At 47.3% G+C, this 49,506-nt stretch carries 43 protein-coding genes; 27 read left to right on the top strand and 16 right to left on the bottom strand.

Annotated elements, in window-relative coordinates:
* Window positions 1-220: 220 nt before the first annotated feature.
* Window positions 221-1,087, top strand: coding sequence for a 6-carboxytetrahydropterin synthase (locus ACO6VE_RS16415; RefSeq protein WP_422462367.1), 867 nt, complete (start codon window positions 221-223; stop codon window positions 1,085-1,087).
* On the opposite strand, the gene ACO6VE_RS16410 is transcribed toward ACO6VE_RS16415, so the two are convergent.
* The gene (locus tag ACO6VE_RS16410; protein WP_422462365.1) at window positions 1,059-1,337 is read right to left on the bottom strand and encodes a DUF2061 domain-containing protein; all 279 of its coding nucleotides are present in this window, start codon (window positions 1,335-1,337) and stop codon (window positions 1,059-1,061) included. The genes ACO6VE_RS16415 and ACO6VE_RS16410 overlap by 29 nt on opposite strands.
* 149 nt (window positions 1,338-1,486) lie before the next feature.
* On the opposite strand from ACO6VE_RS16410, the gene ACO6VE_RS16405 reads away from it, so the two are divergent.
* From ACO6VE_RS16405 to ACO6VE_RS16370, 8 genes are all read left to right on the top strand, one after another.
* Window positions 1,487-2,161 (top strand): hypothetical protein, encoded by a 675-nt coding sequence (locus ACO6VE_RS16405; protein WP_422450244.1) that lies wholly within the window; start codon window positions 1,487-1,489, stop codon window positions 2,159-2,161.
* Window positions 2,162-2,649: 488 nt separating this feature from the next.
* A complete protein-coding gene (locus tag ACO6VE_RS16400; RefSeq protein ID WP_422450243.1) occupies window positions 2,650-3,864 on the top strand; it encodes an aspartate aminotransferase family protein in 1,215 nt (404 codons plus the stop codon).
* 122 nt (window positions 3,865-3,986) lie between these two features.
* Window positions 3,987-5,249 (top strand): hydrolase, encoded by a 1,263-nt coding sequence (locus ACO6VE_RS16395; RefSeq protein WP_422450242.1) that lies wholly within the window; start codon window positions 3,987-3,989, stop codon window positions 5,247-5,249.
* A gap of 274 nt (window positions 5,250-5,523) precedes the next feature.
* The gene (locus tag ACO6VE_RS16390; RefSeq protein WP_422450241.1) at window positions 5,524-6,363 is read left to right on the top strand and encodes a DUF1338 domain-containing protein; all 840 of its coding nucleotides are present in this window, start codon (window positions 5,524-5,526) and stop codon (window positions 6,361-6,363) included.
* A gap of 63 nt (window positions 6,364-6,426) precedes the next feature.
* On the top strand, window positions 6,427-6,918 hold the full coding sequence (locus ACO6VE_RS16385; RefSeq protein ID WP_422450240.1) for a DUF29 domain-containing protein: 492 nt from the start codon (window positions 6,427-6,429) through the stop codon (window positions 6,916-6,918).
* A 221-nt stretch (window positions 6,919-7,139) separates the two neighbouring features.
* Entirely contained in the window at window positions 7,140-7,481 is a 342-nt protein-coding gene (locus ACO6VE_RS16380; protein WP_422450239.1) for a hypothetical protein, read from the top strand.
* Window positions 7,482-7,840: 359 nt separating this feature from the next.
* Window positions 7,841-8,011, top strand: a complete 171-nt coding sequence (locus ACO6VE_RS16375; protein WP_422450238.1) for a DUF2442 domain-containing protein — start codon at window positions 7,841-7,843, stop codon at window positions 8,009-8,011.
* A complete protein-coding gene (locus ACO6VE_RS16370) occupies window positions 7,953-8,078 on the top strand; it encodes a DUF2442 domain-containing protein (protein WP_422450237.1) in 126 nt (41 codons plus the stop codon). The genes ACO6VE_RS16375 and ACO6VE_RS16370 overlap by 59 nt, the downstream gene beginning before the upstream one ends.
* On the opposite strand, the gene ACO6VE_RS16365 is transcribed toward ACO6VE_RS16370, so the two are convergent.
* On the bottom strand, window positions 8,075-8,644 hold the full coding sequence (locus ACO6VE_RS16365) for a Uma2 family endonuclease (protein WP_422462363.1): 570 nt from the start codon (window positions 8,642-8,644) through the stop codon (window positions 8,075-8,077). The two genes, ACO6VE_RS16370 and ACO6VE_RS16365, sit on opposite strands and share 4 nt — an antisense overlap.
* 213 nt (window positions 8,645-8,857) lie before the next feature.
* Here ACO6VE_RS16365 and rfaQ point away from each other — a divergent pair, with 213 nt between their 5' ends.
* From rfaQ to ACO6VE_RS16340, 5 genes are all read left to right on the top strand, one after another.
* Complete coding sequence (rfaQ, locus tag ACO6VE_RS16360; protein WP_422462361.1) at window positions 8,858-9,961, top strand: putative lipopolysaccharide heptosyltransferase III; 1,104 nt, start codon at window positions 8,858-8,860, stop codon at window positions 9,959-9,961.
* Between the two features lie 161 nt (window positions 9,962-10,122).
* A complete protein-coding gene (locus tag ACO6VE_RS16355) occupies window positions 10,123-10,701 on the top strand; it encodes an acyltransferase family protein (protein ID WP_422462359.1) in 579 nt (192 codons plus the stop codon).
* A gap of 41 nt (window positions 10,702-10,742) precedes the next feature.
* Window positions 10,743-10,895, top strand: coding sequence for a hypothetical protein (locus ACO6VE_RS16350; protein WP_422462357.1), 153 nt, complete (start codon window positions 10,743-10,745; stop codon window positions 10,893-10,895).
* 130 nt (window positions 10,896-11,025) lie between these two features.
* Window positions 11,026-12,063 carry a glycosyltransferase family 9 protein gene (locus tag ACO6VE_RS16345; RefSeq protein ID WP_422462355.1) on the top strand — a complete coding sequence of 346 codons (1,038 nt, stop codon included), beginning with the start codon at window positions 11,026-11,028 and terminating at the stop codon, window positions 12,061-12,063.
* A gap of 13 nt (window positions 12,064-12,076) precedes the next feature.
* The gene (locus ACO6VE_RS16340; protein ID WP_422462353.1) at window positions 12,077-13,243 is read left to right on the top strand and encodes an O-antigen ligase family protein; all 1,167 of its coding nucleotides are present in this window, start codon (window positions 12,077-12,079) and stop codon (window positions 13,241-13,243) included.
* 56 nt (window positions 13,244-13,299) lie between these two features.
* On the opposite strand, the gene ACO6VE_RS16335 is transcribed toward ACO6VE_RS16340, so the two are convergent.
* The gene (locus tag ACO6VE_RS16335) at window positions 13,300-14,442 is read right to left on the bottom strand and encodes a glycosyltransferase (RefSeq protein ID WP_422462351.1); all 1,143 of its coding nucleotides are present in this window, start codon (window positions 14,440-14,442) and stop codon (window positions 13,300-13,302) included.
* Window positions 14,443-14,904: 462 nt separating this feature from the next.
* Here ACO6VE_RS16335 and ACO6VE_RS16330 point away from each other — a divergent pair, with 462 nt between their 5' ends.
* Window positions 14,905-16,011, top strand: coding sequence for a glycosyltransferase family 9 protein (locus ACO6VE_RS16330; RefSeq protein ID WP_422462349.1), 1,107 nt, complete (start codon window positions 14,905-14,907; stop codon window positions 16,009-16,011).
* Between the two features lie 139 nt (window positions 16,012-16,150).
* Window positions 16,151-17,592, top strand: a protein-coding gene (locus tag ACO6VE_RS16325; protein ID WP_422462347.1) for an ISNCY family transposase whose coding sequence is annotated in 2 segments (ribosomal slippage) — window positions 16,151-16,586 and window positions 16,586-17,592 — 1,443 coding nt in all. Because the reading frame shifts where the segments join, the coding sequence is not laid out codon by codon here.
* A 185-nt stretch (window positions 17,593-17,777) separates the two neighbouring features.
* Here ACO6VE_RS16325 and asnB read toward each other — a convergent pair.
* Genes asnB through ACO6VE_RS16305 form a run of 4 tightly spaced genes read right to left on the bottom strand, consistent with a single transcriptional unit; the run spans window position 17,778 to window position 22,707 of the window.
* Window positions 17,778-19,607 (bottom strand): asparagine synthase (glutamine-hydrolyzing), encoded by a 1,830-nt coding sequence (gene asnB, locus ACO6VE_RS16320; protein WP_422462345.1) that lies wholly within the window; start codon window positions 19,605-19,607, stop codon window positions 17,778-17,780.
* Window positions 19,608-19,626: 19 nt separating this feature from the next.
* Window positions 19,627-20,718 (bottom strand): glycosyltransferase family 4 protein, encoded by a 1,092-nt coding sequence (locus ACO6VE_RS16315; RefSeq protein ID WP_422462343.1) that lies wholly within the window; start codon window positions 20,716-20,718, stop codon window positions 19,627-19,629.
* 46 nt (window positions 20,719-20,764) lie between these two features.
* Window positions 20,765-21,886 (bottom strand): glycosyltransferase family 4 protein, encoded by a 1,122-nt coding sequence (locus ACO6VE_RS16310; RefSeq protein ID WP_422462341.1) that lies wholly within the window; start codon window positions 21,884-21,886, stop codon window positions 20,765-20,767.
* 14 nt (window positions 21,887-21,900) lie between these two features.
* Window positions 21,901-22,707 carry a glycosyltransferase family 2 protein gene (locus ACO6VE_RS16305; protein WP_422462339.1) on the bottom strand — a complete coding sequence of 269 codons (807 nt, stop codon included), beginning with the start codon at window positions 22,705-22,707 and terminating at the stop codon, window positions 21,901-21,903.
* Window positions 22,708-22,858: 151 nt separating this feature from the next.
* Between ACO6VE_RS16305 and ACO6VE_RS16300 the strand changes: the two genes are divergently transcribed.
* Complete coding sequence (locus ACO6VE_RS16300) at window positions 22,859-24,178, top strand: UDP-glucose dehydrogenase family protein (RefSeq protein ID WP_422450228.1); 1,320 nt, start codon at window positions 22,859-22,861, stop codon at window positions 24,176-24,178.
* A gap of 136 nt (window positions 24,179-24,314) precedes the next feature.
* Window positions 24,315-25,313 carry an NAD-dependent epimerase gene (locus ACO6VE_RS16295; RefSeq protein ID WP_422462337.1) on the top strand — a complete coding sequence of 333 codons (999 nt, stop codon included), beginning with the start codon at window positions 24,315-24,317 and terminating at the stop codon, window positions 25,311-25,313.
* A gap of 278 nt (window positions 25,314-25,591) precedes the next feature.
* Here the strand turns inward: ACO6VE_RS16295 and ACO6VE_RS16290 are convergent, their stop codons facing one another.
* Window positions 25,592-26,653 carry a hypothetical protein gene (locus tag ACO6VE_RS16290; protein ID WP_422450226.1) on the bottom strand — a complete coding sequence of 354 codons (1,062 nt, stop codon included), beginning with the start codon at window positions 26,651-26,653 and terminating at the stop codon, window positions 25,592-25,594.
* Window positions 26,654-27,063: 410 nt separating this feature from the next.
* Between ACO6VE_RS16290 and astA the strand changes: the two genes are divergently transcribed.
* From astA to astB, 3 genes are read left to right on the top strand one after another with little or no spacing between them, the layout of a single operon-like run.
* Window positions 27,064-28,119 carry an arginine N-succinyltransferase gene (gene astA, locus ACO6VE_RS16285; protein ID WP_422450225.1) on the top strand — a complete coding sequence of 352 codons (1,056 nt, stop codon included), beginning with the start codon at window positions 27,064-27,066 and terminating at the stop codon, window positions 28,117-28,119.
* Between the two features lie 25 nt (window positions 28,120-28,144).
* Window positions 28,145-29,626 (top strand): succinylglutamate-semialdehyde dehydrogenase, encoded by a 1,482-nt coding sequence (astD, locus tag ACO6VE_RS16280; RefSeq protein ID WP_422462335.1) that lies wholly within the window; start codon window positions 28,145-28,147, stop codon window positions 29,624-29,626.
* A 40-nt stretch (window positions 29,627-29,666) separates the two neighbouring features.
* Window positions 29,667-31,007: an N-succinylarginine dihydrolase gene (gene astB / locus ACO6VE_RS16275; protein WP_422462333.1), complete on the top strand. Its 1,341-nt coding sequence runs from the start codon at window positions 29,667-29,669 to the stop codon at window positions 31,005-31,007.
* 114 nt (window positions 31,008-31,121) lie between these two features.
* Here the strand turns inward: astB and ACO6VE_RS16270 are convergent, their stop codons facing one another.
* The 3 genes from ACO6VE_RS16270 to ACO6VE_RS16260 all read right to left on the bottom strand — a co-directional run bounded on the left by ACO6VE_RS16270 (window position 31,122) and on the right by ACO6VE_RS16260 (window position 34,590).
* Window positions 31,122-31,763, bottom strand: coding sequence for a glutathione S-transferase family protein (locus ACO6VE_RS16270; RefSeq protein WP_422462332.1), 642 nt, complete (start codon window positions 31,761-31,763; stop codon window positions 31,122-31,124).
* A gap of 177 nt (window positions 31,764-31,940) precedes the next feature.
* Complete coding sequence (locus tag ACO6VE_RS16265) at window positions 31,941-32,636, bottom strand: RING finger domain-containing protein (protein WP_422450221.1); 696 nt, start codon at window positions 32,634-32,636, stop codon at window positions 31,941-31,943.
* 265 nt (window positions 32,637-32,901) lie between these two features.
* Window positions 32,902-34,590: a hypothetical protein gene (locus tag ACO6VE_RS16260; protein ID WP_422462330.1), complete on the bottom strand. Its 1,689-nt coding sequence runs from the start codon at window positions 34,588-34,590 to the stop codon at window positions 32,902-32,904.
* A gap of 873 nt (window positions 34,591-35,463) precedes the next feature.
* Between ACO6VE_RS16260 and ACO6VE_RS16255 the strand changes: the two genes are divergently transcribed.
* From ACO6VE_RS16255 to ACO6VE_RS16245, 3 genes are all read left to right on the top strand, one after another.
* A complete protein-coding gene (locus ACO6VE_RS16255; protein ID WP_422462328.1) occupies window positions 35,464-36,594 on the top strand; it encodes a hypothetical protein in 1,131 nt (376 codons plus the stop codon).
* Window positions 36,595-36,873: 279 nt separating this feature from the next.
* Window positions 36,874-37,998, top strand: a complete 1,125-nt coding sequence (locus ACO6VE_RS16250; RefSeq protein WP_422462326.1) for a hypothetical protein — start codon at window positions 36,874-36,876, stop codon at window positions 37,996-37,998.
* A 73-nt stretch (window positions 37,999-38,071) separates the two neighbouring features.
* Window positions 38,072-39,151, top strand: a complete 1,080-nt coding sequence (locus ACO6VE_RS16245; protein WP_422450216.1) for a hypothetical protein — start codon at window positions 38,072-38,074, stop codon at window positions 39,149-39,151.
* Between the two features lie 259 nt (window positions 39,152-39,410).
* Here ACO6VE_RS16245 and groL read toward each other — a convergent pair whose 3' ends face one another.
* On the bottom strand, window positions 39,411-41,054 hold the full coding sequence (gene groL / locus ACO6VE_RS16240; RefSeq protein ID WP_101744973.1) for a chaperonin GroEL: 1,644 nt from the start codon (window positions 41,052-41,054) through the stop codon (window positions 39,411-39,413).
* Between the two features lie 61 nt (window positions 41,055-41,115).
* Window positions 41,116-41,409 (bottom strand): co-chaperone GroES, encoded by a 294-nt coding sequence (locus ACO6VE_RS16235; protein WP_101744992.1) that lies wholly within the window; start codon window positions 41,407-41,409, stop codon window positions 41,116-41,118.
* A 25-nt stretch (window positions 41,410-41,434) separates the two neighbouring features.
* On the opposite strand from ACO6VE_RS16235, the gene ACO6VE_RS16230 reads away from it, so the two are divergent.
* A complete protein-coding gene (locus ACO6VE_RS16230) occupies window positions 41,435-41,578 on the top strand; it encodes a hypothetical protein (RefSeq protein WP_422450211.1) in 144 nt (47 codons plus the stop codon).
* A 169-nt stretch (window positions 41,579-41,747) separates the two neighbouring features.
* Here ACO6VE_RS16230 and ACO6VE_RS16225 read toward each other — a convergent pair whose 3' ends face one another.
* Complete coding sequence (locus tag ACO6VE_RS16225; RefSeq protein ID WP_422450210.1) at window positions 41,748-42,245, bottom strand: FxsA family protein; 498 nt, start codon at window positions 42,243-42,245, stop codon at window positions 41,748-41,750.
* Between the two features lie 280 nt (window positions 42,246-42,525).
* Between ACO6VE_RS16225 and ACO6VE_RS16220 the strand changes: the two genes are divergently transcribed.
* A complete protein-coding gene (locus ACO6VE_RS16220) occupies window positions 42,526-43,287 on the top strand; it encodes an SDR family oxidoreductase (RefSeq protein ID WP_422450209.1) in 762 nt (253 codons plus the stop codon).
* A 139-nt stretch (window positions 43,288-43,426) separates the two neighbouring features.
* Window positions 43,427-45,439 (top strand): DNA helicase Rep, encoded by a 2,013-nt coding sequence (rep, locus tag ACO6VE_RS16215; RefSeq protein WP_422462324.1) that lies wholly within the window; start codon window positions 43,427-43,429, stop codon window positions 45,437-45,439.
* Between the two features lie 74 nt (window positions 45,440-45,513).
* Here rep and ACO6VE_RS16210 read toward each other — a convergent pair whose 3' ends face one another.
* Window positions 45,514-48,075, bottom strand: coding sequence for a hypothetical protein (locus tag ACO6VE_RS16210; protein ID WP_422462323.1), 2,562 nt, complete (start codon window positions 48,073-48,075; stop codon window positions 45,514-45,516).
* A gap of 217 nt (window positions 48,076-48,292) precedes the next feature.
* Entirely contained in the window at window positions 48,293-49,204 is a 912-nt protein-coding gene (locus tag ACO6VE_RS16205) for a hypothetical protein (RefSeq protein WP_422462321.1), read from the bottom strand.
* Between the last annotated feature and the right edge of the window lie 302 nt (window positions 49,205-49,506).

Raw genomic sequence — 49,506 nt, 5'->3', positions numbered from 1 at the left:
ATGCAGGAGCTAGAGCAACGCAGGAGCAGTTGCCGGGAGTGACTGACAACTTAGTCAGAAATATATGATTTCATTTGGTTAACTACTTATATGGGCATGAGTTCGCTTATGGCTGTTTTCGGGATCCTGGCCTACTCTGCCCCTGTGGATAATTTGAATAGTTCGTTCCAAAATCAGATGATTTTCAAATCCATTCACCATTATTGATTGTGGAAGTAATATGCAGGCTCTGTTCGTAAACCAGCTGACTACCCTGGACTTCAGTTACCTCTGTCCAACGCGAGGACTGGTGGGTGAAACCTGGCTTGTGGATGTGGTGCTGGGTGGTGAGCTTGATCATCAGGGCATGGTGTTTGATTTTGGCCATGTAAAGAAACAGGTTAAAGCCTTACTGGACAGCCTGTCGGATCACCGCCTTCTGGTTCCCCTGAAGGCAGAAGCAACTTCCATTACCCATAACAAAGATCAGTTAGTTGTCAGCTTCAAATCACGTCGTGGGGAGATTACCTGTTCAGCACCGGCACAGGCTGTGTTGCTGGTGGATGCCGAAACGATCACTCCGGAGTTACTCACCCCCTTTCTGGAGGATGCCGTACAACAGGAGCTGCCAGACAATGTTACCAGGGTTGAACTCAGGCTATACCCTGAGGAGATTGGCGGGGCTTACTATCACTACAGCCATGGGTTGAAGAAACACGATGGGGATTGCCAGCGGATTGCCCATGGCCATCGCTCACAGATTCAGGTTTTTGTCGATGAACAGCGGGATCAAGCGCTGGAGGCATGGTGGGCAGCAAAGTGGCGTGACATCTATGTAGCCACAAAAGAGGATCTAAAGGACTCCTTCACGGACAACAACCTGGATCATTACCGATTCAGCTACACGGCCAAACAAGGTTACTTCGAACTCAGCCTGCCAAGTGCTCACTGTTATATCATCGATACCGATTCCACGGTTGAACTGCTTGCCAGCCATATTGCCCGCTCTCTGGCGGAGCGAAAGCCAGGTAAAACCATCCGGGTCGTCGCTTTTGAAGGTCTGAATAAGGGAGCTATTGCTATGCATTCAGAGCCTTCAGTGGGTTGAGAGCCCTCAGCTGATTAAGAGCCTTCAGCTGATTAAGAGCCTTCAGCGGGTTGAAAGCTGTGTCGGCAGTCTTTGGGCTGGCCTTTTCAGATCGATTCCAGACCTTTTCGTGAAAATAATAAGCCACTGTATTCACAGCAGGCTCAACCATCGCCAGGGCACCACCGATCATAACATCACCGGTCATCAGGTAGCCTACTGAAAACGCAACACAAAAGTGGACTGCTGCAAAAGAAACTGTTTTAGCCATGGTGTTCTCCGGTCTTGATAATTTTTCGTCGTTATTGGCTTTATTCTATGAGAATGATTATCAATTATAAAAATAAAACAACACAAGCAAACTGATAGAAAAAAACTATCAACTAATCTTTAGGTAATGGCCAAAAAGGAGAACGTGCTATGTCGTCGTCACTGACGGATCAGATCAATAACCGCCCATTCCAACCCGACCCTGTTAGAGACCCGCAGATAGGCCCTTCAGTCCAGGCGGCTGCCGAGGATAAAGTTGAAACCAGCTATACCAATCAGCTGACGGAGCTCCCCAAAATGCTGGAGATGGATTTCGATAAAGTAGAAAACCTGCTGGCCAACCTGTCGGCTGCCAATCCGTTTCGCCCGGATATGGCGCTTGGCAAACAGCCCGAAGTGGCAGTTATCGATGCCAGTAATAGTGTTCAGGAAGCCCCTGTCGCTCCGGTTGGCGCTGCGGTGGATGCAGGCCAGGTTAGCCAGCTGAAGCAAGTGAATGCCGCTCTGGCAGAGTACGATGTGCGACTTCAGCAGGTATTTGATGCAATGGCTCTTTCCCGTTCAGGGGGAAAACCGGACCTGCAAAACATGGGCACAGAGTACGAGCGCCTGATGACCTTTGTCCGTCAAACGGAATACCATTTAACTCAAGCGATCAAACTGATCCCGGAGACACTCCCGGAGAATACCGGCGAGTCAATGGCTCAGTTAATGCCCGAGTTCAGCCAAAGCCTGGTTCGCTATGACAGTGAGTTTCAGCAGATCTACGGTGCTATTCAGCATGAATTAAAGCAGGCAGAGATTGCCAGCAAGCGCTTTCGCTGAGCCTGTAAAGCCACTCTCTGCTGAGAGTGGTTCCAACGCCTTTCCTCTCAATGCCATAACCCCCTCGTGAATGAAGTTCTTCCGGGAAATGTATGCATCGATAACAAGTCAACAAAACCAGAGATCCGGTCATCCTGCGGCTGGTGTAACCGTTTGCCAGCTCTGCGGCCCTTGACACTGTCCGACTCGGTGGTGTGGTCACCCACAGGCTGGACAATTATTGGCGGCCTGCGGGTATCCACACTGCTGACTCTAGCGGTAGTACCAGTACTTTATTACCTGTTTAGAAAAATGCAGGGGAGAAACCTATAAGAACGAAAATATACCCGTACAAACTCTTGAGGCTTGTGTAGAATTACTCGTATAAATGATAAAAGCGGGCTTTAGCCATTTGAGCAGCTATTCGAACAGGAATGAGCCGTTCGAACTTCAGAGAATCACCGAAGCGGTGGAATTTCCCGGGCCCACTATAACCAGGAGGTAATAGCATGTTAGAGCACGCCGTCGATCGTTCAACCTTTAATCAGGTTATGGTTCCCAATTATGCGCCCCAAGCCATGGTGCCTGTGCGTGGGAAAGGGTCACGAATCTGGGATCAGGAAGGAAAAGAGTATCTGGACTTTGCCGGCGGCATCGCCGTCAATGCTTTGGGACATTGCCACCCGGCCCTGATTGATGCCCTGAAAAAGCAAGGTGAAGAACTGTGGCATCTGAGTAATGTTTATACCAATGAACCGGCTCTCGAATTGGCTCAACAGTTAATCAACAACACCTTTGCGGACAAAATCTTCTTCTGTAATTCCGGTGCAGAAGCCAATGAGGCCGCGTTTAAGCTGGCCAGAAAGTACGCGTACGATAACTTTGGCCCGGATAAGCATGAGATCGTCTCATTCTACCAATCGTTCCATGGCAGAACACTCTTTACTGTGACCGTCGGTGGACAAAAGAAATACTGTGAGGGCTTTGAGCCAGTTCCCGGCGGTGTTCTGCACACCACCTACAACGACCTTGAGGCACTCAAAGCCCTGATGTCTGACCGTACCTGCGCTGTTGTCGCTGAGCCTATCCAAGGTGAAGGTGGGGTTATTCCTGCTGACCCTGAATTTATCAAAGGGGTCAGAGAGCTCTGTGACCAGCATAATGCCCTGCTGGTTTTAGATGAAGTCCAGTCCGGTATGGGCAGAACCGGCCAACTCTTTGCCTATATGGGCCTTGGTGTCACACCGGACATTCTGACCAGCGCCAAATCCCTTGGTGGAGGCTTCCCGATCGGTGCCATGCTCACCACCAACAAAGTAGCGGAAAGTTTTGGTTTTGGTACCCACGGCAGCACCTACGGCGGTAACCCACTGGCCTGTGCCGTAGCCCTGGAAGTGATCAAAACCATTAATGACCCACAACTGCTGGCTAACGTCAGTAACAAGCATGACCGCTTCCGTAAGCACCTGGAATCGATTAACAGCAAATATGGCATCTTTGCTGACGTGCGGGGTAAAGGCCTGCTGATTGGCGCTGAACTGGTTGAGAAGTATCACGGAAAGGGTAAAGACATTCTTGCCGCTGCAGCAGACGAAGGGCTGATGCTGCTGGTTGCCGGGCCGAATGTCCTGCGCTTTGCACCATCACTTATTATTCCTGATGAAGACATTGACGAGGGTATGGCACGGCTGGAACGAGCGGTTGCTACCGTGGTTTCTGCCTGAGAGCCCTGAACGCCTCGCCATGTCGGCAGAGGTACTTCTCGTTCCCGCGCTGCGCGTGGGAATGCATACCCTGCCTGATCTGACACTCCATACCCGAAGTAAAAACAGAATGAGAATGTCGTATGGTTAAGCCAGCAAAAACCCTTCCCCCTGAAATTCTCCCCTGGCTGGATTTACTCAATAATCAGCATGATGAAATGTTGGCCAGAACCATTGAACTGGCAGAAATAAATTCTGGCAGCCTTAACCGTGACGGTGTCAACCAGGTGCTGGAACAGCTCCTGACCCTGACCTCTGACTTATCAAAAGACCATGAACGCATACCTGTAAACCCATGGAAGGTGGTAAACGACAGCGGAGAAATCATTCAGCACCCACTAGGTGATGCATTAAGAATTCGCAAACGCCCTGAAGCACCTCTTCAGGTCTTTCTGTGCGGTCACATGGATACGGTTTTTCCAGAAGACAGCCCTTTTCAAAAGGTCCGCTGGCTGGATGATGACACCATCAATGGCCCCGGGGTTACTGATTTAAAAGGCGGTATTCTGGTAATGCTCAAGGCGCTGGAAGTGCTTGAGCAAAGCCCATGGGCTGAACAGATCGGCTGGGAAATACTGTTTAACCCGGATGAAGAGATTGGCTCTCCCGGCTCAGCCCCCCTGATTCAAGAGGCTGCACAACACGTCCATCTGGGCATGATCTTCGAGCCCTGCTTTCCCGATGGCAACCTGGCCGGGCAACGCAAAGGCAGTGGAAATTTTACCGTGGTCAGCCATGGCAAAGCGGCTCATGCAGGCCGTGAACATCACCTGGGGCGCAATGCCATTCGTGCCCTCTGTGATTTTGTTGCCGCCATGGACGACCTGAATGGTCAACAACCCGGGATCACCTTTAACCCCGGCTACATTCATGGTGGTGGCCCGACCAACATCGTGCCTGATCGCTGTATTCACAAGTTTAACATCCGCCTGGAACAGCCGGATGATGAACAGTGGTGCCTGGAAAAGCTGAGCGAGATCATCGAAAGCATCAATCAGCGCGATGGCATTCAACTGGAACTGCATGGCGGATTTACGCGCAAGCCCAAAGTACTCAGTCCTGCCAATAAACAACTGCTGACACTGGCAAAAAACATCGGGCATGAGTTGGGTATTCCCCTGGACATTAAACCGACGGGCGGTTGTTGCGATGGTAACAACCTTGCCTCAGCCGGGATTCCCAATATCGATACGCTTGGGGTTCAGGGAGGAGCGATCCACAGTGATCAGGAATATTTAAACGTCAAAAGCCTTGTGCCAAGAGCCAGGCTCAGTGCGGCATTATTATTGAGTCTGGCCCATGCCAGCGCCTCGGGAGAAAATATGAACTGGTTAAAGAGCGATTAATGACTCATTCTGTTATGGATAACCTGAAAAGCCGGTCATTTCTGAAGACGACCTAGGAGGCTGTCCGAGAATAGCGCCCGTAGCGAGGATTGCGAGAAATTGAGGATAAAAATTTCTGCTTCTGAGGAGAATAGCGGGGCTATTTGACGAAGAAGCAGGAATTTTTAGACCAATTTATCGCAACCGCAGTAGGGCAGTCTATTCTCGGACAGCCTCCTGGTAGTCATGGCAAAATTCCGGGTAAAAATGACTGATTCAACACGGGAGCATCAACATGCAACTCACTATCCAGCAACTATTGGACGCCATGTGGCAGGACTACCTTGCCCTGACCCCCGATGCTAAACCGATTCACCAGCTCTTTGCCGATCTGAATCACGGTCAGGTAATCAACGACCATATCGCCCTGCGCACCTATAATCTTGAAAAAGTGGCACTGAATAACCTCGCTCTTCCTTTTGTTGAAACAGGCTATCAACCCGTTGACGACTATCAGTTTCCCACCAAGAAACTTTATGCCCGATATTTTCAACACCCGGATAAAACCCTGCCCAAAGTCTTTATCAGTGAGCTGAAAGTAGAAGAGTTGCCAGACAACTGTCAGGAAATAATTTATGACCTGGTAACGCAGGTACCGGAAGCCACTGTCGCCCATCAGAATTTCTGCTACTCTGGTCGCCCCTGGAGCCTGACCTCTGACCAATACGAAACCCTGGCAGTAGAGAGCGAATACGCCTCCTGGGTGGCTGCCCATGGCTTTCGCCCCAATCACTTTACGGTATCCATCAACCATTTGAGTTCACACCCGGATATTCAAAGCGTCAATCAACTGCTGCTGGATAAAGGGTATGACATGAATACCAGTGGCGGCCTGATCAAAGGCTCCCCGGACGTCTTGCTGGAACAATCCTCAACCCTGGCCAAAGCGGTGGACGTGACCTTTGATGACACCACCATGAAAGTCCCTGGCTGCTATTACGAGTTCGCCCGGCGCTACCCAATGGCCAACGGTCAACTTTACCAGGGGTTTGTGGCGGCGTCTGCGGATAAGATATTTGAGAGTACGGATGTGGTTCCACAAGATGTTCCGCAAGGGAATGAAGACAGGGTGTGAATTTTTCAGACTTTGGGCATGACTCTCCTAAATTGGTGGATAGTGAGTAAAAGGATTCAAAGAATGGAAAGCAGCAAACATCCGCTTTACCACAGCGACTACCCCAAATGGCTTGCCCTTCAGCGAACACTTTTGGCCGAACGCCGTTTCGATGAGCTGGATATTGATAACCTTCTGCATACCATGGAGTACCGCATGGGGGATTTCGTTGATGAACTGGAATCGCACCTGGTCAATTTGTTACTTCATTTGCTGAAACATCATTACCAGACCCAAGTCATCAACCCACGCCGGGATGAGCCGCAGGAATTTCGCAGTTGGTTTGACAATATTGATTCTGCCCGTGGTGAGATTAGCCGGCTGCTCAATAAACATCCGTATCTGAAAAGCCACCAGGATGAAGCGGTGGTAACCAGCTACCCTTACGCCAAAAAACGTGCCATTAAACAAATGAATCAATACCTGCCCCATGAACAATGGCTCACCGACACCAGTTTTCCTGAAGCCTGTCCCTGGCCATGGGAACAACTGCTGGATGAGGACTGGCTACCCTGAGCCGTCTGTGTGCCACTCTTTTGCACCACACCGTAATCCAACGGCGCACGCAAGGGCATAATGGCCCCGGTCAACAACCGGCAATTTCGGGCCACAGTGGCGTTATTCTCCGGCAGTTCAGGTCCACGCCGGGCAACTCGCCCCGGAAGCCTTGTGTACCAATGCTTATTTTCACGGATCACCTGCTATAATTTTTTGTCAGACAGACTGAGAACAAACCAATGGACGACAAACTGTTTAGCGACCTCATAGAAATCGGCATCAGCAAAGAAACCGCCCATGCCGTCGCCGCCTCCCTCAGTCCTGACCATATTGCCACCCAACAAGACGTATTGCGGCTGGAAAAACTGATTCTCGACTCACGCCTGTCTGCCAAAAAGGACATCATCCGGCTGGAGCAAGCCCTGAAAAAAGTGGACGTGGAATGGCGCAAAGCCATGGTGGAGCAACAGGCCAAATCCACCGAACTGTACGCCAACAGCAACCGCCAGTTCATCATCACCTTTCTCGGCATGATGCTGACGGCGTGTGTGCTGTTTGCCATGAATTACTATTTTCATTGAACAAGGCTCTGGCTAAATTCTGGCTGAAACCTGTAAACCTGACACAAGCTCCTCAAGATTCTCAGAACGTGAAATCCGCGAGCTGAAAAAGCGCGTAAACGAACACCATGAGCAATTACTGGAGGCATGGCATGAATTCTTCAAATATTGATTCACGCCCGTTAAGTAGTTGGCCAAATGGAATCGTATATTTCTGGCTAAGTGGGCAGTTGCTATGCAAGGCGCAACGTAGAGAGCATAGCCGTAGCTATGTGACCGGAGTTGCAACGCCGCACGACTGCATGGATGCAGGAGCTAGAGCAACGCAGGAGCAGTTGCCGGGAGTGACTGACAACTTAGCCAGAAATATATGATTTCATTTGGTTAACTACTTAGCCCAAAACATTCAGTTTACGGACTCTGAACTGATTGTCACCTTACTGGATGGCAGGGTCATCCATATACCCATCCCCTGGTTCCCCACTCTGGCCGATGCAACCGAAAAACAACGGGCCAACGGGGAGGTACTGGGAGGTACTGGGAGAAGGTGATGGCATATACTGGCCGGAGTTGGATGAAGATCTAAGTGTTGAGGGGCTTGTTAAAGGTACCCACTAAACCACCCCAATAACATCCCGGTAAATATCTGCAACAGGCAGTTCAAGCCCAACCGAGCTCAATACCAGTTGATCACCCTTTTTCATCTGGGTTAATTGCCACTGCTCGCCGGAGCGACGGTAAAGATCCACCAGCATATCCTGCTGATCCACCAGCAGGTACTCTTCCAGACTGGCAATTTGCGTATAGGCAGCCAGCTTGCCCAAACGATCATGCTGCTCGGTATTGGGCGACAACACCTCAACAATCAGCTTCGGGGTTTCTTCTACATAGGGGTCTTTTGGAGTTTCATCAGAGGTGTGACTGCAAGCAACCATCACATCCGGGTAAAAGAACATGGCGTTATTCTTACCACCAGCGCGGACTTTCATATCGGAGGCAAAGACCTGGCAGGCTGTGCCTTGCAGATGAGTATTCAATAACGTCGCCAAAAACACGGTCAAAAGATTATGCCGCCGACTGGCATCGACCATGGCATAAACATAGCCATTCACAAAGTCGCGTTTAACCTCAGCTATTTCCTCAGTTTCAAGGTACTCAGCGGCGGTGATTGGGTAGGTTTTCATAAGTGATTGCAGGTGTACCTGATGGTGTGTTTATTGTGTGGCGTTCAGAATAGTTGGGCTATGCCCTGTGGCAAGTCTCCAGATGAGTCAGGATCAATTCTTACTGAAATTAAATCAATAAACTGTTAGACTCCCCCACTTATTGCAAAGGTTTCACACTGGCTATTAATTAACGTTTTCAGCCGGACCTGGATGAGAGACAGGTTTCACTCTATGAAAATTCTGGTAACCAAATTTCGTAATCTTGGTGACGTGCTGTTATCAACTCCGGTATTTGCCAGCCTGAAAGCTATCTATCCAGAATCAGAGGTCCACGTTTCTGTCAACGATTTTTGTGTGCAAATCGTTGAAGACAACCCTAATGTTGACAGGGTTATCCCTTACCAGAGAAGTAAGAATAAGAAACAGGGACTCTTGGGACGCATAGGTAATGAATTTAAATTCTACCGTCAGTTCATTGGACAGTACGATCTGGTTATCAATCTTACTGAGGGAGACAGGGGTTGTATTATCAGCGCACTGTCTGGTGCATCCCGTCGACTGGGCTATGTCAATAAGCCAACACTGATTAATAAGCTGGCACGTTTTGATACCAGCTTTGACAGCAGGGAAAGAATCCATACCGTTCAAAAAGACCTCCAATTTATAGAGGCTATCGACTCCAGCAAGGTTGATCGCAAAGTGACACTTGGCTATAAAAGCGAACACAAAAATGAAGTAGAGACCCTTCTTCGGGAACTGGGTCTGGAAAAAGAGTTTATTGTCGTTCACCCTGTCTCCCGCTGGATGTACAAGTGCTGGGACGCTTCCAAGGTGGCCCAATGTATCGATCACTTGCAGCAAAAATGGCAAAAGCCAATACTGCTCACGACCTCGGCAGACCCGAAAGAAGTCAGTATGGCTCAAGAGATTTTGGCATTTTGCAAGAGCAAGCCTTTACTGCTGCCGAAACAAATCGACCTGCAAGCCTATGCCTGCCTGGTTTCTAAAGCCTGCCTGTTTTTTGGGATAGACTCTGCGCCTATGCATATTGCCGCTTCCACAGATACTCCCGTTGTTGCACTTTTTGGTGGCAGCACTCCAGACCTATGGGGTCCTTGGGATAACAGCGAGGGCAGTAATTATCAGGAAATAACAGGTATTCAGCATAACGGCCTGCATACAGTGATCTCCAATAATAATATGGAAATTTATTATGATGGAGATCGTAAACTATCCAGAGGTATGATGGCCATCAAAGTAGACACTGTCATTTCACAGCTGGATATTTCAATGTCCAGAGCCACTGAGGATCAAGGTCTCACAGAACTGATATAAATTTGCAGGCTCTCTAACCACGATCGAATTTCTTTCAACAGTATGAGAAAACAGTATGAGAAAAAGCCTGTTGTTGAATTACCCGACAACCTAAGCCCTCTAAATTGAGCATAAACTTTTATATATTCATGAATCACACTGATAACCAACCCCAGAGAAAGATGCAATTTCGTACTGACCTTGAGGGGCTCAGAGGTCTTGCAGTTTTAGCTGTAATGCTGCTGCATTTCAATGTACCTTCTTTCACTGGCGGATACATTGGTGTTGACATTTTTTTTGTTCTCTCCGGGTACCTGATAAGCTCACTGATCCTGCATGATATTAAGAACAACAACTTTTCTTATCTGAATTTCTATAATCGTCGAATTAAGAGGCTTATACCTGCAACGCTGCTCGTAGTTGCCGTCACTGTAGTTGTATATAGCTTTTTACTGCTCCCCAATGAATACATAAGCTTCATGCGAAGTGTAAGAGAAGTATTGCTATTCAACGCAAACAACTACTTTGCCAAAGAGGTTGGCAACTACTTTTCCACCGAAGCTGAAGCAAGCCCTCTACTGCACACCTGGTCTCTGGCCATTGAGTGGCAGTTTTATTTTATCTTTCCAATTGTATTCCTGACACTGGCCAGGTTCTCAAAGTCTCCTCAAAAAGTGATTGCCTGTTTTCTGGTTCTGACCCTTGGGTACTCTGTTTTTATAACTGACTATGAGGCAGAGTCCGTATACTACGTGAGATAAGGAAGGAGCACCCTGAAGTTTGCTTTATAAACCCACAAGAGGTGCAATGTTCTACAGAAGCCTGTCTGACTCAAGACAACAACATTCCACTATATGAAGACTCTCACCATATTTATGACTATACAGCGGAGATATTCGCAAAATGGAACTTAGAAAAGTATGGCAATCCGTTTAAGCACGATATACCAGAGTGAACAGATCAACTTTTACTATATGAAAGAGATGAAACAATAGCGTAAATTCGTTAGAGTTTTCGCCCCATGTCGAAAAGCAAGTTTTAGAAAGCATCCACGTTGTGGCCGCTTTCTATGGGATTTATATGTGATGAGCAAAAATATTCTGGTGATAAGAAGGGATAATATAGGTGACTTGATATGTACCACCCCACTTATCAGTAGCCTCCGCGGAGCATTTCCAGACGCCTGCATTGATGTACTGGTTAATAGTTACAATGCACCAGTGGTCAGGGGAAACAAAGAGATAGACAATATCTATATTTACAAAAAAGCCAAGCATACCGGGAAGGGAGAAAGTAAGTTAAGAGTCTATCTGGAACGATTAAGCACTTACTTGCAGCTTCGATTGAAGGGTATTGACATTGCTATCCTTGCAGGAGGGGAAGATAACAAGCGATCTCTTAAGGTTGCCAAAATTGTGGGTGCAAAAGAGATTATTGGGTATACCAGCTCATCGGTACATACATTTAAGGGAATCACAACACCTTTGCAAGCGAAACAGACCAAAGGTCTTCACGAAGTTGAATTGACAAATCTTCTGGCTAAATCACTTGGCATCACAGGGCAACCGCCACAGTGTACATTAATACCAGATGACGCCTATCTCAAAGAGGCAGAAAAATACCTTCAAGCCAGAAACATAACCCCATACATGAGCCCTATAGGGCTTCATATCAGTGCAAGAAAACCCAGTAATCGTTGGACAGAGGATAGCTATATTGAACTTATCCAAAAACTGTGGAGACAATATCAACAACCAATTGTTCTATTCTGGTCTCCCGGTAGTCAAAACAACCCTCTCCATCCTGGAGACGATGAACTGGCTGATCGCATCAAAGAGAGTTGCCATAATGTAGAACTTGTGCCTTTCCCAACCCAGTCATTAGAACAACTGATTACCGGTGTTTCTCTATGCCGTGAATTTATCTGCAGCGATGGAGGGGCAATGCATATTGCTGCAGCATTGGGACGCCCTATTCTATGCTTTTTTGGCGATAGCGATGCCACACGCTGGCACCCTTGGGGGACGCGCTATGAACTTATACAAAAAGAAAGCCGACAAGTCTCTGACATAACTGTAGATGAGGCTTTAAATGGATTTTCAAAGCTATTAACCGGATATTGAGTCTGATAGTGCCATGACTTTTACTGACTATTTTAGAAGCACACAGATATTTATTTTCTTTGTACTTCTCATACTACTGCCCCTCCATGACATTGATGGTGTTGTCAACGTTTCTATGGCTCTATCCCTGCTTGCCTTGATTCCTGATTATCGAAACCTTTATTCAATACGCTATATTTTGGGCGCTTGGGGTCTGTTCGCAATATGGTATCTGTTATCGTCACTCTGGAACCTGTTTCCTGAGTATACTTATAGCGGGCTCCGAAAAGAGGTCTTATACAGTGTCATCTGTTTGATGGTAGGTTTTACTGCTGCACTGCACCTTAAAAAGGTTAATACAGCTCTGTGCGCAGTGCTTGTATCGTTAACGCTGCTATCCTTGGCGACTTTGGCCAGAGGAGGAGTTAGCTGGCTCAGCTTCGTGGAGAAATATTACCCATCGGTTGGGGATGGCTCTACAAGCTTGGTTTTCTTTTTCAGCTTTGCAATGGCTTTATTTTTCTCCAAAAAAAGTTATTCAGCAATCATAGCTATGTTCATCGTTCTTACCAGCCTTGCACTTGCCATTTTCTATGAAAACAGAATGTGCTTTGTGTCTTTTGCCTCAGTCATTGCGGCATGTTTTTTATACACATCTAAAGGCTTATCCACACAGGTCAAGACTCTTGGGCTGTTTGCTCTTTTAGCAATAGTTCTTGCCATTGTCACTTTTTCACTTTCTCTTAAATCAACCACTGAGTCTGACTACATTGCAAATGCTGTATCCACGGTCAAGCAAGACGTAAGACTCTCAATGTGGGATTTTTATTTTGATAAGGGGATGGAAAAACCAATAGCAGGATATGGGTCAGGCTACCATACTTTAAGAGACTCATTTTCTGATGACTTTCCCGAAACCTTTAACATCCTTACAAAAGATCATGCACATAATGTTTTTCTGAACAAATGGCTACAAATGGGCCTTATTGGCCTTATATTATTTTTAGCCATTTACGCCACAGCTCTGCATAAAGTTCTTGAAGGAGAGTTTACAGAGAGAGAGAAATACCTAAAACTTCTCTTACTTCTCATCTTTGTGGGATTTTTCTCAAAAAGTATGACTGATGACTTCTTCATCCGAAATAACTTATTGCTTTTATGGCTTATAACAGGCTTTATCTTAGGTCGTAAAAGAAAATGATACCCAGCAACTGGGAATAGTGCATATTAAGTATTCCCAGTTCCAAAACTTCTTGATCAGCCGAAGATTTTTTTTGCATGCTCTATATACTTTTCTGCAATTGCTTCGGAATGATACTTACCAATCAGCTCCTCACTTAATTCTGGATAGGAATCCAAAGCTCTAGCAATATTTTTAGCAAGCCCCTTATAGTCCCCAACCTCGGACAAGAAATCCGCAAGCTCTCCTGTCAATATTTCTCTTGGCCCGGTTGGGCAGTCCGTACTGATAACCTTTGTACCAACGATCAATGACTCAATCAATACAGTTGGCAACCCTTCACTATCAGATGACATTACGAATAAATCGGCATTTTTTATCCATGGGTAAGGATTACTATGAAATCCAGCAAATAATACTCGTTCTTTAATTCCTAGATCTTCCACTAACTTTCTCATGGATAATTCCCATTGAATATCTGAATCAGTGTACGTCCCTCCAAGAAGTACTAACTTTTGATCTATTCCTGACTCAGCATAAGCTCTTATCAGAACATCCTGTCTTTTCCTATTTTCTAACTTAGCTACATAGATAATATAAGGCTCTTCAGGATATCCAGCATCCTCTTCAGCTCGATTTCTTATACAACTAAAATCAAATGGATTATATATATTTTTGATTGACTTTGACTTTATACCCAGCTCTTCAAACTCACCTATTAGAGCCTTAGACACAGTAACAATATGTCTATTAGAGTAGACGGATTTAAATTTATTCTTCCAGCGAAATGTTCTCTCAATTTTTTTCCAACCAACCTTGTTCCCAATCTTGCTAGTCAAATATACTTTTATAGAGTTTCTATAACGAATGATTGTATTTTCCAATCTGGCCATTTTAGAAAGTCTATCCATATCTTCAGCACTGGATATGAAAAATAAAAATCGTTTCCCATCTTGGTTCTCTATATCCAAGACCTTTTTTTTCAAGCTTCTTGACAGTCTTATTTTGTTAAGTAGTTTATTCTTTGCCAGCACTCCATTTTCAGAGATAGAGTGAACTTGATAGCCATAGTTTTCTATAACATGCTGAACTTCATTTTTCACCAGAAAAATATGAACATCATGCCCCATCTTACTAAACTGCTCAGCAAAGTTAAGTGTGACCCTTTCTGCACCACCTCCAATCAAGCTGTCTATAAGCAGACCAATGCGATATTTCACTACAACCTCAACCTAACGGAAAATTCCGATTATACCCTTTCGAGAGTTACCAATACACCCATAATAAAAACTAACAGACTCAGGTTCTGTTGGCATAACCATTGCCACCACAACCCACTGTGTCAGGGTAGTTGTCGCCTATTTTTTCTCGGCCCTTCCTCATTTTGAGTGGGTGATTTAGTATATTCTGAACCACCCAGAGCCCGTTTCAGGACAAAACTGGTTTCCAATGTTATATTATCAAATGGCTTTCATCATGGAGTTTGGCTAAACTTGGTCAAAAGTGATTTTCTGCTACAGCATCAGCTTGACTTTATTCCCGGCCTCATTCATGAGGATATCCCTTGGACAACTGACGTTTATCTGAAAGCCGAGCGACTGCACTTCATCGCTGAGCCTCTATATCAATTCAGCTTATACTGTTTTTCCTGAAAATCTGGCACCTATACAAGCTATCACCCAATGAGCTCACGACTTTACTCACGAATTATTCAACTTGCCGCAATTACAGTACGGCTACCATTAAAATTATTCAGAAAAAAACCAGATGACACCAAAGTGAGGCGCATCCTTGTCATTCACCAGTTATTACTGGGGGATGCCATTATGTCTACCGCTTTACTCGCCAGCTTACGAGAGAAATACCCGAAAGCCTCTATAGATGTTGCAATGCCAGATTTTTTGGTACCTCTTTATAGCCAAAAGCCTTACCAGATTAACCCAATTTCCTATTCACCCAAAAACGCTAAAAGCCTGATAAAACTTATCCAGCAAAAGTCTTACGACATTGGCATAGTCCTTGGAGATGCCCGCTACTCTTGGGCAGCTTATGCTGCTGGAACTCGGTGGATCATTACCCATACCGGAGACTATCCCGCTTATAAGAACTGGTTCGTAGATGAGTTGCTTCCCATGCCAGAAAGCCCAAAAGCAATGCCAGACCTGATGGCAGATCTATGTGCAGCAGACCATCTCACAACTTTTTCAACTTCTGACTGGATCTTTGAAGATGTAGTAATCACGAGCCCCGAATCTCCATATATTGTTTTCCACTTGGGTGCATCATCAGTACTGAAGTTATGGCCCGTAGATTCATGGCTTGAACTTGGTCACAAGTTAAAAAATAACGGCTTTTCTATCGTTGTAACCTGTGGACCCGGTGAAGAAGCTTTACTAGAAAAGTTCAGGGGAAATGGCGATTTCGAACAGTTAGTTCCTGGGAACTTTACCTTACTGCAAATGAGAAAGCTCATAGCGCAGTCCAGCTTGTTGGTTAGCCCTGATACTGGCATCAGTCATCTGGCAAAATTAACCAACACTCCTCTTGTCTGCCTCTTTGGTCCAGGGCCTGTGGAGCTTGTGGGCAACAGTCAGTTTTTTAACAACCATAAAGCCCGGTACTTAAGCAACCCGATCCCTTGCAGAGATCAGCCAGTTATATTCAAGCGTCCGGTTTCATGGGTTCGTTTCTGTGAGCGAAATACTCATCAGTGTCAAGACCCAAAATGTATAAAAAGTCTGACAGTAAATAATGTCTACAGCGCATCAAAAGAGCTTCTGAAAAAATAGAGATTTAAGCGAGCCACCAAAAAGGTGGCTCTCAAATACTAATTAGTGCTTGTCCAAAAACCCATCAGCCCTTGAAAACAGCAGTCTGTGGCCTTACTTAATCATTGAAGATTTCCACTGACAGGCTGTTTTCTCACTCATGCGCCAAACCATCAAGCCACAAATGCAGTTAGGCGAGGTCGATATCTCTGCCATCACCTTCAACCCCAAATCCAGGGACGACATACCCCGGCTCTTGCGGGCTTTTCAGCATATCTGGATCACCCCAGAGCTGAGAGAGCAGGTTTTCCGAGCCCTTGAGCGAATGATACCCGCCAGCCGTGACAATGGCCGCCCTGGTATGGATCTCTGGAAAATACTGATTTTTGGCACCCTGCGTCTGACCATCAACTGCGACTACGACCGCCTTCAGGAGCTGGCCAATGAACACGGTACATTGCGGCAAATGCTCGGACACGGACCGTACTGTACCCACTCTTATCACATCCAGACTTTGCAGGATAATATCGCCCTGTTCACCCCGGAAATACTGGACGGGATCAACCAGATTGTGGTCAATGCCGGTCACCAGCTGGTAAAAAAAAAGAAGAGCGGATATGCGCCCGCGCTGACTCGTTTGTCGTAAAAACCAATGCCCACTTTCCAACGGATATTAACCTGCTCCGGGATGCCGTTCGCAAGATAATCGAGTGGGCAGCCTGCCTGTCGTCAGAGCAGCAGGAAAGCCTGTGGCGACAGAGCAACTACTTGCAGGATCAGCACAAAAAGCGTTTTCACAAAGCCCGTAACCTGAAACGGTCAACGTCGTCTAATGAGTCGCTTCGTGAAGCACGACAGCATGATATCGAAACCGTCCATGCTGAGTATGTAGCCTACAGCCAGAAGCTTATCCGCAAGGCTGAAATAACCTTGAACCTCTTGAAGGCACGGATACCCGGAGACTTAAGACTGAAAGAGCTGGAGCGCTGGATAAAAGATGCCGACTACCAGTGTCAACTGATTATCCGTCGTGTACTGAACCATGAAACCATTCCGCACAGTGAGAAAGTTTTTTCGTTATTTGAACGCCATACGGAATGGATCAGTAAAGGAAAAGCAGGCGTTCCCGTAGAACTGGGCCTCAGGGTGTGCGTGATTCAAGATCAGTTTGGTTTCACCCTTCACCATTTAGTCATGGAAAAACAGACTGATGACCAGGTGACTGTAGCCATTGCTAAAGGCGCAAAACAGCGGTTTCCTGAAGTATCGCAGGTCAGTTATGACCGGGGATTCTGGTCAAAAGAGAACCTTGAAAAGCTGGAAACATTTCTTGACCGAGCCGTCTTACCCAAAAAGGGGCGATGGTCTGAACAAGACCGGAAGCGTGAACGACACCCTGAGTTTGTCAGGGCAATGAAGAAGCATTCCGCGGTAGAGTCCGACATTACTGCACTTGAGCAGCACGGGCTGGACCGATGCCCGGACTCAGGGATTGACGGTTATCGTCGGTATGTTGGCCTGGCGGTTTTAGGAACCAATCTGCACCGCTTGGGCTCTATACTGCAAAAGCAATCCAGTCAGGCTGTCAAAAAAGCAGCCTGAACGGAGAAGCGTACGAGAAAACAAACGATCATCGTTGGGTGAAGATTACGGGTACCCGAAAAACGTGGAAATGTTTAAGTTTTGATCAAAAAAAGAGGTGACTGGCATGAGCGGCCTTTTTTGTTTTCAAAAAAAATTTGTCAGTGCCTGTTGAGTCGGATTATTCATGGGTTTTCTGACAGACACTAATTAAAGGAATATGCTGCCAAAACTCGATCTAAAATCAACAATTGTAACACTTGTTCAGCTAAATTTTCCCGCCCCTTAAGATACTCTTTGACCATAGCTTGAGCTGCAGCTGCGTTTATCACACCATGACTTCCGCTAGCAAGACGCTCTCCAATTTCAGGAAAACGTTGAGACCAGCTATTTCTGAGCCAATGAGTCAACGGAGGATTAAATCCTCTTTTCTTCAAATGTGCGACATTCTCAACCTGTGGAGAAACTCTTGATAGGAGTTGTTTTGCTGGTGAAGAAAAACGCTCCTGGTCAGGCAGAACTGAAATTGAAGCAAATAGTTGATGATCCATAAATGGGCAACGTAGCTCTAAGCCATGCGCCATAGAACAAAGATCACCTTTTTTGAGGATATACTCAGGCAGGTAATTGCCATAATCAATCGCTAACATCTGTTTGAGAGGGGGTAGCTTAGTATCGTTATTCTCAAATTGACTTTTACGCCAATAAACATTTTGCTTCCCTTCCAAATCTAATAATAAGTGGGCTCGCTGGGCTGGAGTATAACCAGAAAAACGCAGGCTATACGCATCTCCCCATGACATTTTCAGTTCAGATAGGATCTTACCTTTTTTAGTGTCGATGGCCTTAAAGGGGGAACCAACCAATGATAGCCCTCCCCTCCATGCGCTCTTGAGGTGTTTGTTATACCGCTTGTACCCGGCAAACAGCTCGTCACCGCCATCTCCGCCCAGAACAACCGTGACATGCTTTGAGGTTTCCCTGCAAAGCAACCATGTTGGAAAAGCACTGGGGTCAGCAAAAGGCTCATCGAGGTCATCAACAATCTGATCAAATAAAGACAGTTCTATATCCAGAGGGATAGGAATCTCAATGATCGGTAACCCCAAACTCAGTGCTGTTTTTTTTGCAACTTCACTTTCATCGAAGCGAGGGTCCTGAAAGCTAGCCGTAAAAGCAGTGATCTCACGATGCTCCTGTCGGGCTAAAACAGACGCAATGGCAGTACTATCAATTCCACCACTTAGAAAAACTCCTACTGGACGATCCGAAACTGTTCGGATATCAACTGCCTTAAGGAATGTCTGAAGCCAATCTGATGAACCAGCCTTGTATGGCTCCCAGTATGAACGTTTTTCCAATGTTCGCCTGGATAAATCCCACTCTAGATAGAAACCATTTTCCAACTTGAAAATTTCATTACTTAGCGTCAACGGCGCAGGTATGTAACGATGTGTAAGGAAAGCATCAATCGCATACTTATTTAGCGTTTTCTGTTTCCCATCAAGCAGTGCCCAGACACATTTAAAGTTTGAACCAAAAGCAAGTACACCATCATGACAAGAGTAATACATTGGTTTCTGCCCCATTCTGTCGCGACACAGAAAAGCTTTTCCAACTCTCATGTCATAAATGCAAAATGAAAACATTCCCCTCAGATACGACAGGCACTCCATTCCATCACGTAAATATGAATTGAGAATGAACTCTGTATCCGACGTTGTATGGAACTCATAACCTTCACCGATCAATGCTCGCTTTCTATCTTCCCAGTCATACACCTCACCGTTGTAGCATATCCATACCTTGCCAGAAGCATCAGACATAGGCTGATTCGCTCTGGAATTCAAGTCTCGTATACTCAGTCTTGTGTGTATCAGGGCCGATACTGGTTTTTCATTGCATAGCCTGCCTTCAGCATCCCATGAGGTGAAAACCTGAGCATCAGGGCCACGGGGATAGAGACTCATCTGCGCCTTTTCAATAGAGCTAATACTCACCACAGATGGACTGAAGATACCAGCAATCCCACACATACTTAATCAATTCCCACTTTTACTTGACTGATACTTTTTGGAAAATTTCTTCCATATGATCCACCATCTGCCTCAACGTGCAGTTCTCCATAGCAAAATTCCGGCTATAAGCTCCAAAACGCTCTCTCAAGCTTGTATCTTTCATCATTCGCTCGATAGCCAAAGCCAAGGATACAGAGTCACAAGTATCGACCAATAACCCGTTCTTCTCCGGTTGCAGTACCTCAAGAATACTTCCCACATCAGTAGAAATTATTGGCAAACCACAAAGCATGGCTTGCATAATGCTCTGAGGCACGCCCTCGTTCCCATAAGATGGTAGTACAAAAATATCCAAAGCTTGTAACCATGGGACGACATCATCCTGATTACCTACTAAAGTAATTTTGTCGTTTAAATTAAGCTGCGTAATCAGCGTCTCCAAAGTGGGTCGATAAGGACCATCACCAATGACCATTAAGTGATAATCATCCGACTGGAGGCTTGCAAGTGCATTAAATAAATACTCATGACCTTTCCAGTCACGCAGGGTCGCCAGTATTCCTATGATTGCCCTCTTTGATGGAATTCCAAGCTGCCTACAAATTATTTGCTTATCTTCTGCGGGTTTAAAGCGATCTTCATCAATTCCTGTTGGTACTGACCTCATTTTTTCCAGAGCTACTCCATTTTCCTGATGTAAGGTCTGACGAAGCTTTTCACCTGTTGTAACTAAAAAGTCATTCCCATTCTGATAAAGCCACAAAGAACTTCTGTTTTTATGCACTGGTGTTGAAAGGTGCCGAGTACGAACTATTCCCGGGCGCTTCTTTTTCCAGGCCAGTGAAAGAGAAACAAGCCAACTATCTGTTGAACTATGGGTATTAATCACATCAAAGTGGTTACTTGCCAGAAACTTGTGCATAACCCATAGAGATGAGATCTTTTTCTTTTCAATGGGCAGAGCAACTGTGTTGATCCCTCGCAGCACAGACTCCCTGTATATATTGGAATGTTCAGGGCAAGCAATCGTCACCTGATGCCCCCTTTCCAGCATCCCTTCTGACTCAGTGAGAATTCGAACCTCCTGGCCTCCCCAGCCACAAGAGGATTCTGTATGAAGTATTTTCATAGGTTATTACTTATCCAAAAACCATAAGTGTTGATAAGAGATCAGCTTACTGAAGGACATTACCATAAAGCTTAAGCAGCTCATGACCAAGTCGCTGAGGATTGTGCTTTTCAGCAGTTTTTCTGGCTTCTTTACCTAACATCAATGCTTTTTCAGTTGAGCAGAAATGGCTGACAGCCTGAGCCAGAGAGTTGCTGTCAAGGGCATCACATATATAACCATTTTTACCTGATTGAATAATATCCGAGCCTCCACAGGTTGGAGTAGTAATAACTCCCAAACCTGAAGCCATTGCCTCTAATACAACATTACCAAAGGGCTCATAGATCGTGGGTAAAATAAAGCCATCAGCTGCCGCATAGTAGCTCTCAGGCCGTTCTTGCACTCCCAAAAAGTGAACCCGATCAGGTACACCTTCAGCTTCAGCCAGTTTGCGATAAATAGACTCAGACTTATCTTTACCAACAACAATCAGCTCAGCACCAGCTTTCGCAACCGCTTTAATTGCTTCAGCCAACCCTTTTCGCTCAAACCCTGAACCTACAAAAATAAGGCAGGTTGCACTGTCAGTGATTCCTAAAGCACTACGGATTGACGCTCTGAACTGGTCTCTTAACGTTGGAGTAAATCGGTTTGAGTCAACACTGTTGTAAATAACATGCAACTTGCTCTCATCAATATCAAACTCACGAATAATCTCTCTTTTCACCATCTCAGAGATACAGATCACTGCTTTCAACTTCGGATGCTCAAACATCTGCTTCTCCGCATCCATCACATAACGGTGAAAGCGATCATTTTTCATTCGTTTAGCCTGAGCTTCAGGGATAATTCTCGAGCGATGTTCCAGCCAGCATTTATGCACACCATCTCCAGCACGATAAATGGTACAACCCGGGATACGCTCATGGCTCTGAACAATATCAAAACTGGAGAAGTGTTTCTGTGCAGCCCTGGCAAAACCTCGTTCACGACTGACACGGCCCCATTTAAACGGGTTGCAAACCTCAATATGAACAGACGGGTTCTTTAAACCATTCCACTGTCGTGTTAATACGGTAATATCCAGTTGCTGCTGCTCTGAGAGAGCAGACAACGCAGATGCAACAAAACGCTCAGCACCGCCATCGGGCCGATATTTTTGTCTGACAATAGCAAGCTTGATCATAAGTCAGGTGCCCGTTATTCACCGGCCTGCCTGCGGGTTTTACTCATAGCCCACAGCGCAGCATATTTATTGAAGGTATACTGGGTAACCACCAGTGAGAGGAGGAGCCCGTGGCCGCCATCAAGGAAGCCCTTCCTTAGTAAAAAGGTTTTAATAAACGCACCCAGCGCATGGCCAAAGGCAGATCCCAGACCGACCTTCTTGCCTTGCAAAAAACGCTCTTCAGCCCAGCTTCGGGCATATACCAGTTGCTTTTGCTGAAACTGCATATAGTCATCGCAGGTACGATGCAGCAGGTCACCCTGGAGGTTGATCACTTCAGCTCCGGCAGTTTCAACGGATTCGTGTACCAGGTTGCTGTTATAGGTTCTCTCGTTATTCAGATAAAGACGCAGGACTCGATCCGGATACCAGCCACAATGCATCATGTAGCGGCCAAGAAACCAGTTACGCCGGGCACAGGAATACACTTTATTGGCTTGACGCGGTTTTGACAGCACTTCTGAAATGCTCACCTTGAGTTCATCGGTGACCTGCTCATCTGTATCCAGCATAAATATATAGTCAGATGTCGCATATTGCTGGGCAATTTGACGCTGCCTGCCATAACCCTGCCAGTCAGTGTGCTGATACACCCTGGCACCACAACGGGTGGCAATCTCAGCTGTGTCATCGGTACTGCCAGCATCGAGAAGAATGATTTCATCGGCCCATTGCACGGAGTTCAGGCTACTCTCCAGGGTAGCACTGCTGTTTTTGGCAATCAGGACAACAGAAAGGGTAGTCGCTTGAGACATGAGTGGCCCGGGTCGCTTTGTCATAAGCTGTCTCGAAGATCCAGCCAGCAAAAGAGACGAATCATATCGGCTTTGCAGAACCCCGTAAACGACAGGCTTTATCAACCTGACATTTCCGCCCAGTACGCTTTCAGTTAGAATAGCCCGACTTAATTTTTCACGGTAACCCTTCACTATGAAAGTCACTGTTTTCGGTATCGGCTACGTTGGCCTGGTACAGGCTGCGGTTCTGGCAGAAGTGGGTCATGATGTTGTCTGTGTCGACATTGATCAAAACAAAGTTGATAACCTGAAGCGCGGCATTATTCCTATCTACGAGCCAGGACTCGAGCCTATTGTGAAAGAGAACAGTGAGGCTGGCCGACTGCACTTCACGACGGATGCCGCTGAGGGCATCGCCCATGGCACATTGCAGTTTATTGCCGTGGGAACGCCACCGGATGAAGATGGTTCTGCTGATTTGCAATACGTCCTCGCTGTGGCCGGTACGATTGCACAGCAGATGGATGACCGGAAAATCATTGTGAACAAGTCCACGGTCCCTGTCGGCACAGCCGATCAAGTGGCCGCCAAAGTGGCAGAAGTCCTGCAGATGCGAGGTGTTCAGCTTGAGTTTTCTGTCGCTTCTAACCCTGAGTTCCTGAAAGAAGGTGCGGCGGTTAATGACTGCATGAGACCGGATCGAATTGTGGTCGGTACCGACAGTGACCAAGTGACTGATACCATGAAAGAGCTGTACGCTCCTTTCAACCGCAACCATGACCGCATGATTTTTATGGATGTCCGCAGTGCGGAACTGACCAAGTACGCTGCGAACTGCATGTTGGCGACCAAGATCAGCTTTATGAATGAGATAGCTGGCCTGGCTGAACGACTGGGTGCTGATATTGAGATGGTGCGCCAGGGGATCGGCTCTGACCCCCGCATTGGCTTCCACTTTATCTATCCTGGCTGTGGTTACGGTGGCTCCTGTTTCCCGAAAGATGTTCAGGCCCTGAAAAGAACCGCAGAGGACATTGACTTTGAGCCCCTGATCCTGAGAGCCGTTGAAGAGCGCAATGCCCAGCAGAAAAATGTTCTGTTCACCAAACTCAGCAGACACTTTAACGGTCAGCTGGAAGGGAAAACCATTGCACTCTGGGGGCTGGCATTTAAACCCAATACAGACGATATGCGCGATGCGCCAAGCCGGGTGCTGATGGAATCACTCTGGCAGGCCGGTGCACAAGTGCAGGCCTATGACCCGGAGGCGATGGAAGAGGCACAACGCATCTATGGTCTTCGGGATGACCTGACACTGTCTGGTACACAACAAGCGGCAATTAAAGGCGCTGACGCACTGGTTATCTGCACTGAGTGGCGTCAATTCCGTGCTCCCGACTTTGACCAGCTGAAAGCGTTATTGAAAGAGCCTGTGATTTTTGATGGCCGTAACATGTACGAACCTCAACGGATGACGCTGAAAGGCTTCAAATACTACGCCATTGGTCGCTAACGCGGACTCTACTCATTCAAGCATCTTTTATAAAAAGATTGTGTACACAAAATACCCTCAGGGCATAAAACACTGAGCAACAGGTAAATCTTGGTGATCTTTATGCCCTTAGTGGTTTCAAAACAGGTAAACCACGATGAAATATCTGGTCACTGGAGCCGCAGGCTTTATTGGCTTCTTTACCACCAGGCGTCTCTGTGAAATGGGGCATGAAGTGGTTGGCATTGATAATCTCAATGACTATTACGACGTCAGCCTTAAGCATGGCCGCCTCAATGAACTGGCCCCACTGAAAAACTTTCGCTTTGTTGAACTCGACCTGGCGGATCGCGAGGGTATAGCCGCACTGTTCAAGCAGGAACAGTTCAACCGGGTGATTCATCTGGCAGCTCAGGCGGGCGTCCGTTACTCCATCGACAACCCTATGGCCTATATCGACAGCAACCTTGTTGGCCATGCCACCATTCTTGAAGGTTGCCGCAACAACGAGGTAGAACACCTTGTCTATGCCTCTTCCAGTTCTGTTTATGGCATGAATACCAAAATGCCATTTTCAACGACAGATGCTGTTGACCATCCGGTTTCACTCTACGCAGCGACCAAGAAATCCAATGAGTTAATGTCCCACACTTATTCGCATCTCTATGGCTTACCTACCACTGGCCTGCGCTTTTTTACGGTGTACGGTCCATGGGGGCGTCCGGATATGGCTTACTTCAAATTCACCCAGATGGTTAACCGTGGAGAGGCCATCCCCGTCTTTAATGAGGGCAAACTGAAAAGAGACTTCACCTACATTGATGATATCGTGGAAGGTATAGTACGCATTCAGGATGTTATTCCAACAAAGTCAGATCATTTTGACAGCACTGATCCGGGCCGCAGCTCAGCGCCCTACCGGATTTACAATATCGGTAACAACCAACCTGTTGAACTGATGACGTTTATCACAGCACTGGAAAATGCCATTGGTAAACAGGCCGAGAAGCAATACTTACCGATGCAGCCCGGTGACGTTTATGCAACCTATGCCGATGTCAGTGATTTGATGGAGACGGTCGGTTTTAAACCGTCAACGTCCATTGAAGAAGGGTTACAAATGTTTGCTCATTGGTACATGAACTGGCAGAAATAACGAAACGGCTTGTTTCAGAGCAGAAGATGTAAGTAGTTAACCAAATGAAATCATATATTTCTGACTAAGTTGTCAGTCACTCTGCGGCGTTGCAACTCCGGTCACATAGCTACGGCTATGCTCCCTACGTTGCGCCTTGCATAGCAACTGCCCACTTAGCCAGAAATATACGATTCCATTTGGCCAACTACTTAGAGACACATTCACACTCTGCATCTTCATCCCTGTAAATCGTTTGAAAAGCATCTATCGGAGGTGAGTCTCAGTTTGACATCACATCAAGCCACAGAGACAGCATCCATATTGTCATTGGCTCTTCTCAAACGTGCCGCCGCTCGATCAATCTCATTGATATCCTGATCCCTGTAGCGCTCATAATCATTCAGCGCCTGTCGGTAGCCAGCTTCAATCTGCTCAGGCGTCAATTCTACCTCCGCCGGTAAACCCAGCAAATTCCGGTCTATTTTGTCTTGCTCCCGGGCCTGATGAACCAGCCTGGCCTGTAACTCCCGCCTTTTTGCCTCTTGCAAATCCCGTTGTGTGACAAATCGATATAATTGTTCCTGAGCGTGTTTGACCAGACTCACCTCCCGGTCAAAGAGCTCATTTGGTAGTCCTGACTGCGCTTTCTCATTGCAACGGGCTTCTGCAGCCTGATAAATATCGTCTTTGGTAACTGCCTCTATATTCTGATGAATTCTCAGCAGCTGTATTGCTGCACCGATATTCTCAGGAGGTGGCATGGGAAAATAATTCGACGACTCTGTATTCCCAACCAACCTGTCTCTGATAGGGCGATTAATAAAGCTATCTTTATGGTAAAGACGCCCCTCATTCATTTCATGATTGGAAAGAAATACAAAATCCAGGGCTACCTTGGCGCATCCCAGAAACCTCAGGCCAAAAGCAGTGCCTGCAGCTACTGCTCCCGTAGCCAGAATACTGTAGGGAGACAGAGTGATTAACGACGTGAAAAAACCAAGTAAGCTGCCATAGACCCCACCAACCACCATGCGACTGCCAAAATACGTCAGTTTATTTTCATCACAGCGTTCCCCCTGAAACGGCAAGTGTCTCAGCCAGCGAAAGCTCAGAAAATCCCCAAGAACAGGCAGATCCTCTATCGGGAGTCTGTCTAATAGTACGGGCAGGCGATCCGTTGGGAACTGATCACTTGAATAATATCGCAGTACGGCCTCCCCTATCGCTTCACAAGCCATAATAATGATGCCGGTCAGGGCTGATTTAAGAATGATCGGCAAGGCCATCATACCAACCATAAAGGTAGCGCCAGCCATGGCCCAGACAGCGAGATAGCCGGCCCAGTTGAATGCGTCCATAATATGCCACATGCTCGTTTCTACGGCACAGACAACCCTGCTGAACAGCGACTTACAGCGCTCAGTAAAAGAGAAGGGTTCTTTTGTTATATAGGTTCCATCAGGCTCGCCAGGTGCAATATGGCTACTGGCAATTGCAGGCTGCACAGAAGAGGGTTCACTCGGCTCACGAGGCTGCGGAACCACAGGCAAAAGAACGGGTGACTGAATCATAGGTGTTTTTGGTGAACTGTTTTTACCACTGACAAAGTGAGCGAAACGGTATCATTTCCTGAATTATTGAAGCTAAACTATAGGTGCATTTTTTCTCTTTGCAGGGTCTTTCCATCAATAAAAGTTGAGGTAACATTTCCAGGTCTCTTTATGTCGCGATAACTAACTGACTATTAAAACAAAGGCAAAGTCTGACTATGATTGTTATTCGTCCCATTCATGAGCAGGATCGTGAGGCCCTATGGCAAATTGCCAACCAGACGGGTGCCGGATTCACCTCCCTGCAACCTCACCGCCCCATGGTTGATAATAAACTGGCATGGGCACTCACCTCCTTTAAGCAGGCTTCGCTGGCTGCATCGCAGGAAACAGGTACTTCTGCCGCAGAACCGAAAAATAATCTCTATCTGTTTGTGATGGAAGATACCGAAACCGGTCAGGTTATGGGCACTGCGGGTATCGAGTCCGCCGTCGGGCTTGAGGCTCCCTGGTATAATTACAAGGTGAGTAAACAGGTTCATGCCTCACAACAACTGGATGTCTACACCATGGTGGACACCCTGATGCTCTGCAGTGACCATACCGGCTTCTCAGAACTTTGTACGCTCTTTTTGCTGCCGGATTATCGTCATTCCAAAAACGGTACGTTTCTTTCCAAGAGTCGAATGTTGTTTATGGCGGCCTTTCCGGAACTGTTTGCTGAAGGCCTCTTTGCAGAAATGCGTGGCTACTGTGATGATCAGGAAGTGTCTCCTTTCTGGGAAGCCCTGGGTCGGCACTTCTTTGCAGTGGACTTTGCCGAAGCTGATCGCCAATCCACCGTCGATAAAGCGTTTATTGCCGAGCTGATGCCTCGCCACCCAATCTACACCAATTTGCTGCCGGATGAAGCCAGGGAGGTCATTGGTGTTACCCATGAAAGCACAACGCCTGCCCGACATCTGCTGGAATCTGAAGGCTTCTACTACACTGGCTATGTGGATATTTTTGATGGAGGTCCGCTACTGGAAGCCAGAGTCAAAGAAGTACGCTCAGTAAGAGATTCACGACAGTACAAAGTTAAAATTGTTGAGAACAACACAACGGATCAGCGCCACTGGCTGATGGCCAATAGTGAGTTGAACGATTTTCGCTGCATCATGGGTAATCTTTCCTACGAAGGACTGGAGTTTGTCATGATCAGTAAAGAGCAGGCATCAGCACTTAACGTTGAAGAAGGCCAATTGCTTCGGGTGGTGCCCTTATCCAGCTAGTCAACGAATTGAGAGGATTACGACCATGGCAGACACAAATGAACAACAATGCCTGTTTATCAATGGACAGTGGCTTAAGGCAAATGGCAAACCCTTTTCATCCGAAAATCCGGGAACAGGCAATGTGCTCTGGCAAGGAGCCAGTGCCACCGCAAAGCAAGTAGACCAGGCAATAAGTTCCGCCCGGGAAGCCAGTCATCATTGGGCGTTTCGCCCATTTCAAGAACGAGAGGCATTCATTAAGGCGTTTGCCAATGAGCTGGAGCAGAATAAAGAGGGCTTGGCAGAAATCATTGCCAGAGAAACCGGTAAGCCGCTCTGGGAAGCCAAAACGGAAGCGGCTGCTATGGCCGGGAAAATTGCCATTTCAATAAAAGCCTACCATGAGCGAACGGGGACCGTTGAAAATGCCATGCCCGTAGGGAAAGCCGTGATTCGTCACAAGCCACATGGAGTTGTTGCGGTATTTGGCCCCTACAACTTTCCGGGCCACCTTCCCAATGGACATATTGTTCCCGCACTGCTGGCTGGCAACACCGTGGTTTTCAAGCCCAGCGAGTTAACACCGGCCGTTGCGGAATACACGATAAAACTCTGGCAGCAGGTGGGAATACCCGACGGAGTTATCAATCTGGTTCAGGGAGAAAAAGAAACTGGCATCGCTCTGGCCGGGCACCCCGGTCTTGATGGTCTGTTTTTCACCGGCAGCTCAAACACCGGCAAGATGATCCACCAGCAGTACGGCGGACAGCCGGGTAAAATTCTGGCGTTGGAAATGGGCGGCAACAATCCGCTGATTGTCACCGAGATGGCAGATATCAAAGCCGCAGTACACGACACTATTCATTCAGCATTTATCACCGCCGGTCAACGCTGTACCTGTGCCCGCCGACTTTTTGTTCCCACAACGTCCTGGGGGGATCAGTTTGTTGATGCGCTGACTGTAGCGGCAGCCAATATCAAAGTAGGTCAATGGGATGATCAGGAAGCACCGTTTATGGGAGCGCTTATCTCTGAAGCAGCGGCCAAACAGATATTGTCAGCCCAGGAAACGCTGCAAAAGCTGGGCGGCAACAGCCTGCTTTTATCAACACATCTTCAAGCAGGAACCGGGTTAGTCTCTCCGGGTATTATTGATGTGACCAATATCAAAGACCGTCCCGATGAAGAGTACTTTGGCCCACTGTTGCAAATTATTCGTTATGATCGTTTTGAAGATGCCATTGCAGACGCCAATAACACCCGTTTTGGTCTTTCCGCCGGATTGTTCAGTGAAGTACCAGAGCAGTACCAGTTCTTTTTGCAGAGAATACGTGCAGGTATCGTTAACTGGAACCGGCCAATCACCGGTGCCAGCAGTGCTGCACCTTTTGGCGGCCCCGGTGACAGTGGCAACCACCGCCCCAGTGCCTATTTCGCTGCCGATTACTGCGCCTACCCAGTGGCCAGTGTTGAGTCGGAGTCACTGAGTATGCCCAAAGAACTCGCACCCGGGCTTGATTTGTAAACGGTACCTTCGCGTTGAACTAATGGTGAAGTAGTCAATAATGAAAACAATAGAAGCCAACTTTGACGGACTGGTGGGCCCTACCCACAACTATGCAGGGTTATCCCAGGGTAACAAGGCCTCAATCCATTATGCGGGCAAAGTAGCAAACCCAAGGAAAGCAGCTCTCCAGGGTCTGGAGAAAATGAAGGCGCTCAGTGAACTGGGCTTTATCCAGGGTGTGTTAGCCCCCCAGGAGCGGCCAGATGTTGCCACACTGCGAAGGCTCGGTTTCACCGGCAGTGATTCACGGGTTCTGTCTGACGCGGCGCAACAGATGCCAGCAGTTCTGGCAGCCTGCTGCTCCGCTTCCAGTATGTGGACCGCTAATGCAGCGACAGTCTCCCCCAGTGCGGACTGTGCTGATGGTAAAGTACATTTCACGCCCGCTAACTTAATCAATAAATTCCACCGCTCCATTGAGCATGACGTGACCGGAAAAATACTAAAAGCGACGTTTAATAATCCGGATCACTTTGTTCACCACCAGGCTCTGCCATCCACCGAATACTTTGGTGATGAAGGGGCCGCGAACCACACCCGTTTTTGCCATGAATATGGCGAACAGGGCGTTGAATTTTTCGTTTATGGCCGGGAAGCATTTAACCCGCAAAGTACCTCGCCACAGAAATACCCTGCCCGCCAGAGTCTTGAAGCCAGTCAGGCTGTCGCCCGTCTGCATCAGCTTGATACGGACAAAGTGGTATTTGCCCAGCAAAACCCGGCGGTTATTGATCAGGGCGTTTTTCATAATGATGTTATCGCTGTGGGCAACCGCAACCTGCTGTTCTGCCATGAACAGGCATTTGTGGAGCAGGCTGGTGTCTATGAGTCATTAAGAAAGGCTTATGGGGCGCAGGACTTCCATATTGTTGAGGTGGCGGATCAACAGGTTTCTGTAGCACAGGCAGTTGGGACTTATCTATTCAATAGCCAACTGCTGTCGCTGGACCATGGCGGGACAATGATCGTTGTCCCCTCTGAGTGTGAAAATGAACCCGCTGTCTGGGATTACCTGCAAACCATACTCAACGACGCAAGTTGCCCAATTACGGATCTGAAGGTTTTTGATCTGCGCCAAAGTATGAATAACGGCGGAGGACCGGCCTGCCTGCGACTGAGAGTCGTATTAAACGACCAGGAACTGGCAGCGACCAATCAACATTGTCTGATCAACAACCAGCGCTTTGCCACCCTCAGCCGCTGGGTCAAAAAGCACTATCGTGACCAGTTATCTGAAAAAGACCTGGCCGACCCGCTTTTACTGACGGAATCCCGAACGGCCCTGGATGAACTGACACACATTCTTAATCTGGGTTCAGTCTATCCATTCCAGAATTAATAGCCTTCAAACGTATGTAAGAAACAGCTCTGAAATAACTTCCACATTTCTATAGACGCTGCCCGAAAAGCCAGAACCGCTTGTGCTTTTACGGGCAACGGGTGGCGATCTTTTTTACTTACCGCCAAACACTTTTTTATCTTCTGCAATCCGGTGCGCCACGGCTGGATGCTGGAAAATCCTGTCAATATACGCCGCCAGCCCAGGATACTCAGCAGAGTCAATCTGGACTCCAGCATGGACGAGATTAATAAAGTGGCTGGCCAGGGCAATATCAGCCAATTGAACCTTCCCTCCAAACAGAAAGTCAGTTTCCGGAACCTGAGATTCCAGATAAGCACAAATCTCTGGCAGTTTGGTTTGTAAAACTTCCTGCACTTTGCCTTCGTCAGCAGGCTGGTTAATCAGCTTCTTGGCAACTCGCTCAAAAAAGACCGTTCCCAGTACCTGGAGCATCGCCGTATCGGCATACTCTTCAAACCAGCGGGCCCTGGCTTTTTCCTCAGGTGTCTTTGGGTAGAGAGCCTGTTCCGGATAACGGTCCTCAAGGTACTCACAGATCACCGAAGAGTCGGCAATCGTCACCTTGTCATCTTCCCAGGCAGGAATTTTTTTCAGGGGACTGATTTTTTCAAAGCCTGCCGGTTTCATAAACGGGGTAACCGGCACCAACTCATAGTCAAGTTGTTTTATTTCGAGAGCCAGCAGTACTTTTCGAACCATGGGTGACAGTGGCACCCCATAAAGCTTATTCATGGTCACATCCTCTATAATTATTGTTTTCAACCAACCGCTATCCTACCTTTTACTCCAGCCTTTGCAATATCCAGAAAACCGGAACCCTTCCCGCCCTTATAAAACGAGTCTCTGCATAGTGAACAAAACATCAAAAAGCTTCATTCCAGACAGCTTTTTCAGTAGACAGGAGAGGAATTAAGAATCCAGGTAGATGGCTGTTGTCAGGGCAACTGTGCTAATAGAGGCTGCGACCATCACCCCCCCGGCCATGCCATGGATGCCTGAATTAATACCAGAGGCAAGAAGGCTGGAATGATCAGAACGCACCAAGACACCAACAAAGAAGCCGGCAAGGCCAGCAGCACCAATGCCAAGGACTCCGCCCTTGCTCAAGGAAATGGCCAGACTGTGATGACCGTTTACGGGCAGGGCAGTATAACCACAGGCTAATGCAGAAGCACCAGCTAAAACATGAGAAATGCCGATGCCACCAATGGAATAACCCGCGACCATATAGGCAGCGTCCGGCTGATAAGGGAGAAATCGAGCAAAGGTGTTAATCAATCCCCCTCCAGTGGTAAAGACCATGCTGCCAAGTGCGAAGGGGCTGTCCAGAAAGTTAGTCCTGAGGTATGAGGCAGCAGCTGGTACTGTTCTGATTAAACGCCTGGTTATGGTGATACTCCTGCCATGTATGTGATCAAGGTCCAGCGGTGCCCGGCAGGCAGGGCAGGTCGGGTTGTTGCTTCCCCAGCGAATGATGCACGATCGGCCAAAGACATGATGACAACTCAGGTTAACTGCTTCATGGCCAGGCTGGCTGGTAAAATCTTCCATGCAAATCAAACAGTGACTCGCACTGTGATTGGCTGGAACAGAGCTTATTTCCATGTCTATTTTCCTGCTTTGGTTGGCCGCACGTCGTTGCACATTCACTGGGTAAATTGGCCACTGGTATCCAGACGCTTTTTCATCTGGACATTTTTTCCTGGAAATAGTTCAACGGCGATTCATTATTGCGGTTACTTCGTCTGAGGATATGGATATCCATGAACACGACATTTCCAAGGCGGATGTAGTTTCAGGGTCAGATCAAGGATCGCTGTTTATGAAATATCCGGGTTAACAGGCGCAAAACTCTTTTGCTAAAGAGTGTCTATCTACTGTCAGTAGATTTTTTATCTTCAAACGATTCAGCAAGACTCCCGGGCGGAGGTGGTGGAGGTGGTTGACTAACTGCACTCGAAGCGTCATCCCCTGACGTTTCAGGTATCATGCTATCCTCTGACGGGGCCATAACCTTCGTATCTTCCCGCGCTGGAGATAAACCGGAAGCTCTATCAGCTTCTTTGACACTATTTCTCTTATCGTCATCCTTCTTTTTTTCAGCGTCTAACACTACACCAAAGCCTCTATTCAGCCTATGAAATCCTCGTTCATTACCATTGGATTCAGGCACGCCCAGCGTCGTGCAGAGTTCACTCATAATAAGCTGTGAAAAAACTATCATTTCAAAAGCATAGGGGTCATCAGGATCATTGGTCATTAAATCGGTAACACCCAGCACCTCTGGAAGACGGCGGAAAGAGTGTTCAGAGAACGTGCCATCCAGAATCACCTGGGCAAAAATTTTCTGGACTAAAAGCCCCTGATCGTCCAACGCTTTGATCTTCTGAGCCACGGCACGCTGTGACAAGTTTTGAACGTCCATCACGTCATTGTTGTAAGGATCCAGCTCAAGGTACTTATGGGTAGCAACGTCAATGGCCAGTTTTATCGGTTGAGCCATAGTTTCGTCTCTTATCTCTTTACGTACCTGATCTTTCGACGCATTCTGCCAATCACCGTTTCCGGTATAACAGGCAAACAATGCACGGAATAAGCCGACACCATCATCATCCTTCACCTGTAACTTGCGGGCGGATGATGGTGGTTCTCCCGTTTTATCACCAGAACGTCTGCGAGGATTTGAGCGTTGCGGGCTGGTCAGGGAAGATACCGAGACACCAGAATCATCATCACTCTCAGGCTTGCCTTGTAAACGTTGTTCCAACTCCGCCATTAACATCGCTTTGTCATCAAGAATTTCTTCACTGGTGTTTTTTTCTTGCTGATACCAGGCATAACCGAGGTCTCTGTATGCTTTTCTGGCTCTTTCAACCCGTTTCAAGTGATCAGCGTCAACAAGACTTTCATCCCCAAAAGCTGAATCCCCCTCGTCAGGAACTGTCAATGCCCTCTCAGGATCATTGGTAATTTTAATAGAAGGACTTGGTTTCACAGCCTCGGGAGTACTATGGTGCTCTGGTCTATCGGAAGAGTGCTGGCTGCTGCCATCAAAAGAAAGGCTGATAATCGGGTATTGTATGGCATGATAGCGAGCCTGGAAGCCCAGAAGCTCTTGCTCGGATGAGCCGGTCTGCGCCAGCTGGGAAAGAAGAGTATTCAATTCCCGGGTACCATCAGTAATTGCCTGCTCGATAAGACCAGCATCATAAGCAGACTGCTTTTCTGATTTCAGCTCATTTACTAACCCCAGAGATCCGTGCAACCATGATTTCAAGTCCGATAAATCCAGATTATCCAGCTCAGGTGGAATTAAACGAACCCGTTGCCCACCGGGTAAATTAAAGGTTACTTTGACATCATTCGAATTATTTTCTTTCAGTTTTTTAATGGCCTTCTTGTGCGCTTTTTTAAATGCAGCCTTTAAATCGTCATTTGAAAGATCCCATTTGCCATTCATTTCTTCCTTGATTTTTTCCAGTGCAGTTATTGATGCATCTATGTATTTCATCTCCTCCTTTTTTCGGAAGCCTTGTTCCAGTGGCTTATCATCGGCCAAAAGCCTATTCAGATCACGTTTGATTCCTTCTGCCCCCCCCGGTCTATTTTGGGAAACCGTACCTCCGGGAGCATTTGCTGGCTGAATATTGTCAGGTAGCCCACTACTCCTGACAGGGTTATCATTTGTGGGAATGCGCTTTTCGACTGGATGATGAGGAGAGACGGTTTGACTGGTGGACGTTTGACCTGTCTGGGCTGTTTCTCCAGCACCGGAATGAGGTGGAAGCACTGAAGGACCAACGGGTGTTCCAGATGGCGGCGAGCCTGGAGGGTTCATAGAAAATCCTTTTCAATCAACGTTGATTCAGTTAAGAGTCCATTAATAAGTTAGTTTAAAACATGCCAGCCCTTTACGATGAATATAACAATATTAGAAAAAACAAAATATTAGAATCGCTTGTTTTTTTGACAAGCAACGCACAGAAACCAGAAAAAATTCAAAATGTGACACTTGCTCAGCACCATATACAGCCAATTAAAAATAAAACACCCATTACTTGATAAACAAAAAAATCAAGAACATATTTTTATAAAGGAGTGAATCATCATCAGATGATCACCTTGCGCAGCAATACCGTATTCAGGTAAGCCTATGATTAACTTCTTGATCAAATCATTCTTAATACCTTTTTTTCTTGTTGCTCCTGCCGCATGGTTTGGATTTAAATTTTATGCTGAAACCCAGTTAATACAAGCAATAGACAAATACAAACCTGTAACATCTGATTACGCAGAAGTTAAATTTGATACCGTTAATGTTCATATAAATGGCAAAGTATCAATAACAAAAATAACTTTAACGCCTAAAAAAACGTTCAAAAGCCCAATCACTATAAAAAGATTAACCGTTGTTTTCCCAAGCACTTTGACAATGATGAAGACAGTGTATGATGTCAGCAATGGAGAACTATCAGAGCTGCCCGATTCCCTGCGCGTCCAGTATGATGGAATTCAACTACCACTGGAGGGTAATGAAGAGTTTTATACCTTATTCAATGATCAACGCCAGTTACGACTCAAACAAGAGCTGGGCAGCATAGTAGAACCTACCTGTGGTATTGAATATATTGTCGGCCTGAATGAATTTCAACAGATGGGCATTGATACACTCATTGACAGACATTTCTGGGAATATAAATACACCCCTGAAAATCAGAAACTGTTTGTTCGATTTGGTATCAGCGCCACAAATCTATACAAGGCATCACTACAGGCAAGCTTTTACAAAAAAGGGTCTCCTGTCATCAACGACTTTATGCAATTACCCTCCCTGACCAATGCTGAACTGACCTACCAGGACGAGGGCCTGATCAGAATGAGCAGCCAGCATTGTGCTAATAGCTCAGGTATTTCCAAAGACGCATACATTAACCGTCTAACCAATCTGCCAGACAGCTTTTACTTCTATAAAGCAGGCATTGCTCCGAATGAAGCGATGAAAAATGCCTACATCAACTTTCTGAAGAATCCTGACACAGTGACCATCAAGGCGCATTTCCCCCCCAACTTCCATCCTCAGGCCTTTTCTGTCTATGACACTGAGCTCTGGGTTTCATCATTTGGTCTCACTCTGCTGGTGAACAACAGCCCTGTCTCTCCCTTTGAAATCATCACCCCGGGGCAATTTGGCCCGGCAAAGGATTCAGATGATATGGACATGACGGAACCCTCTTCCAGGAATACCAACCCAAATGTCAAGAAGGAGTGGCAATCTCAGCCTGCCCATGGAGAAGCATCCAAAACCTACTTCTTTGTTGATGAAGTGCCTGCAACCAATCAGGAACCGGAATTACTGAACCAGCAGTCCAGGGACATTCCAATCTATGAGTTACCAAATCATATTGGTGCCTGGTTAGAGGTTTATGTCGAACCGTCGAAACGTTTCAGCGGAGAACTGCTTGGCGTCGAACGCGAAAGACTGTTACTGAAGGTGCGATCTGCCGGGGGCAGCATCACAATGCCCATTAAGCTGCATCGCATTAAATCGATTAAGGCCAGATAAAAAAGCCCACCTTAACGTGATACTGATACCCGATACGAACTATTACTCTCCATCACAACATTTCTTAATACGGTGCCTCAGTTTTTGAGGTGCCCATAAACAAGATCAATGATCGTAAAGCTTTCCACGATATGAGAGAAGCTATCCGCATTGAAGATATTACTAATAGCTATAAAAAAATTATGTTTGGCTGAAATAATTATTGGATAGAGTGTTTATGAGAGAAACTAATACAAAAAGAAAATGTCTTAAAACAGAATTCAATAATTTTATAATTCAATGGATCACTTTACTCAATTACTTCCATTCGAGATTGCTTTTGGCGAGCCTTATTCCAGCTCACAAGAACCAAAGCACCAGGATGCCCAAAATGAACAACAGCCGACGTATCAAGGGATACCAGTTCAGGTGCTGAGTACTCCTTTTCAGGTGTACCATAGTCAATCAGACAAAGACAACAATAACCCTGGCCCGTTTGGTTCATTGGATAAATATAATATTGCCTTTCTAACTCATGCCGATCAGGAAGCCCCTCATGGAACTGATATTGCTGAGGTTCCACAGTCAGGACGAAATGAATATTCTTTTTGTCATTCTGACACTACCCCTTTAGAGGATGCGCCACTTTCAACGCCAGACACCCACCTTACTCAGCTGCTGTGCATATTGGGGAGCGAGCTTGAGGTTAACGAGCCAATGCCAGCGAGCCATTCTGCCTCGGATTATCAGTTAACTAATCTTCCTGATATGCTCTCTAACCCACAAAATTCAGGGACAGTTACTGTAGTTAACCTGCAAAACCAGAACCAGACGACAATTGATAATCAAACGCCCCAGGCAGTAGAAGATGTTAGTAATAACACTTCAGCAGTTGAGCACCAAAAGAGCTATCAGAATCATCCTGATCACTCAAAGCGCATCAGGGCATACCAAAGAAGGAGTCATTTTCGGAATAATTCAGCTTACGCAAAACGCCAGAGGGAGAAACAAAGGGAGCGTTATCGCAATGATCCCGATTACGCAGAACGCATAAGGGAGCGCCAAAGGGAGCGTCTCAAAGATCCCGTTTATGTTGAACGCAATAACAGGCGGCAGAAGGAGCGTTACCAGAATGATCCCGATTTCGCAGAACGCATGAGGAAGCGCATGAGAGAGAACATGCGGAAGCGTTACCAGAATGATCCCGGTTACTCAGAACGCATGAAAAAGCGCATGAAGGAGCGTATGAAAGATCCTGCCAAGCTGGAGAACGATAAGATACGCAAAAGGGAGCGCCAGAGAGAGTACCTCAGGGAATACCGAAGGAAGCGCCGTAGCGAGCTTCGCAAAGACCCCGCTTGCGTAGCTATCGCATGTACCAATCCTTTTAATCATGAATTATGCAAGGTTACAAATAAATATTGAATGGGTAATATCAAGGAGGAACTTTTACAAGAGGACGTGATCTTATGCTTTAGTTCAGTTATTCAATACTTCAATGCATAGCCTTATTACTTACTTTCAATTACCAGCAGATTCTGATCAATTTCTTTCTGTTCAGGATGTTACTATTTCTGAGCCTGGTGCATCAGGGCAGGCCTTCTCCCGTGGAGTTCAAGAAGCAGACTCTACTCTGTGTTCCATGTGTACTGATGAGATGACTAAAAACCACCTTCAGCAGCCAACGGTGCCTTTTAATAATCCATTCAATGATTACCGTTTTAAAAAAAGATCAGTAGTAATCGTTTTCAGCAATACTATAAAAGATCAACCACTTCACTTACCAGTCAGAACAGAAGCACTGAATGATAAACCTGCTCCTACATATACTCCTGATAATGAACGTTTTTCGATCCAGTCAATTTTAGGTTTAAGTCCCTTATCCCTGCAAAGCTCATCAGTTGTTGATAACAGCCTTCATCCGACAGAAAAAATGTATAACCAAGAATCTGCTGATGCTTTTTTTGAGTCAGCAATACCCGTTGCAATTATTAACCCTCAACCAGAAAGTGTACAGCATCAACAACCCACTCCCCCAGCAGAGATTGACTGTGCAACGGAACCCTCTTTTCATGCTAACGAATACCACAAGGAACTTCACAAAGATCCCACATACGCACAGCACTACAAGAAGGAGCGTAATAGAAAACGCCAAAGAGAGCTTCGCAAGAATCCTGCTTACACACAACGGGAGAATGAGCGCAGAAGGGAACGCTACAAGAATGATCCTGCTTACGCAAAGAAGATAAGGGATGGCGCAAGGGAGCGCCAAAGAAAACGTCGAAGAGAACTCTACAATAACCCCGCTCTCCTAAAACGCGAAAGGGAGCGCCTGAGGGAGCGTCACAAAAATCCCGCTTACATGGAGCACCAGAGGCAGCACCAAAGAGAGCGCTACCGGAATGATCCCGATTTCGCAGAGCGTCAGAAGAAGCGCCAGAGGGAGCAATATCAAAATAATCCTGATTACGCAGCACGACAAAAGGAAAACTGTAGGAAGTACCGCATAAAGAAAACTATAATCGCGAAAGAGAAAACCATTCCGAGTTACCGGGAAACTCAGGTGAATTACAACTGACTACTAATTTGGTAAATTCGGTTCTGCTTCAACGCTTCGCAATTCATTCAGTACCCGAAGCAACCCAGTGAGTGCATGAACTCTGAGGACAGGTTTTTTTATAAGAGAGAGACCGGTATCCGGTCATGATTCAGACCGGATACCGGTTAGATTGACATGCTATTTTCTACTGGAGGTGGAACGACCAAACACTCGATAAGTGAGTGGTCGCTTGCGGTGTAGCACATTCAGGCTAGCTACCTGCACGACTCTCGTCGTATCACATCATGCCGCCCATGCCCCCCATACCGCCCATGCCGCCCATATCAGGCATAGCTGGCGCGTCGTCCTGTGGCTCATCAGCAACCATGGCAGCAGTAGTGATCATCAAGCCTGCAACAGAAGCTGCAGCCTGCAGGGCAGAACGGGTAACCTTGGCTGGATCCAGAATACCCATTTCGATCATGTCGCCGTATTCACCGGTAGCAGCGTTGTAACCGAAGTTACCTGAACCCGCCTTAACCTTGTCAACAACCACAGAAGCTTCGTCACCAGAGTTGGTAGCGATCTGACGGATCGGGCCTTCCAGTGCACGCAGGATCAGCTCAACACCGGCACGCTGCTCAGCGTTAATGGTTTCAACGTTGATGGCAGACAGGGCGCGAACCAGGGCTACACCACCACCGGCAACCACGCCTTCTTCAACCGCAGCACGGGTAGCGTGCAGGGCATCTTCAACGCGGGCTTTCTTCTCTTTCATCTCAACTTCGGTAGCGGCGCCTACCTTAACAACGGCAACACCGCCAGCCAGCTTGGCTACGCGCTCTTGCAGCTTCTCTTTGTCGTAGTCAGAAGAAGAGTTTTCGATCTCGGCACGGATCTGCTCAACACGGGCAACGATGTCAGCCTGAACGCCAGCGCCGTCAACGATGGTGGTGTCTTCTTTGGTAATCTGTACACGCTTGGCAGTACCCAGATCATCCAGAGTTGCCGTTTCCAGGGACAGGCCTACCTCTTCAGAGATAACCGTAGCGCCAGTCAGGATAGCGATATCCTGCAGCATGGCCTTGCGACGGTCACCGAAGCCCGGTGCTTTGACAGCAGTGACTTTCACGATACCGCGCATGTTGTTCACCACCAGAGTCGCCAGGGCTTCGCCTTCAACGTCTTCTGCGATGATCATCAGTGGCTTGCCAGCTTTGGCAACGGATTCCAGCACCGGCAGCAGTTCGCGGATGTTGGAGATTTTCTTGTCAACCAGCAGGATAAATGGGCTTTCCAGTTCAGCGGACATTCTTTCCTGGTTGTTGATGAAGTATGGAGACAGGTAGCCACGGTCGAACTGCATGCCTTCAACCACTTCCAGTTCGTTTTCCAGACCGCTGCCTTCTTCAACAGTGATAACGCCTTCTTTGCCAACTTTTTCCATGGCTTCGGCGATGATCTGGCCAACCAGTTCATCGGAGTTGGCAGAGATAGTACCAACCTGTGCGATGGATTTGCTGTCGGCACAAGGAGTAGACATAGCCTTCAGCTGCTCAACGACAGCAATGACCGCCTTGTCGATACCGCGCTTGAGATCCATTGGATTCATGCCGGCCGCAACGTACTTAAGACCTTCGTTCAGAATAGACTGGGCCAGAACGGTCGCCGTAGTCGTACCGTCACCGGCCTGATCGTTAGCCTGGGAAGCCACTTCCTTAACCAGCTGGGCACCCATGTTCTGGAACTTGTCTTTCAGTTCGATTTCCTTGGCAACAGACACACCATCTTTAGTGATGGTAGGCGCGCCAAAAGACTTCTCCAGCAGAACGTTACGGCCCTTGGGACCCAGAGTAGCTTTTACAGCGTCAGCCAGGATGTTGACGCCCTTGAGCATTTCTTTGCGAGCTTCGTCGCCAAATTTAACTTGTTTAGCTGCCATGGTTGGTGACCCTGTGCACTATTTTGTGAAATCGGAAAAATACCGTGTGATTGCCTGACAATCAGCCTTCCAGAACGGCGGAAATGTCACTTTCAGACAGAATGATCAGCTCTTCACCGTCAATCTTCACGGTGTTTGAGTCTGCATACTTGCCGAAGATAACCTTGTCACCAACGTTAACGCCAACAGGACGCTTTTCACCATTGTCCAGAAACACGCCATCGCCGACTGCAACCACAATGCCCTGGTTAGGCTTTTCAGCGGCAGAACCTGGCAGTACGATGCCACCAGCAGAGGTAGTTTCTTCTTCGACACGACGAACGACCACGCGATCACGCAACGGACGGATTTTCATCGATTCTTTCTCCAACAGTTTGCTTATGCCGTGCAACCTTTTACAGGCTGCTCGCTATCAACGTAATGGCAGTAAAACGATGCACTATCGCTTCACTATGGCCCGGTTTACCCGAACCTCCCTGGTATGCACCCGGGATGAAGTTTACTTTGGCACAGGCCTTAACTAAAAGTTCAAGGCCTTACCGAAGTCTTATCAGGTGTTCCCCTTAGTATGGGTAGCTGGCGCAGTTTTCAAGAGGCAGATGAAAAAAAAACTGACTTTTCCACAAAACTGAGGCTCTAAACTCAAGAAAGAGTGAAAAATTCGTTATATGCTCGCAAATCAAGGCTTATCAATTAATGGCGCTTTTGGCTTCCGGAACGGCCATCATCATTTTCCCGGGTATAGTCCCCATCAATGGTGTGGTTGAGATGGGTTTGATCATGATGCCCTGATGGCTCACGACGATACTCAGCCTCATAAATATTGGTTTGCTGCACATTGACCCCGCTCACTTTCAGCCAGCGCCGGATCAGCAGCTGACGAACCGGTGGAATCAACAGGAATACCCCCAGAAAATCAGTGATAAAACCGGGGATCAACAGCAGCAGGCCACCCAGGGCAATAGCCAGGTTTTCCAGCATTTCCATAGCGGGCAGTTCGCCTGCCGCCATCTTCTGCCGGGCTCTTAATGTGGTTCTGAAGCCCTGGCGGCGAATCACTTCGATGCCAATAAATACCGACAGAATAACCAGGGCAACCGCATTCCAGGCTCCGATGATACTGCCCACTTTAATCAGCACCACCATTTCCAGAATGGGTAAAAGTATAAATAGCACAGAGAGGAAGCGCATAAGAGGCCCCGTTAATCATTGGAGCCTCTTATATAAAGGCAGTGTCGTTTTTTTTCAAGGGTTGTCAGGAAGCAGGAAGGGTGTACTCGCCCCTTAATGAAAAAAACTTCTTACCCGGGTACACCAGCCTCGCAAATAAATCAAAAGCAACCGGTAAGTCGGTCTCTGTACAGCCTGCCCGCTCTCCAAAGAGAGGATTCTCTTATGATAAATTATTGTCTTTTATTCACATCCGTTTCAGGATAATCAGTGTACCTTCTACCAATAAAGCATAAGAACAATGAACATCAAAAATAAAAATATCCTGATCACCGGTGCTGCCAGAGGACTTGGTCTGGCAATAGCCAACTGGTTTGCAGAACGTGGTGCCAATATGGGTCTTATGGACCTTGATACTCCCGAACTTTATCAGGCAGAGGAACTCTGTCGTTCAAAAGGGGTTAACGCGATAGCATTGCCAGCCAATGTTGCTGAAGAAGCTCAGGTTGAAGCAGCTGTTCAGAAAGCCTATGCAGAACTCGGCCCATTGAATGGCCTGGTCAACAACGCCGGTATTCTCAGAGATGGTCTGCTGATCAAAGCCAAAGATGGCAAAGTGACCGAGAAACTCTCCTTTGACAAATGGCAGTCCGTAATCAATGTTAACCTGACCGGCGTCTTCCTCTGCGGCCGTGAAGTGGCCGCCAGCATGATCGACAGTGGCTCAAAGGGCGTCATCGTCAATATCGCCAGCATTGCCCGTGAAGGGAACTTTGGACAAAGCAACTACTCCGCAGCCAAAGCCGGTGTCTCAGCCATGACCGTGACCTGGTCCAAAGAGCTGGCCAAATACGGCATCCGTTGTGCAGCTGTCGCTCCGGGCGTTATTGAAACCGCAATGACCGGCGGCATGAAGCCAGAAGCCAAAGCCCGGTTAACCGCGGGCATTCCTGTTGGACGCATGGGTACCCCGGAAGAGATTGCCCGGACCGTTGGTTTTATTTTTGAAAATGATTATTACAATGGGCGGGTTTTAGAGCTGGATGGTGGGTTAAAACTCTGAACATTCGGGGCAGTTTATGAAATATCCGGGTTAAGTAAATCCCTCCATGCATTGGTCTGAAGACCAGACATATCGTCCACTCCCCTAACCTTGTTATACTGAGATCCTTAATTTCCATGACTTGCCTGAAACAGAACGCGTGCAAAGACTCAATGATCGACAGGCTGAGGCCGTAAAATACATCGATACTCCCCTGCTGGTACTGGCCGGTGCCGGCAGTGGTAAAACCAGTGTTATTACCACCAAAATTGCCTATCTGATTCAACAGTGTGGTATCAGCGCCAAAAACATTGTGGCCGTTACCTTTACCAATAAAGCCGCCCGGGAAATGAAAGAGCGGGTTGGCAAGCTGGTGAAAGGCAAAGCCTCTTCCGGACTGACGGTTTCTACGTTCCATAATCTCGGCCTGAATATTATCCGTCGTGAGTACCAGATTCTGGGCTATAAACCAGGGTTTTCGATTTTTGATCAGCAGGATGCCCGATCATTGATTACCGACCTGATGCAGCGGGACACGTCTGCAGATGATAATGGTGTGGATCAGATCCAGCACTGTATCTCCAACTGGAAGAATGATCTGGTCTCCCCGGCCCTGGCGTTACAAATGGCCAGACAGCCCTGGGAGCAGACGGCAGCGATTGTTTATGAGCACTACAATCGCATGCTGAAAGCCTATAACTCAGTGGACTTTGATGACCTGATCATGAAACCGGTGGAGTTATTCAGACATTATCCGGAGGTCCAGCAACGCTGGCAGGACAAAGTTCACTATATGCTGGTGGATGAGTACCAGGACACCAATGGTGCCCAGTATGAGCTGGTCAGGCGACTGGTGGGCGACCGTCGTAAGTTGACCGTCGTGGGTGATGATGACCAGTCCATTTATGCCTGGCGCGGTGCCAAACCGGAAAATCTGGCACAACTGAAAGAAGACTATCCCAGCTTAAAGGTGATCAAGCTGGAACAGAATTACCGTTCCACCAGCCGTATCCTGAAAGCAGCAAATACCCTGATTGCCAATAACCCACATGTGTTTGAAAAAACATTGTGGAGTGAGATGGGGGTTGGGGATGAAATTCGCGTGATTAAATGCCGAAACGACGAAATGGAGTGTGAGCGGATTGCCACAGAGATCATCGCCCACAAACTTCGCCACGATAACAGCTATAAAGATTATGCTGTTCTCTACCGGGGAAATTTTCAGTCGCGGCTGCTGGAGCTGAAACTTCAGCACCATGGTATTCCTTACCACATTAATGGCGGCACCTCGTTCTTTGCCCGGGCAGAAGTGAAAGACATCATGGCCTACCTTCGCCTGCTGATTAATCAGGATGATGACAACGCCTTTCTACGGGTGGTGAATACCCCCAAACGGGAGATTGGGCCATCGACACTGGAGAAACTGGGCAACTACGCCAACAAACACCACATCAGTATGTACAAAGCCTGTGAAGAAGCGGCCCTTGCAGAGGACCTGGCACCACAGTATGTCGACAGGCTGCGACGCTTTACCGGGTGGATGGACGACGTTTCACGACGGCTGCAAACCAGCGAAGACCCTATGCAGGTGGTTCGTGAAATGATTGCTGATAGCGATTATGAAAACTGGCTGATGCAGCACTCCTCAACGCCAGCACAGGCTGAAAAGCGCATGGCCAATGTCTGGTTTCTGGTGGATGCCCTGCAGCAAACCCTGGAACGGGGTGATGAAGACAGAACGGTTGCCGATGCCATTGCCCGGCTGATTCTGCGGGATATGCTGGAGCGCAATGAGGAAGAGGAAGATGCCGACCGTGTTCAGTTACTGACTCTCCATGCCTCCAAAGGTCTTGAGTACCCCCATGTTTTTATGATGGGGATGGAGGAAGAGCTGCTGCCTCACCGAACCAGTATTGAAGAAGATAATATTGAGGAAGAGCGTCGCCTTACTTATGTCGGCATTACCCGGGCCCGGAAATCACTGACCATGACACTGGCCGGGCAAAGAAAGCAGTTTGGCGAGATCATTGATACGCTGCCCAGCCGCTTCCTGGATGAGTTGCCACAGGATGACCTGGTGTATACCGGCTTTGATGAATCGTCCCGCCAGGAAACCAAAAAAATGGCGGGTAAGATGGGACTGGATGCGCTTTACAAGTCTATCGGCGTATAGCCGAAATAAGCAGAAGTGAAGGGCAAGGTTCCCTGCTTCTGCTGCTTTGTAGCTGTAGAAACGACTTGAGGCTTTTACTCTGAGCCTGTTTCTAGGAGCCATACATAACCCGGATCGATTTTTTTGTATCCATACCATGTCTGCGCCCTTTGCCGGTGTTGGTTAGCCTTGGATAAATCAGTCATAGCCCAGAGACTGAAAGTATGCCCCATGGAACTGAACAGACAACGCAGTCTGAATCTGATTTCAGCGTCGACCTGAGGGTAGTCGGCAATTTCCGGTTGTTTCAGCATTGCCTGCACCGCATTCCAGATGACTTCAGGGTTGATGTCAGGGTCAATCTGATCCAGTTCCAGACAATGCATCAGTGACGGCAAAATAAATTTATTTCTGGCATCCAGCACCCATTGCCTGGCCTTCTGTCTCATCGATGCATCGGGAATGATAGCCGAGCGGAAAAAATCATCAAACTGATGTAGCTCCGTCCAGGCACACTCCTCCCAGATTCGCTCAATGCCAATACAGGTTTTTAAAAGAGGCTGATTCAACAACTTCTGGTATATCTCCCGCTCGCCGGTGATATCCGAACGGGCCCTGGCCGCCCGGATACACCGGAGTGTTTGCAGAATAACCGGATTCCAGTGTCGGGAGAGCAGTTTTTCAAATGGCTTTATGGCCCCCCTGGCCGACTGTACCTGGAAACCCTGAGAATCAGACGATGGACAGGCAGCATGATGTCTGCCGGATCGAACCACCCTGATCACTGGCGCAACCTCCTGGTGACCTGGCTTGCTCACCTCCGGCTCGCGCCCCTCAGCTCCACTCACCTTCGGGGATTCAATGACATCATGCTCTGACTTGTTAACAGACTCATTTTTTTGACCATTGCGCTTCCTGCCTTTATTTCGGGCAAACCCCACCGGCAGGTTGGCAAACTTTGGTACCTCTTCAGAAAACTGTCGTAAAACTGCGTCAAAATCGTAGTCTTTATCTGAAGCCACTGCCTGCCCTGTTGGTGATTCCGAAAAGGCAGACAGCTCCATGGTCCGCTCACTGGTATCCCTCCAATACTCAGCCAGCAGAGGGCTTTTCTTCAGATAATATCTGGCATATTCAGTTGCTGCATCGGCAGCCAACTCCCACTTACGGGCTTTAAGGAAAAAAATATAGGCACTTGACCAGTGATTAGGGGACATTTGTGCGGCTTTGCGATATAAGTTGGCTACTTTCCAGCTATACATTGGTGAAGCAGAATGTGCTCGCTGATGGATGCTTGCCAGAAGACAGGTGACTAAAGCATGAATGTCGCCCTCTCCTTGAATGTAGTCTTTTCGGGCACGAGCGACGGCTGATTGAAACCTCCTGTCAACCTCCAGTATTTTACGCCTGCATGGCTTATTTCTTCCGTTCATACCTCCGGTATACAACAGACATTCTGTAATCAATTCCCTGACTATATGAAAGAGTTCAGAACTTAACTCTGAGTCAGAGAACCAGTGTGAGCCTTTATACCGCTCGTCTACCAGAAAGTGAGCGTTCAACTGCTGTAAATAAGACATCACCATTATCTGCATTGCAGCGCCAAGCTTGGTTTGTGGTGGCACATTAGGCTGATCGACAAACAATGACGTGAAGCTCACCGGGGCAAAACGCACATAATCGTAGGGAGAGAAGCTGACCGGGGACAAATAAAAAAACATTTCCTTGATGATTGTCGGGCAATAGGCGAGCAAGGTAATGCCCTTGTGGTAGTTAGCGCCATCCTCAAAGAACGGCAACCCGCCCATAAAATAGAGCAGACTTAATGAATAAAAATCCATCATCATGCTGGCTTGACGGGTCAACTCAGCAAAATCATTCAACACACTTTGATTCAGGGCCTGTATCAGATGCTGACGGTCAGTTTCAGACACCGGCTTACCCCGAAGCATATCGCTATAACACTTCAACAGCACCCAGTTTCGAAAATAGGTGGCCATATCCTCATGCATCAGTTTTTGCAAGCCCAGCAGTTTTCCTGTTGTCTGGGTCCGATCTTGCTTCTTCTCCAGCCAGGCAGCCACATGCCTGTTCAACACCCGCTTCAAACCAGCAGACCGCAATTCCTCAGCGGTCAACCTGCTACCATCTACCTGCAGGTTAATGTTGGCAAACATGTCCAAAACGTCGTTACCGGGTACCGCAAACCGATCCAGGGGAATATCCAGAAAGCGGTCAAGCCAGTATACAAGCCCAGAATTGCCATCACTACCCTGATTTGTTGCCGCTTGCACGACATCGGTCTGTGATTCTTGTGGCGTAGCTGTTGCAGAAGCCGCATTTTCAGTACCGGGTGGCTCAGAATAATTCACCACTCTTGCAACAATGCTAATACCACGGCTGCGAATCTGATCAGCAGCAGCCCCATCCAGGCAAATCGACGCCGAGGCAACCTCATGACGGGTGTTAGCGACTCTGTCGACCAGCCACACGTTTAAACGACAACGGTTTTCAGTACGCTCCTGTCGCTGGGTGCTGCGCTCACCAGAATCAGGATCGGCGCGATTACGCTGACCATCACTGCCACGGTCAACTGCCGGAGTATTGGTAATTGGACTAGTGTCACTGCCTGTGCCATGACTGAAACGGCTTTGCATCGGATTGCTTCTGCATGCTGCATGAAATCTTTTTTATTCCCTATGACACTCATTCCTCAAAAAGGTTCAAATGTATAACTGATAACTTAACTCGGGTTAAATTGATCTGGCTGAACAAGCCCCGCGAGCAATGAACTTATAATCTCAGCTTGTTGCTGCAAAACCCGCATAAATTGACAGTCTGACGTTATGCTTTGAACAGGCGGTATCGAAACAGCTACTCTGTCGTTTCAACCCATATTTTATAAACCTCTGCTTCGACCAGGTGCTCACTGGAGTCCCAAAAATCCGAATAGAGAATATTCACCTCCTGATTCGCAGCAGCAGCATCTTCTGCATAGCGGCAAAGACTTTCCTGATAAGTGGTAAACTGTCCAACATCAGGGACCAACGGATGGTCGTTACCTGCCCCACGTTTTTTTACGGGCAAACTTACAGTTTTCTCACCTGATTCATGGAGGAAACTCTGTTCGGATATCCACTCATCCCGATAACTGATAATACGTCGAGAGCCGCCTAAATGAATATCAATAATACAAAGATCACTTAACAAACGTCTGTTTATCCGCTGAACTCTGGTGACCAGCCCACTGTCGACTTTCTCACGATAAAACCAGTTGCTGTGATAATCCCAATCAACTTCAGCCCCTTCCGGGAATGTTTTAAAAGAGTGAGAAGCGGAAAAATCCTCTGCCAGAGAGGAAATATCCGTAAGAATGAAGTCACTTTCGGAACTGAAAGGACTGCTCCAGAAAGCTTTACTTCTAAAGAAAAAAATGAGCGCATCTGCATCTGGTGTAGCAACCAGATCCTTCCAAAGCTCCCGACCCGATGCTTCGACAGAAAGTAAATATTGAAATGAAGGGTACTGCGAAAGCTGCGACGCTTTACTTGCATGCACCGCCAACTCCCCGGAACTCCACAAAACCCCATTAACCCATTCTCTGGAGCCAGGGATGCCAACCAATATCCCGGTTAGCCAGCTATTTTGACTATCGACGATAACCGCATCGTTTGCTCTACCACTCAAGGCCTCTCTCGGTGAAACCTGGGCAAACTTGCCCGGGTAATTCGCTCCTGACCTTCCTGTGGGAACAAGAAACAACACCATAAAAACAATGATGGTCATCCATTTCATCATTAGCTTCCCTGTATGAGTTTTAACATCCACTGTCGCACGCATCGACCGGCCATGCGAGCAGAGGGCAATCCCAAAACCAACGGTTCTTCAAATGCAACAACTCCTGAATTGCCCCAAAGAACGAACGATCACCCTGACAATATCTTTAAGATAACGAAGGTTAGCGATTAAGAACAGGGGTAGATCTTATGTTGGTGCCATCATAAGTAGTTAACCAAATGAAATCATATATTTCTGACTAAGTTGTCAGTCACTCTGCGGCGTTGCAACTCCGGTCACATAGCTACGGC

It is taken from the genome of Endozoicomonas sp. ALB115 (assembly GCF_049310245.1).
In the GTDB taxonomy this organism is placed as follows: domain Bacteria; phylum Pseudomonadota; class Gammaproteobacteria; order Pseudomonadales; family Endozoicomonadaceae; genus Endozoicomonas.
This window is presented reverse-complemented; position numbering and strand designations above follow the sequence as displayed.

Excerpts from the sequence above, each read along its gene's own strand:
- ACO6VE_RS16230 (WP_422450211.1), top strand. The coding sequence starts at position 41,435 with ATGCCGTGCAACCTTTTACAGGCTGCTCGCTATCAACGTAATGGCAGT.
- ACO6VE_RS16255 (WP_422462328.1), top strand. The coding sequence starts at position 35,464 with ATGATGAAGACAGTGTATGATGTCAGCAATGGAGAACTATCAGAGCTG.
- groL (WP_101744973.1), bottom strand. The coding sequence starts at position 41,054 with ATGGCAGCTAAACAAGTTAAATTTGGCGACGAAGCTCGCAAAGAAATG.
- ACO6VE_RS16355 (WP_422462359.1), top strand. The coding sequence starts at position 10,123 with ATGCAATTTCGTACTGACCTTGAGGGGCTCAGAGGTCTTGCAGTTTTA.
- astD (WP_422462335.1), top strand. The coding sequence starts at position 28,145 with ATGGCAGACACAAATGAACAACAATGCCTGTTTATCAATGGACAGTGG.
- ACO6VE_RS16340 (WP_422462353.1), top strand. The coding sequence starts at position 12,077 with ATGACTTTTACTGACTATTTTAGAAGCACACAGATATTTATTTTCTTT.
- ACO6VE_RS16270 (WP_422462332.1), bottom strand. The coding sequence starts at position 31,763 with ATGAATAAGCTTTATGGGGTGCCACTGTCACCCATGGTTCGAAAAGTA.
- ACO6VE_RS16380 (WP_422450239.1), top strand. The coding sequence starts at position 7,140 with ATGGACGACAAACTGTTTAGCGACCTCATAGAAATCGGCATCAGCAAA.
- ACO6VE_RS16410 (WP_422462365.1), bottom strand. The coding sequence starts at position 1,337 with ATGGCTAAAACAGTTTCTTTTGCAGCAGTCCACTTTTGTGTTGCGTTT.
- ACO6VE_RS16390 (WP_422450241.1), top strand. The coding sequence starts at position 5,524 with ATGCAACTCACTATCCAGCAACTATTGGACGCCATGTGGCAGGACTAC.
- ACO6VE_RS16330 (WP_422462349.1), top strand. The coding sequence starts at position 14,905 with ATGAGCTCACGACTTTACTCACGAATTATTCAACTTGCCGCAATTACA.
- ACO6VE_RS16225 (WP_422450210.1), bottom strand. The coding sequence starts at position 42,245 with ATGCGCTTCCTCTCTGTGCTATTTATACTTTTACCCATTCTGGAAATG.
- astA (WP_422450225.1), top strand. The coding sequence starts at position 27,064 with ATGATTGTTATTCGTCCCATTCATGAGCAGGATCGTGAGGCCCTATGG.
- ACO6VE_RS16395 (WP_422450242.1), top strand. The coding sequence starts at position 3,987 with ATGGTTAAGCCAGCAAAAACCCTTCCCCCTGAAATTCTCCCCTGGCTG.
- ACO6VE_RS16210 (WP_422462323.1), bottom strand. The coding sequence starts at position 48,075 with ATGCAAAGCCGTTTCAGTCATGGCACAGGCAGTGACACTAGTCCAATT.
- ACO6VE_RS16235 (WP_101744992.1), bottom strand. The coding sequence starts at position 41,409 with ATGAAAATCCGTCCGTTGCGTGATCGCGTGGTCGTTCGTCGTGTCGAA.
- ACO6VE_RS16365 (WP_422462363.1), bottom strand. The coding sequence starts at position 8,644 with ATGAAAACCTACCCAATCACCGCCGCTGAGTACCTTGAAACTGAGGAA.
- ACO6VE_RS16400 (WP_422450243.1), top strand. The coding sequence starts at position 2,650 with ATGTTAGAGCACGCCGTCGATCGTTCAACCTTTAATCAGGTTATGGTT.
- ACO6VE_RS16295 (WP_422462337.1), top strand. The coding sequence starts at position 24,315 with ATGAAATATCTGGTCACTGGAGCCGCAGGCTTTATTGGCTTCTTTACC.
- ACO6VE_RS16205 (WP_422462321.1), bottom strand. The coding sequence starts at position 49,204 with ATGACCATCATTGTTTTTATGGTGTTGTTTCTTGTTCCCACAGGAAGG.
- ACO6VE_RS16415 (WP_422462367.1), top strand. The coding sequence starts at position 221 with ATGCAGGCTCTGTTCGTAAACCAGCTGACTACCCTGGACTTCAGTTAC.
- ACO6VE_RS16345 (WP_422462355.1), top strand. The coding sequence starts at position 11,026 with ATGAGCAAAAATATTCTGGTGATAAGAAGGGATAATATAGGTGACTTG.
- ACO6VE_RS16305 (WP_422462339.1), bottom strand. The coding sequence starts at position 22,707 with ATGACAAAGCGACCCGGGCCACTCATGTCTCAAGCGACTACCCTTTCT.
- ACO6VE_RS16385 (WP_422450240.1), top strand. The coding sequence starts at position 6,427 with ATGGAAAGCAGCAAACATCCGCTTTACCACAGCGACTACCCCAAATGG.
- asnB (WP_422462345.1), bottom strand. The coding sequence starts at position 19,607 with ATGTGTGGGATTGCTGGTATCTTCAGTCCATCTGTGGTGAGTATTAGC.
- ACO6VE_RS16310 (WP_422462341.1), bottom strand. The coding sequence starts at position 21,886 with ATGATCAAGCTTGCTATTGTCAGACAAAAATATCGGCCCGATGGCGGT.
- ACO6VE_RS16315 (WP_422462343.1), bottom strand. The coding sequence starts at position 20,718 with ATGAAAATACTTCATACAGAATCCTCTTGTGGCTGGGGAGGCCAGGAG.
- rfaQ (WP_422462361.1), top strand. The coding sequence starts at position 8,858 with ATGAAAATTCTGGTAACCAAATTTCGTAATCTTGGTGACGTGCTGTTA.
- astB (WP_422462333.1), top strand. The coding sequence starts at position 29,667 with ATGAAAACAATAGAAGCCAACTTTGACGGACTGGTGGGCCCTACCCAC.
- ACO6VE_RS16265 (WP_422450221.1), bottom strand. The coding sequence starts at position 32,636 with ATGGAAATAAGCTCTGTTCCAGCCAATCACAGTGCGAGTCACTGTTTG.
- ACO6VE_RS16220 (WP_422450209.1), top strand. The coding sequence starts at position 42,526 with ATGAACATCAAAAATAAAAATATCCTGATCACCGGTGCTGCCAGAGGA.
- ACO6VE_RS16370 (WP_422450237.1), top strand. The coding sequence starts at position 7,953 with ATGCAACCGAAAAACAACGGGCCAACGGGGAGGTACTGGGAGGTACTG.
- ACO6VE_RS16290 (WP_422450226.1), bottom strand. The coding sequence starts at position 26,653 with ATGGACGCATTCAACTGGGCCGGCTATCTCGCTGTCTGGGCCATGGCT.
- ACO6VE_RS16405 (WP_422450244.1), top strand. The coding sequence starts at position 1,487 with ATGTCGTCGTCACTGACGGATCAGATCAATAACCGCCCATTCCAACCC.
- ACO6VE_RS16250 (WP_422462326.1), top strand. The coding sequence starts at position 36,874 with ATGGATCACTTTACTCAATTACTTCCATTCGAGATTGCTTTTGGCGAG.
- ACO6VE_RS16300 (WP_422450228.1), top strand. The coding sequence starts at position 22,859 with ATGAAAGTCACTGTTTTCGGTATCGGCTACGTTGGCCTGGTACAGGCT.
- ACO6VE_RS16245 (WP_422450216.1), top strand. The coding sequence starts at position 38,072 with ATGCATAGCCTTATTACTTACTTTCAATTACCAGCAGATTCTGATCAA.